Source organism: Candidatus Palauibacter sp. (genome assembly GCF_965213655.1).
Taxonomy (GTDB): Bacteria; Gemmatimonadota; Gemmatimonadetes; order Palauibacterales; family Palauibacteraceae; genus Palauibacter.
On the sequence record NZ_CBDBZT010000003.1, the window covers coordinates 956,261 to 1,013,931 of the forward strand.

Annotated in this window: 47 protein-coding genes and 1 pseudogene (2 of these 48 running past the window's edge); 8 read left to right on the forward strand and 40 right to left on the reverse strand. The window is 69.0% G+C overall.

Going from position 1 to position 57,671, the window contains the following annotated elements:
* From purM to ACOOGH_RS06570, 14 genes are all read right to left on the reverse strand, one after another.
* A protein-coding gene (gene purM / locus ACOOGH_RS06505) for a phosphoribosylformylglycinamidine cyclo-ligase (RefSeq protein WP_420448148.1) crosses the window boundary here: on the reverse strand, positions 1-757 show its 5' portion. 269 nt of this gene lie to the left of the window's left edge; 757 of the gene's 1,026 nt are visible here — the first part of the coding sequence; its start codon is at positions 755-757; its stop codon lies off the left edge, out of view.
* 7 nt (positions 758-764) lie between these two features.
* A complete protein-coding gene (locus tag ACOOGH_RS06510; RefSeq protein WP_420448149.1) occupies positions 765-1,736 on the reverse strand; it encodes a PfkB family carbohydrate kinase in 972 nt (323 codons plus the stop codon).
* Complete coding sequence (gene argS, locus ACOOGH_RS06515; protein WP_420448150.1) at positions 1,733-3,421, reverse strand: arginine--tRNA ligase; 1,689 nt, start codon at positions 3,419-3,421, stop codon at positions 1,733-1,735. The genes ACOOGH_RS06510 and argS overlap by 4 nt, the downstream gene beginning before the upstream one ends.
* Complete coding sequence (locus ACOOGH_RS06520) at positions 3,418-3,750, reverse strand: FmdB family zinc ribbon protein (protein ID WP_420448151.1); 333 nt, start codon at positions 3,748-3,750, stop codon at positions 3,418-3,420. The genes argS and ACOOGH_RS06520 overlap by 4 nt, the downstream gene beginning before the upstream one ends.
* Before the next feature lie 7 nt (positions 3,751-3,757).
* Positions 3,758-5,320 carry an acyl-CoA mutase large subunit family protein gene (locus ACOOGH_RS06525; protein ID WP_420448152.1) on the reverse strand — a complete coding sequence of 521 codons (1,563 nt, stop codon included), beginning with the start codon at positions 5,318-5,320 and terminating at the stop codon, positions 3,758-3,760.
* The gene (locus ACOOGH_RS06530) at positions 5,317-5,820 is read right to left on the reverse strand and encodes an acetyl-CoA carboxylase biotin carboxyl carrier protein subunit (protein ID WP_420448153.1); all 504 of its coding nucleotides are present in this window, start codon (positions 5,818-5,820) and stop codon (positions 5,317-5,319) included. Before ACOOGH_RS06530 ends, ACOOGH_RS06525 begins: the two co-directional genes overlap by 4 nt.
* Positions 5,821-5,827: 7 nt before the next feature.
* On the reverse strand, positions 5,828-7,318 hold the full coding sequence (locus ACOOGH_RS06535; RefSeq protein ID WP_420448154.1) for an acetyl-CoA carboxylase biotin carboxylase subunit: 1,491 nt from the start codon (positions 7,316-7,318) through the stop codon (positions 5,828-5,830).
* A 16-nt stretch (positions 7,319-7,334) separates the two neighbouring features.
* Positions 7,335-8,876 (reverse strand): acyl-CoA carboxylase subunit beta, encoded by a 1,542-nt coding sequence (locus ACOOGH_RS06540; protein ID WP_420450079.1) that lies wholly within the window; start codon positions 8,874-8,876, stop codon positions 7,335-7,337.
* Between the two features lie 13 nt (positions 8,877-8,889).
* Positions 8,890-10,665 carry an ABC transporter substrate-binding protein gene (locus ACOOGH_RS06545; RefSeq protein ID WP_420448155.1) on the reverse strand — a complete coding sequence of 592 codons (1,776 nt, stop codon included), beginning with the start codon at positions 10,663-10,665 and terminating at the stop codon, positions 8,890-8,892.
* A 130-nt stretch (positions 10,666-10,795) separates the two neighbouring features.
* Positions 10,796-12,658, reverse strand: coding sequence for a 30S ribosomal protein S1 (locus tag ACOOGH_RS06550; protein ID WP_420448156.1), 1,863 nt, complete (start codon positions 12,656-12,658; stop codon positions 10,796-10,798).
* Between the two features lie 208 nt (positions 12,659-12,866).
* Positions 12,867-14,837, reverse strand: a complete 1,971-nt coding sequence (gene aroA, locus ACOOGH_RS06555; RefSeq protein WP_420450080.1) for a 3-phosphoshikimate 1-carboxyvinyltransferase — start codon at positions 14,835-14,837, stop codon at positions 12,867-12,869.
* Positions 14,838-14,842: 5 nt separating this feature from the next.
* Entirely contained in the window at positions 14,843-15,781 is a 939-nt protein-coding gene (rnz, locus tag ACOOGH_RS06560; protein WP_420450081.1) for a ribonuclease Z, read from the reverse strand.
* Entirely contained in the window at positions 15,769-16,227 is a 459-nt protein-coding gene (locus tag ACOOGH_RS06565) for a hypothetical protein (protein ID WP_420448157.1), read from the reverse strand. The genes rnz and ACOOGH_RS06565 overlap by 13 nt, the downstream gene beginning before the upstream one ends.
* A complete protein-coding gene (locus tag ACOOGH_RS06570; protein ID WP_420448158.1) occupies positions 16,224-17,363 on the reverse strand; it encodes a thiamine pyrophosphate-dependent dehydrogenase E1 component subunit alpha in 1,140 nt (379 codons plus the stop codon). Before ACOOGH_RS06570 ends, ACOOGH_RS06565 begins: the two co-directional genes overlap by 4 nt.
* Positions 17,364-17,617: 254 nt before the next feature.
* On the opposite strand from ACOOGH_RS06570, the gene ACOOGH_RS06575 reads away from it, so the two are divergent.
* Entirely contained in the window at positions 17,618-18,421 is an 804-nt protein-coding gene (locus ACOOGH_RS06575) for a DUF4159 domain-containing protein (RefSeq protein WP_420448159.1), read from the forward strand.
* Positions 18,422-18,452: 31 nt separating this feature from the next.
* Here the strand turns inward: ACOOGH_RS06575 and ACOOGH_RS06580 are convergent, their stop codons facing one another.
* The 16 genes from ACOOGH_RS06580 to trxA all read right to left on the reverse strand — a co-directional run bounded on the left by ACOOGH_RS06580 (position 18,453) and on the right by trxA (position 40,269).
* Positions 18,453-18,749 (reverse strand): cytochrome C oxidase subunit IV family protein, encoded by a 297-nt coding sequence (locus ACOOGH_RS06580; protein WP_420448160.1) that lies wholly within the window; start codon positions 18,747-18,749, stop codon positions 18,453-18,455.
* Between the two features lie 7 nt (positions 18,750-18,756).
* Positions 18,757-19,326, reverse strand: a complete 570-nt coding sequence (locus ACOOGH_RS06585; RefSeq protein ID WP_420448161.1) for a cytochrome c oxidase subunit 3 — start codon at positions 19,324-19,326, stop codon at positions 18,757-18,759.
* Complete coding sequence (gene ctaD, locus ACOOGH_RS06590) at positions 19,326-21,158, reverse strand: cytochrome c oxidase subunit I (protein ID WP_420448162.1); 1,833 nt, start codon at positions 21,156-21,158, stop codon at positions 19,326-19,328. The genes ACOOGH_RS06585 and ctaD overlap by 1 nt, the downstream gene beginning before the upstream one ends.
* A gap of 10 nt (positions 21,159-21,168) precedes the next feature.
* A complete protein-coding gene (gene coxB, locus ACOOGH_RS06595; RefSeq protein WP_420448163.1) occupies positions 21,169-22,173 on the reverse strand; it encodes a cytochrome c oxidase subunit II in 1,005 nt (334 codons plus the stop codon).
* Between the two features lie 116 nt (positions 22,174-22,289).
* Complete coding sequence (msrP, locus tag ACOOGH_RS06600) at positions 22,290-23,318, reverse strand: protein-methionine-sulfoxide reductase catalytic subunit MsrP (RefSeq protein ID WP_420448164.1); 1,029 nt, start codon at positions 23,316-23,318, stop codon at positions 22,290-22,292.
* A 132-nt stretch (positions 23,319-23,450) separates the two neighbouring features.
* Positions 23,451-25,040, reverse strand: coding sequence for a bifunctional phosphoribosylaminoimidazolecarboxamide formyltransferase/IMP cyclohydrolase (gene purH, locus ACOOGH_RS06605; protein WP_420448165.1), 1,590 nt, complete (start codon positions 25,038-25,040; stop codon positions 23,451-23,453).
* 6 nt (positions 25,041-25,046) lie between these two features.
* The gene (gene purN / locus ACOOGH_RS06610) at positions 25,047-25,715 is read right to left on the reverse strand and encodes a phosphoribosylglycinamide formyltransferase (protein WP_420448166.1); all 669 of its coding nucleotides are present in this window, start codon (positions 25,713-25,715) and stop codon (positions 25,047-25,049) included.
* Entirely contained in the window at positions 25,708-27,084 is a 1,377-nt protein-coding gene (gene selA / locus ACOOGH_RS06615) for an L-seryl-tRNA(Sec) selenium transferase (RefSeq protein WP_420448167.1), read from the reverse strand. The genes purN and selA overlap by 8 nt, the downstream gene beginning before the upstream one ends.
* Entirely contained in the window at positions 27,081-28,652 is a 1,572-nt protein-coding gene (locus ACOOGH_RS06620; RefSeq protein WP_420448168.1) for an Ig-like domain-containing protein, read from the reverse strand. The genes selA and ACOOGH_RS06620 overlap by 4 nt, the downstream gene beginning before the upstream one ends.
* 53 nt (positions 28,653-28,705) lie before the next feature.
* Positions 28,706-31,399: a valine--tRNA ligase gene (locus ACOOGH_RS06625; RefSeq protein ID WP_420448169.1), complete on the reverse strand. Its 2,694-nt coding sequence runs from the start codon at positions 31,397-31,399 to the stop codon at positions 28,706-28,708.
* 131 nt (positions 31,400-31,530) lie between these two features.
* A complete protein-coding gene (locus ACOOGH_RS06630; RefSeq protein ID WP_420448170.1) occupies positions 31,531-32,430 on the reverse strand; it encodes a hypothetical protein in 900 nt (299 codons plus the stop codon).
* Positions 32,431-32,502: 72 nt separating this feature from the next.
* A complete protein-coding gene (locus ACOOGH_RS06635) occupies positions 32,503-33,798 on the reverse strand; it encodes an asparagine synthetase B (protein ID WP_420448171.1) in 1,296 nt (431 codons plus the stop codon).
* Entirely contained in the window at positions 33,795-35,573 is a 1,779-nt protein-coding gene (locus ACOOGH_RS06640; protein ID WP_420448172.1) for a hypothetical protein, read from the reverse strand. Before ACOOGH_RS06640 ends, ACOOGH_RS06635 begins: the two co-directional genes overlap by 4 nt.
* 49 nt (positions 35,574-35,622) lie before the next feature.
* Entirely contained in the window at positions 35,623-38,988 is a 3,366-nt protein-coding gene (locus ACOOGH_RS06645) for a hypothetical protein (RefSeq protein ID WP_420448173.1), read from the reverse strand.
* Positions 38,985-39,830 carry a 16S rRNA (cytidine(1402)-2'-O)-methyltransferase gene (gene rsmI / locus ACOOGH_RS06650; protein WP_420448174.1) on the reverse strand — a complete coding sequence of 282 codons (846 nt, stop codon included), beginning with the start codon at positions 39,828-39,830 and terminating at the stop codon, positions 38,985-38,987. The genes ACOOGH_RS06645 and rsmI overlap by 4 nt, the downstream gene beginning before the upstream one ends.
* Before the next feature lie 100 nt (positions 39,831-39,930).
* On the reverse strand, positions 39,931-40,269 hold the full coding sequence (gene trxA, locus ACOOGH_RS06655; RefSeq protein WP_420448175.1) for a thioredoxin: 339 nt from the start codon (positions 40,267-40,269) through the stop codon (positions 39,931-39,933).
* A 226-nt stretch (positions 40,270-40,495) separates the two neighbouring features.
* Between trxA and mce the strand changes: the two genes are divergently transcribed.
* Entirely contained in the window at positions 40,496-40,885 is a 390-nt protein-coding gene (mce, locus tag ACOOGH_RS06660; protein ID WP_420448176.1) for a methylmalonyl-CoA epimerase, read from the forward strand.
* The gene (locus ACOOGH_RS06665; RefSeq protein ID WP_420448177.1) at positions 40,882-41,634 is read left to right on the forward strand and encodes a TIGR04283 family arsenosugar biosynthesis glycosyltransferase; all 753 of its coding nucleotides are present in this window, start codon (positions 40,882-40,884) and stop codon (positions 41,632-41,634) included. The genes mce and ACOOGH_RS06665 overlap by 4 nt, the downstream gene beginning before the upstream one ends.
* Here ACOOGH_RS06665 and ACOOGH_RS06670 read toward each other — a convergent pair.
* Complete coding sequence (locus ACOOGH_RS06670) at positions 41,621-42,097, reverse strand: hypothetical protein (protein WP_420448178.1); 477 nt, start codon at positions 42,095-42,097, stop codon at positions 41,621-41,623. The two genes, ACOOGH_RS06665 and ACOOGH_RS06670, sit on opposite strands and share 14 nt — an antisense overlap.
* Positions 42,094-44,718, reverse strand: a complete 2,625-nt coding sequence (clpB, locus tag ACOOGH_RS06675; protein ID WP_420448179.1) for an ATP-dependent chaperone ClpB — start codon at positions 44,716-44,718, stop codon at positions 42,094-42,096. The genes ACOOGH_RS06670 and clpB overlap by 4 nt, the downstream gene beginning before the upstream one ends.
* Positions 44,719-45,037: 319 nt before the next feature.
* Here clpB and ACOOGH_RS06680 point away from each other — a divergent pair.
* The 5 genes and pseudogenes from ACOOGH_RS06680 to ACOOGH_RS06700 form a co-directional block, all read left to right on the forward strand.
* Positions 45,038-46,624, forward strand: a pseudogene (locus tag ACOOGH_RS06680) (OPT family oligopeptide transporter); the annotation flags it as partial.
* Positions 46,625-46,706: 82 nt separating this feature from the next.
* Positions 46,707-47,099: an OPT/YSL family transporter gene (locus tag ACOOGH_RS06685; RefSeq protein ID WP_420450082.1), complete on the forward strand. Its 393-nt coding sequence runs from the start codon at positions 46,707-46,709 to the stop codon at positions 47,097-47,099.
* Positions 47,100-47,472: 373 nt separating this feature from the next.
* A complete protein-coding gene (locus ACOOGH_RS06690; RefSeq protein ID WP_420450083.1) occupies positions 47,473-48,252 on the forward strand; it encodes an MlaE family ABC transporter permease in 780 nt (259 codons plus the stop codon).
* Entirely contained in the window at positions 48,249-48,995 is a 747-nt protein-coding gene (locus ACOOGH_RS06695; RefSeq protein WP_420448180.1) for an ABC transporter ATP-binding protein, read from the forward strand. The genes ACOOGH_RS06690 and ACOOGH_RS06695 overlap by 4 nt, the downstream gene beginning before the upstream one ends.
* Positions 48,992-49,915, forward strand: a complete 924-nt coding sequence (locus ACOOGH_RS06700) for an MlaD family protein (protein WP_420448181.1) — start codon at positions 48,992-48,994, stop codon at positions 49,913-49,915. The genes ACOOGH_RS06695 and ACOOGH_RS06700 overlap by 4 nt, the downstream gene beginning before the upstream one ends.
* Before the next feature lie 15 nt (positions 49,916-49,930).
* Here the strand turns inward: ACOOGH_RS06700 and ACOOGH_RS06705 are convergent, their stop codons facing one another.
* The 8 genes in view from ACOOGH_RS06705 to mrdA are tightly spaced (at most 43 nt apart) and all read right to left on the reverse strand, a layout consistent with a single transcriptional unit that may run on beyond the window.
* Positions 49,931-50,713: a Nif3-like dinuclear metal center hexameric protein gene (locus ACOOGH_RS06705; RefSeq protein ID WP_420448182.1), complete on the reverse strand. Its 783-nt coding sequence runs from the start codon at positions 50,711-50,713 to the stop codon at positions 49,931-49,933.
* A 5-nt stretch (positions 50,714-50,718) separates the two neighbouring features.
* Complete coding sequence (gene guaA, locus ACOOGH_RS06710) at positions 50,719-52,254, reverse strand: glutamine-hydrolyzing GMP synthase (RefSeq protein ID WP_420448183.1); 1,536 nt, start codon at positions 52,252-52,254, stop codon at positions 50,719-50,721.
* A 16-nt stretch (positions 52,255-52,270) separates the two neighbouring features.
* Positions 52,271-53,566: a histidine--tRNA ligase gene (gene hisS / locus ACOOGH_RS06715; protein ID WP_420448184.1), complete on the reverse strand. Its 1,296-nt coding sequence runs from the start codon at positions 53,564-53,566 to the stop codon at positions 52,271-52,273.
* A gap of 43 nt (positions 53,567-53,609) precedes the next feature.
* On the reverse strand, positions 53,610-54,002 hold the full coding sequence (locus ACOOGH_RS06720) for a BrxA/BrxB family bacilliredoxin (RefSeq protein WP_420448185.1): 393 nt from the start codon (positions 54,000-54,002) through the stop codon (positions 53,610-53,612).
* Complete coding sequence (locus ACOOGH_RS06725; protein ID WP_420448186.1) at positions 53,968-55,359, reverse strand: bifunctional folylpolyglutamate synthase/dihydrofolate synthase; 1,392 nt, start codon at positions 55,357-55,359, stop codon at positions 53,968-53,970. Before ACOOGH_RS06725 ends, ACOOGH_RS06720 begins: the two co-directional genes overlap by 35 nt.
* Entirely contained in the window at positions 55,353-56,189 is an 837-nt protein-coding gene (accD, locus tag ACOOGH_RS06730; RefSeq protein ID WP_420448187.1) for an acetyl-CoA carboxylase, carboxyltransferase subunit beta, read from the reverse strand. Before accD ends, ACOOGH_RS06725 begins: the two co-directional genes overlap by 7 nt.
* Complete coding sequence (gene rodA, locus ACOOGH_RS06735) at positions 56,190-57,404, reverse strand: rod shape-determining protein RodA (RefSeq protein WP_420448188.1); 1,215 nt, start codon at positions 57,402-57,404, stop codon at positions 56,190-56,192.
* Positions 57,401-57,671: the end of a penicillin-binding protein 2 gene (gene mrdA / locus ACOOGH_RS06740; RefSeq protein ID WP_420448189.1), read on the reverse strand. The gene runs 1,568 nt beyond the window's last position; the window shows 271 of its 1,839 coding nt (coding positions 1,569-1,839); its start codon lies off the right edge, out of view; it ends in the stop codon at positions 57,401-57,403. Before mrdA ends, rodA begins: the two co-directional genes overlap by 4 nt.

The following is a 57,671-nucleotide window of genomic DNA, read 5'->3' on the forward strand; positions in this document are numbered from 1 at the left end:
CGTTGCCCGGGATTCCGCCCCCGGTGATGTGCGCGAGCGCTCGCACGCGACCTGCCTCGAGGCTGCGCTCGAGGATCGACAGGTAGCTGCGATGAGGACGCAGGAGGATGTCCGACACGGAAACCTCGGCCCCCGGGAAGGGGTCGTGCGCCCCGAGTCCGAGGCGACCGAGGAAGAGCGCGCGGACGAAGCTGTACCCGTTCGTGTGGATGCCGCTCGACGCGAGTCCGATGAGACGGTCGCCCGGCGCCAGTTCCCGGCGGGCCAGCTTCGGGTAGGCGATTTCGCCGACGACGAACCCCGCGAGGTCATACTCCCCCGGCGCGTAAAAATCCGGCATCTCCGCGGTCTCGCCCCCGAGCAGCGCGCAGCCGTTCGCGCGGCACGCCGCGGCGAGGCCGGAGACGACGCTCGTCACTGTGTCCGGGTTCAGCACGCCGCAAGCGACATAGTCCATGAAGATCAGAGGCCGGGCGCCCTCGACGAGGATGTCGTTGACACAGTGGTTCACGAGGTCGGCGCCCACCGTGTCGTGCCGGTCGGCCATGAAGGCGATCTTCAGCTTCGTCCCCACCCCGTCGGCGCTCGCCACGAGTTCCCGCCCCGGCGTCGCCCGGAACCGTCCTCCGAACGAACCGAAGTCCGAACTCACGGCATCCGTCCGGGTCCCGCGCACCAGCTCGGAGAGCCGGGCTTTCGTCGCGCGGGCCGCCTCGAGGTCCACGCCCGCGTCACGGTACGTCAATCCGCCGTTCATGCTTCTCTCATGCTTCCACCCGCGGGGCTGAAGGATCGAATCTCGTGAGCGCCCCGAAGCTTCGCACCCGATCCTCCACTTCGGCCATGGTGAGCGTCACCAGGCGGCGCGCGCCGAACGCTTCGCACGCGAAGGAGCCGAGCGCGCAGCCGTACACGACGGCGCGCCTCAAGGCCGGTCCCGTGATCGTACCACAGCGCGCCAGAAAGCCGAGCAAGCCGCCTGCAAAGGCATCGCCCGCTCCTGTGGGGTCGACCACGTCATCGAGGGGAAATCCCGGTGTGAGGAAGAAACCGTCGCTCGTGAGCAGGACGGCCCCATGTTCCCCCTTCTTGATGACAACGTGGCGCGGCCCCCGGCTCCGAATCCAGCGCGCGGCACGTGCCAGGTTCTGCTCGCCCGAGAGCTGCTTCGCCTCTTCGTCGTTGAGCGTGATCAGGTCGATCTTCGCGATAACCTCGGCGAGACGCTCGGGCGTGCCCTCGATCCAGTAGTTCATGGTGTCGCACGCCGCGAGCACGGGGGACTCGATCTGGTCCAGGACCCTGAGCTGAAGCGCGGGGTCGATCGCGCCCAGGAACGCCCAGGGCGCGCTGCGGAACGCGGCGGGAATCGTCGGCTGGAAATCCGCGAAGACCCCCAGTTCGGTGAACGTCGTATCCCTCGTATTCATGTCCCGGTGGTAGAGGGCACCCCAGCGGAAGCTGCGGCCGGGCCGCTGCTCTAGCCCGGACAGATCCGCGCCCCGGCGGCGCAGGAAGTCGAGTTCGCCCGTCGGGTAGTCGTCGCCGATGACCCCCACGAGCTGGACCGGAGCGAACAGGGAGGCCGCGGCGCTGAAGTTGACCGCCGTGCCGCCGACCACATCCTCCTGGTGCCCGGCGGGGGTCGAAATCTCGTCGAGGGCGACGCTGCCCACGACGAGGATCGGCGCCGTTTCGGCCCGGCCGTCCTCGCCTCCGGGGGCGCGGGTCTTCACTCCGTCTCCCGCGTCATGGCTTCCGGGGCCGAGAGGCCGAGCGCCTGCAGTCCGCTGCGCAGCGTGAGCTGCACGGCGCGCGCGAGCCGGATTCGCGCGGCCTGTTCCGGCCCGGCCGCCAGGATTCTCTGCGTCGGGTCCAGGTTCCCCTGGTGATACCAGGCGTTCACGAGCCCCGCCACCTCCTCCAGGTAGGCGCACACCACATGCGGCGCCCGGTTCGCCGCAGCCGCCGCAATGACCTCGGGAAGCCTCAGTACCGAGAGGGCGACCTCGCGCTCCGCCGGCGTGCCGAAGGATTCCGGAACCTCGAGAGAAGCGGGGATTTCCCCGGCGGCGATGCCCGCCTTGCGGAACACGCTGCACATGCGGGCGTGCGCATACTGGACCTTGTAGACCGGATTGGCGTCGGAAGTGTCCAGCGCAAGATCGAGATCGAAATTGAGATGGACCTCGGCCCGCCGCATGAGAAAGAAATAGCGCGCCACGTCGGGGCCCGTCTCCTCCACGAGTTCGCCCAGCGTCACGAAGCGCCCCGCGCGCTTGCTCATTCGGACTTCCCTGCCGTCGCGCAGGACAGTGACGAGCTGGATGATGAGGACCTCGAGCAGCTCCGGGTACGAGAGGCCGCGCAGAGCCGCAAGCATGCGCTTCTCGTGGCCCTGATGGTCCGCTCCCCAGACATCGATCGCCATATCGAAGCCGCGCGTCGCCTTGTCGAGATGATAGGCGAGATCCGGCAGGAAGTAGGTGAAGGAGCCGTCGCTCTTGATGAGGACCCGATCCTTTTCGTCGCCCAGATCGGACGTGCGAAGCCAGGTCGCGCCTTCCGACTGGTAGATGAGGCCGCCGCCCTCCAGCTCCTCGAGGAGCCTGTCGATGGCCCCGGACTCATAGAGCGACCGCTCGGAGTAGTACAGGTCCATCTTGACGCCGAAGCGCGACAGATCCTCCGCCTGTTCCTCACGCAGCAGACGCACCGCTTCGCTCCGGAAGTGCGCCCGACGCTCTTCAGGCGTGAGCGAGGCGAGGAATCCCGCGCCGGCGGAGCTCCGGATCGTCGACGCGACATCGCGCACGTACTCGCCGTGATACCCGCCCTCGGGGATCTCCGCGGGTCGGCCGGCCGTCTCCTCGTAGCGCGCCGCGACGGACTCGGCGAGGAGTTCGATCTGGCGTCCGGCGTCGTTCACGTAGAACTCGCGCGTCACGTCGTGTCCGGTCCACTCCAGCAGCGACGCCACGGCGTCGCCGAGCGCCGCGCCTCGACCGTGGGCCACATGCAGCGGCCCCGTGGGATTGGCGGACACGAACTCCACGTTGACGCGGAGCGCCGGCGAGGCCTGCGTCCGACCCCAGCCGTCGCCGGCCTCGAGGACCTCGGCGAGCCGGGGCCAGATGGATTGGTCCGAGAGCCGGAAATTGAGGAATCCCGGGCCGGCGACCTCCACCGCCGCGATGCCGGCGGCCGCAGGGTCGATCAGTTCGCAGACGAGCGTCGCGAGCGCCCGCGGAGGCCGGCCCAGCCGTTTCGCGAGGACGAGCGCCGCGTTGGACGCCCAGTCTCCGTGCGTCGGATCCCGCGGCCGCTCCAATGCCGGAGAGAAATCTTCCGGCGCCCCGGCGGCGGCGAGGGCGGATTCGAGCGCCTCCGAGAGTCGGGCCAGCCCCGCGTCACCCGTCACGCGCCGGCATCGCCTTCGGACGACCCGGACGAGGCGCCTTCCGAGGCGCCGTCGGTCGACCCCGACGCAGCATCACGGGACGCCTCCTTCGCTGGGGTCTTCCCGCCCCCGCCCTCCGACTCCCGGTAATCGGTGGCGTAAAAGCCCGACCCCTTGAAGACGATCCCGCCTCCGGTCGAGATGAGCCGCTCGACACGCTCCTCCCCGCACGACGGGCAGAGGCGGATCGGCGCGTCCGACATGCGCTGGAACCGCTCGAACGCGTGCCGACAACCACGACATCTGTATTCGTACGTTGGCACTCTTGCCCCTGATATCGAACGTGGCACGGCGGTCTCAGCCGGGGCGGTATTCTCCCCACACGTCGCGAAGCGCGTGGCTGATCTCGCCCAGGGTGACCCGGCGTCTGACAGCTTCGATCAGAACGGGCAGGAGGTTAGCATCTCCGGCGGCCGCTCGCCGGATCCGCGCCAGCGACGCTTCCACCTCCGCGCCATCCCGCTCGGCTCTGAGCCGCCCCAGCCTCTGGCGCTGTTCATCGGCGAGACGGGCGAAATCCGGTGCTTTGGGCATCTCGACCGGCGCCGCGTCCTGGTGCACGTTCACGCCGACGACCTCGAGTTCGCCGCTCTCGATCGCCTCCTGATGCCGGCGGGCGGCGAGGTGGATCTCCTCCCTCATGTACTCGATGGCCTGCACGGGGCCGCCCAGTTCGTCGATGCGCGCGAGATATTCCCGGGCCCGCGCCTCGAGGTCGTCCGTGAGCGACTCGACGAAGTGGGAACCTCCCAGCGGGTCGACCGTGTCCGCGACGCCCGTCTCCGCGGCCAGGACCTGCTGCGTGCGGAGCGCGAGGCGGGCTGCGTCCGCGCCGGGGAGCGAGAGTGCTTCATCGTAGCTGTTCGTGTGCAGCGACTGGGTCCCCCCGAGGACGGCGGAGAACGCCTGGACCGCGACGCGGACCACGTTGTTCAGCGGCTGCTGCGCCGTCAGTGCGGCACCGGATGTCTGAGTGTGGAACTTCAGGCGGCAGCATTCATCCGCCGCTCCGAAACGGTCTCGCATGAGCCGGGCCCACATGCGGCGCGCGGCGCGGAACTTGGCCACCTCCTCGAAGAAGAGCCGGTCGGCCGAGAAGAAAAAGCTGAGCCCCGGTGCGAAGTCGTCGATCTCCAGGCCCCGGTCGACGGCGCGTCGCACGTACTCGAGACCGTTGGCGATCGTGAAGGCCAACTCCTGAGCCGCGGTCGCTCCGGCCTCGCGAATGTGATATCCGCTGATGGAAATCGAGCGCCAGCGCGGCATTTCTCCGGCGCAGAAGTCGAACACGTCGGTCACGAATCGAACGCTGGGCTCGACCGGATAGATGTACGTCCCCCGCGCGATGAACTCCTTCAGCACGTCATTCTGGAGCGTGCCGCGCAGTACCGCCGGTTCGATCCCCCGCTCCTGCGCCACCCCCGCGTACATCGCGAGGAGAACGGGCGCCGTCGCGTTGATCGTCATCGCCGTCGAGACGCGCTCCAACGGGATCTCCTCGAACAGGCGATGCATGTCCTCGATCGAATCGATCGCGACGCCGACCCGTCCAACTTCCCCGCGCACCCTTGAATCGTCGGAGTCGTACCCCATCTGGGTCGGAAGGTCGAAGGCGACGGAGAGGCCCGTCTGCCCGGATTCCAGCAGGTAGCGGAAGCGCGCGTTCGTCTCCGCGGCAGTTCCGAAGCCGGCGTACTGCCGCATCGTCCACAGCCGCCCCCGATACATCGTCGGGTAAACGCCGCGCGTGTAGGGGAATTCGCCGGGACGCGAGGGATCCGGACTCGCGTCTGCGGCGCCGTAGACGGGGTCGACCTCGTTCCCGCTCGTCGTGGCAAAGTGCGGACGCCGCTCGCTCACGAGGTCTCCCCTTCAAGCGTCACGAGTACCTGATCGCGATCCACCACATCGCCGGATTTGACCGCGACTCCAGCCACGGTTCCCGGTTCCCCGGCGCGCAATTCGTTCTCCATCTTCATGGCTTCGATCACGACCAGTCCATCGCCGGCGTTCACGCGCTGCCCGGTTTCCGCCAGAACTCGCGTGACCAGCCCCGGCATCGGCGCGCGCAACTCTCGCGGTCCGCGACTCCCGGCGCTTCGATCCGCCAGTTCGCGAAGGGTCCGCGTGCGTTCGTCCTCCACCGTGACGTCGAACGTCCGGCCGCGCACGGTCAGCCGCCACCCCCGCGCCGTCCGGCGGGTGAACACGCGATGATTCGCTCCATCCAGCGTGAGCTGCGCTTCGCCCTCCCCCAACCACGCGAACCCGGCCTCCCGCTCGGCACCGTTCAGGCGCAGCCCGGAGGCCAGGAGTTCGACCTCGCAACTTCCGCCACCTGCATCGACGTGGTACTTCACGACAACTTCACCACTCCCGTCCCGCCCGCATCCAGGCGGACAGTCCATTCCCTCGGTCAGGGGACCGCCGCCCACCATCGGACACGACCCGGGGCCGGTCCCGGTCGGCGAGGAACACGGCGGTCGCCATGGCCACATCGAGCAGCCCGGTATCCGGGATCTCTCCAAGCCCGGGGTGTTCCTCCACGTACCTGATGGAGAGCTCGTTCGCCCTGTAGTCGGGTTCGTCCATGACCGCGAGGTGCCAGGGGATCGTCGTCTCGACGCCACCGATGACGAGCCCTTCGAGCGCGGACCGCATGCGCCGGATCGCGGCTTCCCGATCGGAGGCATGCACGACCAGCTTGCCCAGCAGCGAGTCGTAGTGCAGGCCGACTTCCGATCCGTCCCGAATCCCCCCGTCCCAGCGCACGCCCGGCCCCGTCGGGACTTCGAGACGGTCGATGCGGCCCGTGGAAGGGAGGAAGCCGGCGGCAGGATCCTCGGCGTTGATCCGGCATTCGATCGCGTGCCCGCGCGCGCTGGGCGGTTCTTCACCGCCGAGCAGGGGAAGATCCCGGGCCACGCGCAGTTGCTGACGGACGAGGTCCACGCCCGTGACGAGCTCCGTCACGGGGTGCTCGACCTGGATGCGCGTGTTCATCTCGAGGAAGAAGAACTCGCCCCCCTCGACCAGAAACTCGACGGTGCCCGCGCCGCGGTAGCCGACCGCCTCGGCTGCTCGCACGGCGACCGCCGCCATCCGTCGGCGGAGTCCGTCGTCGATCGCCTCCGATGGCGCTTCCTCGACCAGTTTCTGGTGTCTCCGCTGGATCGAGCACTCCCGTTCCCCGAAATCCACGGTCCGTTCGTCATCGGCAAGCACCTGGACCTCGATGTGTCGGGGGGAGCGCAGGAAGCGCTCCACGAACACGCGTCCGTCGCCGAACGCGTTCCGCGCTTCGCGTGTCGCCCGCCCGTAGGCCGCGGCGACCTCCTCCGGGTCCGAGGCGACGTGCATGCCCTTGCCGCCGCCGCCCGCCGCCGCCTTCAGGAGGACGGGGAAGCCGATCTCCCCGGACTCGCGCACGGCCTCCCGCGCCGATGCCAGCGGCTCGCTGCCGGGGATCACGGGAACTCCGGCCCGCATCATCCGCGCGCGGGCCCGCGTCTTGTCGCCCATGATCTCGATCGCCTCGGCCGGCGGTCCGATGAACACCAGCCCGGCAGCCTCGACGGCGCGGGCGAAACCGGCATTCTCGGCGAGGAAACCGTACCCCGGGTGCACCGCGCCCGCACCCGTCGTCTTCGCGGCGGCGAGGAGCCTCTCGATCGACAGGTAGCTCTCGGCCGCGGCTCCTGCCCCGATCCGGATCGCCTCGCCCGCGAGAAGGACGTGGGGCGCCCGGCGGTCCGCCACGGAGTAGACGGCGACCGTCTTCAGGCCTTCCTCGTGGCAGGCACGGATGACCCTGACCGCGATCTCGCCGCGGTTTGCGATCAGAACCTTGTCGAACATCCGGCCTCGGAGGGGATCACAACGGGATGTTGCCGTGCTTCCTGGGCGGGTTTCGGTCGCGCTTTTCGGCCATCGCTTCGAGTCCCGACACGAGGCGCGCGCGCGTCTCGCGCGGGTCGATCACGTCGTCGATGAACCCGCGCTCGGCGGCAAGCCAGGGATTGGCGAACTTCGCCCGATATTCCGCCTCGAGTTCGGCCGTGCGCGCCGCCGGGTCCTCGGCTGCCGCGATCTCGCGCCGGAAGAGGACTTCCACCGCACCCTTTGCGCCCATCACTGCGATCTCCGCCGTCGGCCACGCGAGGTTGAGGTCGCCCCGGATGTGCTTGGACGACATGACATCGTACGCGCCGCCGTACGCCTTGCGCGTGATGACCGTGAGCTTCGGCACGGTCGCTTCACAGTAGGCGAAGAGGAGTTTTGCGCCGTTTCGGATGATTCCCTCGTGCTCTTCCCTCAGGCCCGGGAGAAAGCCGGGCACATCCTCGAACGTGACCAGCGGAACGTTGAATGCATCGCAGAAACGCACGAAACGGGCAGCCTTGATGCTCGCATCGCTGTCCAAAACGCCGGCGAGGACCGCCGGCTGGTTGCCCACAATGCCCACGGCGTGACCGCCGAGCCGGGCGAAAGCAGTGATGATGTTGCGGGCGTAGTCGGCGTGGACCTCCAGCAGGCTGTCGCTGTCGACGACCCGGCCGATGATGTCCAGCATGTCGTACGGAAGCTTGGGGTCGTCCGGCACGATCTCGACGAGGTCCTCGTCCCCGCGGTCCGCCGGATCCGCCGTCTCGCGCCAGAGTGGCTTTTCCTGATTGTTCGAGGGCAGGTAGGAAAGGAGGCGGCGTATGGCCTGAAGGGCCTCGATCTCGCTCGCCGAACGGAAGTGCGCCACGCCGGACCGGCTCGCGTGCACGCCCGCGCCGCCCAGTTCGTCGAACGTCACGTCCTCGTGGGTTACCGTCTTCACGACGCCGGGGCCGGTGATGAACATGTGGCTCACTCCGTCCACCATGAACACGAAGTCCGTGATGGCGGGGCTGTAGACCGCCCCGCCCGAACACGGCCCGAGGATCGCGCTCAGTTGCGGGATCACCCCGGACGCCAGCGTGTTTCGAAGGAAGATGTCCGCGTATCCCCCGAGAGAGGCGACGCCTTCCTGGATCCGCGCGCCTCCCGAATCGTTGATCCCGATGAAGGGAGCGCCATTCCGCGTCGCGAGATCCAGAACCTTTACGATCTTCCCGGCATGTGTCTCCGAGAGGGAGCCCCCGAAGACCGTGAAGTCCTGGCTGAATACGTAGACGATTCGTCCGTCGATGCGCCCGTAGCCGGTGATGACGCCGTCGCCGGGGATGCGCCGGTCTTCGAGACCGAAGTCCGTACAGCGGTGCTCGACGAAGCGATCGAATTCGACGAAGCTCCCCTCATCGAGGAGGATCTCGAGTCGTTCCCGGGCGCCCAGCTTGCCGCGCGCGTGCTGGCGGGCGAGCCGCTCCGGGTCTCCGCGGGCGACGCGCCCGGATCGAGCCTCAAGTTCGGACAGCTTCTCGCGCATGCTCATCCGGTCGTCATCGGGTCCGCACGCGGCGGAGCGTATCCGCGCGCAGGGTGTCCGCGCGCAGGGTGTCGCGCGGCGCAAAGGGGGACGGCGCCGCGCGCACTTCTTCCAGCCAGGTAAGCAGAACCTCGCGGTCCGCCGCCACCGGCGTCCCCTCCACCAGCATGCGGACCTCGGTGGCGCGCCGCACGACGGATCGCCCGGCTTCGGGGCGCAGACGGCCCGTCACTCCCTCGATTTCCGGCCCCGACTCGAGGTACGCCGTGAGCGCCGCCGGAATCGGCAGTCTCGCACCATCGAGAGCGGACAGAACCAGAAGCGTCGCATCGTGTGCGAGCGCCGGCATGACGTTGTCCCGCAATGGCTTCCGATATCTTCTCTCATAATCCGCTACAAATCGCTGCCACGGAGTGCCGGGGCTGACGCGGTCCGTCGTAAGGCCGATCACGCGATGGTCCGTCGCGAAGCGCTCGAGGCGGCGGAGGGCGGCCGGTTCGGCCCAGGCCTCGCTCCCCATCACGATCACGTTATACAACCCGTAATAGAAGAGCTGAGGCGCGACGGCGAGGACGGCGGACGCGGACGCCGCGGGCGCAAACACGACATCGGGCTCGGTGGCTGCGAGCGCTTCGATGGGGTCCTGGAAGGTCGTGAGCGCGGGGTCATAGCGCTCGTGCCCCACGAGTTGCCCTCCGTTTTCCCGCAGAGTGCGCGTGAACGCATTGACGGCGCCTCTCAGGCCGACTCCGGCCGGCTCCAGCACGGCCACCCGGCGGAGCCCCAGTTCCTCGAGCGTCCAGCGTGCGAGTTCCTGCGCCACATCCGAGGCGCGTGTAGCCGCATCGTAGAGGGTGTAGCTCGCCGCCCCCGGCCTCAGCACTTCCGTCGCGGTGGGGCTGATGATCGGAAGCCTCGGGTTCCGGCGGGCCCGGGAAGCCGCCGCGAAAGACTCGGAGCGGAGAGGGCCCACGATCGCAATGGCGTCCCGTTCTTCAAGCGACCGTACAAGATCGGCGGTGTTCTCCGGATCCGACTCGTCGTCGAGAACGATGAGTTCGACCTCGAAGCCGGCGGGGTCGTCGCTGCGGTATCGCTCGACCGCAAGTTCGATCCCCTCGCGCAGCACTTCTCCCACCTCCGCGAGGTCGCCCGTGAGCGGCAGGATCGCGCCGATCCGCGCGATGCCGCTGCCGAGATCCGTTTCCGCCCCGGCGATCATCTCTGCCGTAACCCTCTCCGGTTCGGCAGGCCGCCCCTCCAGGATACGAGCGGCCAGGCGCCTCGCCTCGTCTCCCTCCCTTTCGACAATGAGAAGGCGTGCGAGTTGCGCATGGACGATCGCCGCCGCGGCCGTCTCCGGGGAGGGGGTCTCCGTCAGAAGGCGCAATTCCTGCAGCGTGAGGGCCGAGGTCAACCGGCGCAGGTTGTCCGGGCCAATCGTGTCGAGCGCCTGCGGGGTCGAGAGGATCGCGGCGACCGCCTCGGCTTCGCGGCCCGTGTCCGAAAGGACCCGAACCAGCCGCTCGACCGTCGCCATCCTCAGGGCAGCCGCGGGCGCGCGGGCGAGAAGCGTGCCGTAGCGATCCGCCGCAGCGCCGGGGAGCCCCTGGGCTTCGAGCGCCCGGCCCGCCACGGAAAGCGCGCGATCCGCGAGGGGTCGGAGAGCTTCGATGTCGCGCCAGGCGGCATTCAGCGAATCCGCCCGCGACGCGGCCGCGGCGAAGCGCCCCCGCTCGTAGTCGGATTCGGCGAGGCGGAGCACGGCCGCCGGTCCTTCCCGATCCACCGTGCTCGGGGCGGCTCTCTCGGCGGGGGGGCCGCCTGCGATGAGCGCACAGCCCGCGGCCGCGACCAGTACCGCGCTGCAGCCGAGGGCTACGCGCCGCCGCGCTGCTCTTCGCCGCGCGTGGAAGGGGCTACTCCCCTGCCTCACCACCGGAATCGGACTGCTCCTCGTCGCCCGTGTCATCCGCCGCGGAACCCGACTTCGACGCCGCCATGTTCTCGTACTCGACTTCCTCGGCCTCGTACGGGACTTCGGGCGCGTCGACGACGGCGAGAACGATGCGGCGGTTTATCGGATCGGTCTCGAGTACGCGCAGATCCAGCTGATGCCCGTCGTCGAAATGGTCACCGGGCTCGGTGACCGGCCCTTCCAGACCCAGTTGAGAGACCGGTACGAACCCTTCAAGGTCGCTCCCGAGATCCACGACGACGCCCTTCTCGAGCAACCGCGTGATCGAGCCCGCCACTTCCCGGCCCGGCTGGTACGCCTGCGCGAGCTGATACCACGGATCTTCCTGCACCTGTTTCAGTCCGAGGGAGATCCGCTTCTGGTCGGGATCGATCGAGAGAACGACGACGTCGACCTCCTCTCCCTTCCGGAGCACCTCGGCCGGGTGCTGCACCCTCCGCGTCCAGCTCATGTCGGAGATATGGACAAGACCGTCGATGCCCGCCTCGACCTCCACGAACGCGCCGAAGGAAGTGAGGTTGCGAACCAACCCGCGGATCTTCGTTCCCGGCGGGTACTGTGCGGGGAGCGCGAGCCACGGATCCTCCTCCACCTGCTTCATCCCGAGCGAGATCTTCTGCGCTTCCTCATCCACCCGCAGCACTACGCATTCGACCTTGTCGTTGATGCCGACCAGCTGGGAGGGATGCCGGACGTTGCGGGTCCACGACATCTCCGAGATGTGGACCAGACCCTCGATGCCGCGCTCGAGCTCGACGAAGGCCCCGTAGTTCGTGATCGAGACCACCCGGCCCAGCACCCGCGTCCCGACCGGATACTTTTCGGCCACGTTCTTCCAGGGGTATTCCTGCAGCTGCTTGAGGCCGAGCGATATGCGCTCCCGGTCCCAGTCGATGTCGAGGATCTTGATCTCCAGCGTCTGGCCGATGTCGCAGACTTCGGACGGATGGCCGATCCGACCCCACGACATATCCGTGATGTGGAGGAGGCCGTCCATGCCGCCGAGGTCGATGAAGGCTCCGAAGTCCGTGATGTTCTTGACGACTCCGGCGCGCACGTCGCCGACCGAGAGCTCCTTCTTGAGTTCCTCGCGCTTCCCTGCCCGCTCCTCCTCGAGGAGGACGCGACGGCTCACGACGATGTTCCGGCGGCGCTTGTTGAGCTTGAGGATCTTGAAGTCGTACTCGTCGCCCAGAAGGTCGTCCACGTTCGGCACCCGCCGAAGCGCGATCTGGGATCCGGGGAGGAAGGCATCGACCCCCATGAGGTCAACCGTAACGCCGCCCTTGATCTTCCGCTTTATGCGTCCCTGCACGGGGCGATCGTTGTCGAAGGCGTCCTTGATCTTCTCCCACACGCGGAGGAAATCGGCCTTCTTCTTCGAGAGGACGACGACGCCTTCTTCGTCCTCGAGGCTCTCGAGGAGGACGTCGACGGAATCGCCCATCTGAACTTCGTCCGGATCCGCGAACTCGTCGAGCGGGACGGCGCCTTCGGACTTGAAGCCGACATCGAGGATGATGTCCGTCTCGGTCTTTCCGATCACCTGCGCCGAGACGATTTCGCCTTCGGTGATGCGGCTGAGAGTGTCCTCGTAGAGCGCGTAGAGTTCGGCGTACTCCGCCTGATCGTGCTGGGAGTCATCCCGGGGGTCCGCGTCGAGGTCGAGATCGATGGGGCTGGGTTCGAAGGCCGCGGGAGTCGCGACGGCGACGTCCACGTCTTCCTGCGCGGCGCCATCCAGCTCCGTCACCGCATCGGTGGTCTCGGTGGTGTCGGTCTGAGGGGTCGTGTCGTCGGGCATAGGGAATCAGATTCCCGCGCGGGGCCAAGGGTGCGTCCCGCCGGGCCTCGTGGCAAAAAAGAATCGACCCCAACCGAGCTTCTCCAACCTCCGCCCAGCCGCCGGCCGATCCCTGGTATCGGGTATCCACAGGATCCAAGGCGGAGCGCCACTTTTTCCGCCACGATCCTCGAACAGTAAGCTAACCTAGATTCAGGCTGCGGAAGCGTCAACGGAAAGCGGAGGCCGCGCGTTCGATGATCGCGTCCACGACTTCGTCCGGGGTCATGGCGGTCGTGTCGATCTCGATGGCGTCGGGAGCGCGCTCGAGAGGCGACAACGGGCGCGAACGATCCCGTCGGTCCCGGGCCTCGAGACGCGCCGCCTCGCGCTCGACGTCTTCCTCGGTGAAGGGCACGGTCCGCTGACGCAATCGCCGACGGGCTCTCTCGCGAGCTTCCGCCACCAGGAAGACCTTGAGGTCCGCATGGGGAAAGACGACCGTGCCGATGTCGCGTCCGTCGCAGACAATCTCATGGCGGCGGCCGGCCCGGCGCAGCCGCTCCAACACGACCTCGCGCACCGCGGGAAGCGCGGAAACGGCGGACACCCGCGCCGTTACTTCCGGCGATTCGAGGTCGCGGCCGGGTCGAGCTCCCCCGACGCATACGTCGAATCCGTCGTGCGCGGGGACGAGATCGAGGTCCAACTCCGGCACCGCGGCCTCAATGGACGGCTCGTCCTCCGCGACGCCCGCATCGAGGGCCCACCAGGTGATCGCCCGGTAAAGGAGCCCGGAGTTCACATGCACGAAGCCGAGCCGGCGGGCCACGCTGAGGGCCGTGCTGCTCTTGCCGGAAGCGGCGGGGCCATCCACGGCGATCACGCGCCCCGTTCGCGAAGGAGACTCTCGGCGTGAGCGGCGAGCGAAGAGCTCCAGTGCCTCCCAGAAACCCGGGAACGAAACGGCCGCGCACGCGCGGTCGTCGATTCGCAGGTCGGCGTCCCCCACTGCATCGAGAACCCCGAACGCCATGGCGATCCGGTGGTCGCCCCGCGTTTCGACAGCGCCGCTCAACCGTCCGGTTCGGCCCTGGATCGTGAGTCCATCGGGCCGCTCCTCCACTACGACACCGAGCTTCTCGAGCGTCCGGGCGAGCACGGCCAGGCGGTCGCTTTCCTTCACCCGCAGTTCAGCGGCATCGCGAATCTCGGAGCGGCCCCGCGCCCGGGCAGCGAGGACGGCGAGGAGCGGAATCTCGTCGATCACGAGAGGGATCGTATCGCCGCCGATCGAGAACGCCCGCAGGCCATCCGGGGGGCGAACGGTCCAGGTCTCGCGCGGTTCCCCGGTCATGGCCGGCGCGCGGTCCCGCTCGACGCCGGCCCCCATCTCCTCGAGCACGGAGAGAAAACCGGTGCGCCCGGGGTTGGCCGCCACATCCTCCACCCTCACGGTTCGACCGCCGAGCAGAGAGGCGCCGATCAGGAACGCGGCCGAGGAAGGATCCCCGGGCACCGTCGTGGAGAGACCCTTGAGCGCGCCATCCCAACCCGCCGGATCGAAGCTCACGGCTCCCGCTCCGACCCGTTCGGGATCGAACACGAGCGGTACACCCATCGCGTCCAGCATGCGCTCGGTGTGGTCCCGCGAGAGGGCGGGTTCGCTGATTTCGACCCGCACGCGGGCCAGCACGCCGGCCAGCAGCACGGCCGACTTGACCTGGGCGCTTGCGACCCTGCCGCGGTGACGCAGCGTCCTCAGCGCCCCCGTGGCCCGCCCCCGCAGCCGCACGGGAAGCCGTTCCGGCTCCGCTTCGTACTCGATCCGGGCCCCCATTGCCTGCAGCGGGTAGATCACACGGCGCATGGGGCGGCCGCGCAGCGATGGATCGCCATCGAGGACCGCCGCCGTGCCGGAACCAGCCAGGATCCCGGCGAGCAGCCGGGCGGTCGTCCCGCTGTTGCCGCAGTCGATCCGGACCGCCGAGACGGCGCGCAGCCCGCCGCCCGCGCAACGGATCGTGAGACCGCCCTCTTCCTCCACACACTCCATGACAGCCCCGAGTTGCTGCATCGCCGCGACGCTGGCCCGCACGTCGGCGCCAGCGGACAGGCCCCGAACCACGGACCCGGAAGAGGCGAGCGGCGCGATGAGTGCGGCCCGGTGGGAGATCGACTTGTCCCCGGGTACACGCACGTGGATCAAGGGTCGGGATCTCCCGGCTCGGCGTCGCCGAAGGGGACTCTGGCGGACCAGCCATCGCGTGCGAGTTCCGCCCCCGGGAAGACGGTGCGCGCCTCCTCGAGCAGTTGCCCCGGCCGCTCGGCGTAGCGGGCGCTGACGTGCGTGAGAACGAGCCTCCGCACGCCCGCCTCGCGCGCGATCCGAGCCGCGCCCGCAGCCGTGGAGTGGCCCGTTTCCCGCGCCCGAACCGATTCGTGCTCCGTGAACGTCGCCTCGTGCACGAGAAGGTCCGCGCCGCGCGAGATGCGAACGGTCTCGCGGGAGGGGCACGTGTCGCCCGTGTACACAACCTTCCTTCCCGCCCGCGGAGGACCCACGAGTTCTGCAGGGTCGACGCGACGGCCGTCCTCGAGATCCACGTTCTCCCCGCGGTGGAGCCGGCCGAAAAGCGGGCCTTCCGGAACCCCCAGTGCGAGGGCCGCCGCAACATCGAACCTCCCCGGGCGAGCGTCCTCGATGAGCGCGTATCCGAGCGAGCGCCGGGTATGCTCGGTCGCGAACGCCTCAACCCGAAAACCTTCCCCTTCGACTGCCTCGCCTGCCTGCAGTTCGTGCACCGACGCGTCAAACGCCAGACGATCCCCTCCCAGATCCCGGAGTGCCCGGAGCGTCTCGCCCGCGCCGGGCGGCGCCCAGATCCGGAGCGGCTGCTCGCGCCCCTGCAGGCTCATCGTGCGGAGCAGGCCCGCCAACCCGAGGTAGTGGTCGGAGTGGAGGTGCGTGATGAGGATATCGTCGAGGGAAAAGCCGACCCCGTACCGCATCATCTGCCGTTGCGTCCCCTCGCCGCAGTCGAGGAGAAACAACCGCCCCTCGCGCTTCAGGGCGAGCGACGAAACGTTCCGCGACACGGTCGGCCGCGAGGAAGCCGTTCCGAGAAACGTCAGTCGGAGGATGGCGCGACTCCTTCGGGCACGCCGACGCGCGCGATCAGATCCTCGTCCGTCATCCGTGAGAGCGTGGCGCCGTTCCACTCCACCACAGGGCCGTCGGCGCTGATGCAGCGCAGCCGAACGCCCACCGTACCGGCCGCGACACCTCCCTCGGCCCAGACCGGTCCCACGCTCTGGGCGAGCCAGATCGCCCCGCTTCCGTCGACGACCCGGCGCTCAGTGCGGGTGAGCCCGCGTCCGGCCTCCCACAACGCGCGGAACGCTTCATCGTCGAGATCCGGGAGAACAAGTCCCGCGGGAAGCACCGCTCTGCGGTCCTCCATCCGCGAGTCGTCACACACGAAGTAGCCGAGACCCAGGCCCGACGGCGCCCGGCCGGCGTCATACAACGTCCACACCGCCCCCTCCATCCGGCCCGACCGCTGCGGACGCGCGCCCCCGGCCGTCATGCCGACGCCTCGCCGTACACGCCGAGGGTCACGGTTTCGCCGCGCGGAGCCGCTCGCTCGCGGCTCACCAACGCTTCGCCCGCCGCCTGCTCGATCTCCGTCTCGACTTCCCGCTCCACCGCCTCGAGCCTGCGCAGGTTACGGGTTCGCAGGTCACCCTCCCCGGAGACCCCGAGGTCGATCCCCGCCAGGTACTCCTCATAGAGTCCGATCGGGTCGCGCCGCCCCCAGTGTTGGAAGAGCTCGGGAGAAAACGTGGCCCGGGCCTCGCGCACGTCGTGCGTCGCGTGACCTCCCATGCGGAAGGTGCGTGCCTCGATGAGCTGCGGACCTTCGCCCCGCCGACAGCGCTCGGCGGCCACGCGCGTCGCCGCATAGACCTCGAGCACATGGTTCCCGTCGACCGACTCGGAGGGGGTGCCGTACGCCGCGCCCCAGTCCGAAAAGTCGGGCCGCACGTGGTGCTGCTCCAGCCGCGTCCCCAACGCCACCTGGTTGTTCTGGATGATGAAGACGATGGGCAGCCGGAGTGAGGCCGCGAAGGCAAACGCCTCGTGCGCCTCGCCGTGTTTCGTCGCGCCGTCCCCCACCCAGGTCAGCGCCACCCGCGGTTCTCCGCGGATCCGGAAGGCGAGGGCGAACCCATTCATGACGGTCGACAGCGTCGCGACCATGCTGATGGGCGGACACACGCCGTAGCGCAGGTCTCCCAGGTGCAGGTCCCGTCCCCCCGCGGGAGCGTCCGCCGTCCCGAGGTAGGTGCGGAACACCTCCGCCATCGGCATGCCCATCTCGTGGTTCGCACCCTGGTTGCGGATCATGGGGCCCACGATATCGCCCTCGGAGCCGCGGCGGTCGAGCGCGTTCACCGCTCCCACCGTCACGGCTTCCTCGCCCGTGCCGAGCCAGGCCTTCGAGATCACGCCCTGCTTCACCCACCTGGTGAGCGCGATGTCACTGAGGCGGAAACGGACGAGTCCCCGATACAGCGCGAGGTACGCCTCGGGAGGCAGCGTGGCGATTTCCCGTTCGCGGGCGGCGTCCTCCCGGATGCGCGCGCGGTACTCCTCGAGGAGTTCGGGGTCCGGCTGCCAGGAAACGTACTCAGGGGGGTCGTAGGCCGAGTATCGACGCATCGTCCAGGTCCTCGTGGTCCGGCAGGCCGGAAAGCGGCCCGTCGCGCGGCACATCCTAAGCCTTCGCCCCGGGACGCGCGAACCGATAATCTACCTCCCTGTCGTCGACCCGCGCCCGCGCCCGCGGCGGCGAGACACGGGTGGGACACGACGCGACGAGGACGCCGCTGCATGCGACCGAGGTACACCATGAACCCAGGTAACGGGCTGCCGGCTTCAGTCTGCGGCAGCCGCGCCGAGGCCGAGGGCCTCGCATGAAGCCCTGTCGCCGCTGCAAGTGCAGCGTGCCGGACGCGACACGGACGTGTCCGCACTGCCGCGCGACGCAGCGGCGCGGCGACCGCACGCCGCAGATGGTGCTCGGCTTCGTCGCAGTCGCCGCTGCCGCGCTGGCGGCGCTGGGCTCCTGTCCGAGTCTCGCCGGGCAGCCGTTGGGCGAGTCGCGGCCGACGGAGCCCCCGACGATTGCGCGCCTCCGTTACGATGGAGGGGGCGACTGGTACGCCAATCCCTCGAGCCTCGACAACCTCCTCGAACAGATTGAACTGCGGACCGGCATTCCCGTGGCCGACCGGCCCGAGGAGGTGGGGGCGGCGGATCCCGACCTCGCCGACCATCCGTACCTGTACGCGACGGGACACGGCAACATGTCCTTCAGCGCGCTCGAGATCGAACGCCTGCGCGCCTACCTGTACGGGGGCGGCTTTCTGCACGTGGACGACAACTACGGGCTGGACGAATCGTTTCGCCGGGAGGTCGCCCGCCTCTTCCCGGACTTCCCCCTCGCCGAGGTGCCGCTCGAACACAGCGTCTACCGGATCTTCTACGAGCTGCCGGACGGCCTGCCCAAGATCCACGAGCACGACGGGAATCCCGCACAGGGATTCGGGATCTTCCTCGATGGCCGGCTCGCCGTCTTCTACAGCTTCGAGTCGGACCTCGGCGACGGCTGGGAGGACGAGGGGGTGCACGGAGACGCGCCGGACGTGCGCGAGGCGGCCATGCGGATGGGCGTGAACCTCTTCCTCTACGCGCTCTCCGCGACCCCGGCCCGCTGACAGCCGGCCGGGACGCGGGACCGATACAACGCTAGGCGCCGAACTTTCCGAAGATCGCCAGCAGACCGACGATGATGGCCGTGGCGATGAAGATCCCCCACGCGAAGATGGCCGTCAGGACCGGGCCGTCGGACTTCAGGTGCATGAAGAACATCGCGACCAGCGCGAACTTCGCCGCCATCATCACGAGCAGGATCGCGACGAGCACGGGCGCGAGCGCTTCGATGTAGAACACCATCACCTCGAGCGCCGTCAGGGCGGCGAGGATCGCCGCGACGGCGACGTAGAGGCGCGTACTCGGGTGCGATTCGGCGGAGTGGCGGCTCACGTGTGCCTCACACCAGCAGGTAGATGAGGGTGAAGAGGATAATCCACACGGCGTCCACGAAGTGCCAGTAGAGGCCGGCGATTTCCACCGTCTCCGCCTGGCGGGCGTCGAGCTTGCCGTTCGCCGCCCGCACGAAGAGCGTGCTCAGCCAGACCACGCCCCCCGCGACGTGGGCTCCGTGCGTCCCCGTAAGGACGAAGAAGGTCGACGAGAACAGGTTCCTCGACAACGGCAGGCCCTCGTGCACGAAGTGGCTGAACTCGTAGTACTGCCCGCCGAGGAATATGAGGCCGAACAGCGCCGTCAGGGCCAGCCACAGCTTCGTCGCCCGCAGGTCGTTCCTCTGCACCGCCGCCAGCGCTAGCACCATCATGAGGCTGCTCATCAGGAGCACGAAGGTCGTGACCGTGATGAACGGGATGTTGAGCAGATCGTGTGGATAGGGCGGCACGAGATTCCGGCCGCGGTAGATCATGTACGTCGCGATCAGCGTGCCGAAGAGCATGCACTCGGAGCCGATGAAGGTCCACATCGCGAGCTTGCGGTTCGGGATCCCCGTCGACGTCGGCCCCTCCATCAGTGCGACTCCTGGCCGAACGGAGGCTCGAAGGCCCACGCGAAGAGTCCGACCGCGGTGACGAGCAGGCCGAAGAGGGTGAGCCCCAGCGATCCGAGGCCGCCGACCGTCATGAGAAGCATCCCCACGGCGAGCACGAGCGGCCAGTACGACGGATTCGGCATCACCACCGGCTCCGGAGGCTCGTCCGGCTGCTGGCGCGGCACGACACCCCCGGGTTCATCGCCCACCACGCGGGACTCGGGCTCCACGTAGGGATGCCAGAGAGGATCCCGCCGGTCGACCTCGGGGATCACGGCGAAATTGTAGTGCGGCGGCGGCGAGGCCGTCGTCCATTCGAGGGTCGACGCGTCCCACGGGTTGTGGCCCGCCGGCTCTCCACGGCGCCAGGTCCGCCACAGATTCCAGACCATCGGCACGAAGGAGAGCGTGAAGATGAACGCGCCGATCGTCGAGATCAGGTTGAAGACATCCAGCCCCAGCCCCTCCGCATACGTGTAAGTGCGCCTCGGCATCCCGAGAAGCCCCGCGAAGTGCATCGGAAAGAAGGTCACGTTCAGCGCGATGAAGGCGAGCCAGAAGTGGGCCTTCCCCAGCCCCTCGTGCAGCATCCGCCCCGTCGCCTTGGGGAACCAGTGGTAGAAGCCGCAGAAGAGGCCGAAGACCGTGCCCCCGATGAGAACGTAGTGGAAGTGCGCCACGACGAAGTACGTATCCGTCTGCTGCAGGTCGGCCGGCGGCGAACTGTGCATGACGCCGCTGAGCCCGCCGATCGTGAACGTCGCCACGAGCCCGACGGCGAACAGCATCGCGGTTCTGAAGCGCAGACGCCCTCCCCACATCGTCGCGATCCAGTTGAAGATCTTGATCCCGGTGGGGATCGCGATGAGCATCGTCGCCCCGCCGAAGACCGCGTTGACGACAGGCCCGAGCCCGACCGAGAACATGTGGTGGACCCAGACGCCGAATCCGAGGAAGGCGATGAGCACGCCCGAGAAGACGACGACCGGATACCCGAACAGGATCTTCCTCGAGAACGTCGGGATCACATCGGAGACGATACCGAAGGCCGGCAGGATGAGGATGTAGACCTCCGGGTGTCCGAACACCCAGAACAGGTGCTGCCAGAGCACCGGGTCGGCGCCCGCCGCCGCGTCGAAGAAGTGCGTCCCGAAGCGGCGGTCGAAGAGCATGAAGATCAGGCCGACCGTGAAGGGCGGGAAGGCGAGTAGAATGAGCGCGGAGACGATGAGCGCCATCCAGGTGAAGAGCGGCATCCGCATGAACGTCAGCCCCGGCGCCCTCATGTTGAGGATCGTGACGAGGAAGTTCAGCCCGCCCGCGATGGACCCGACGCCGGAGATCAGGAGCGCGAGGACGTAGAAGTCGATCCCCAGCCCCGGAGAGTACTCGGCGTTCGTCAGAGGCATGTACGCGAACCAGCCTCCGTCCGGCATCATTCGCAGAGGGACGCTCGCGTACAGGAAGAGGCCGCCGAAGAGGAAGACCCAGAACGAAAAGGCGTTCAGACGCGGGAAGGCGACGTCGCGGGCCCCGATCTGGAGCGGCACGACGAAGTTGAAGAATGCCACGACGAGCGGCATGCCGGCGAAGAACACCATCGTCGTGCCGTGCATCGTGAAGAGCTGGTTGTACAGGTCCGGGTCGAGGAAGGTGCGCTCCGGGGCGGCGAGCTGAAGCCGGATGAGCTGTCCCTCGACGCCGGCGATGAGCAGGAAGGCGAAGCCGACCACGAAGTACATGATCGCGATCCGCTTGTGATCGACGGTCGTCAGCCAGCTCCAGACCCCGGTGGAATGCGCGTCGGTCATCGCCATGCCGCTACCGGAGCGAGCCCAGGTAGGCGACGAGCTGCCGGATCTGCGCATCGCTGAGCCTGACTTCCGGCATCGGATTCCCGGGCTTCACGTGCTGCGTGGAATCCAGCCAGCGCGCGAGGTTCCCGGGCGTATTCTCGAGGACGCCGGAGGCGATCGTGAGCCGGCTGGCGAAGTGCGTGAGATCCGGGCCGAACTGTCCGGCCGCCTGCGTGCCCCGAATCGCGTGGCAGCTCACGCAAGCGTTCGCCATGAAAACGCCCTGCCCCGCCCGTGCCTCCGCCGCGGCGGGCGTGGAGGCCGGCGCCCGATTCGCTTGGGCCCAGCGCTCGAAGTCCTCGGGTTCATCCACGATCACTCGCATGCCCATGAGGGCGTGCGCGGTGCCGCAGAATTCGGCGCATTGTCCGTGGAAGACGCCGACGGAATCCGGCCGGAACCAGAGCTGGTTTTCGGTGCCGGGCACGAGGTCGCGCTTTCCGGCCAGACGCGGCACCCAGAACGAGTGCATGACGTCCGCCGAGCGCAGCCGCAGATCGACCGTGCGGCCGAGCGGCACGTGGGCTTCGTTCGCCGTCACGATCCCGAGTTCCGGATAGCGAAACTCCCACCACCACTGCTTGCCGATGACCTCGACGACCAGCGCATCCGGATCCGGGGTGGACCGGTCGATGATGAAGATGGCCCGGATCGTCGGGATTGCGATGGCCACCAGGATGAGCGCCGGGGCCAGCGTCCAGCCGATTTCGAGCAAGAGGTGGCCGTGGACCTGCTCTGGTCGCGTATCGCCGGGTCGCTCGCGGAACCGGACGAACACATAGACGAGGATCCCCGCCACCACGACGAACACTCCGACCGCCCACCAGAAGATCTGGTCGAAGAGCTGGTCGAGGAGCGTGGCCGAGTCTGACGAGGGGTGCAGGGCCGACTGCGGATAGTCGCCTCCGCAGCCCTGGCTGACGAGCACCCCCAGAATAAGCACGAGCGCTGCGATCGCGCGTCGTCTCAAGGGCGTATCTATATGTGTTTCGAGGAAAGCTCTATTCAGATGGGCCCCGCGCACGGAGCCCGCCCGACTCTAGCCGGGGACGGAGGGCGGGTCAAGGTGGCCCGCCCTCCGGGCCCTCAGCGGGCGTGCGGTACGTCCCCGACCGGCGTCACACGGCCGCCGTACAGTTCTCCGACCCACTCCCCGTAACCGTTGAAGGGAAGCGTCGGAACCCGCTGTCCCGTACCTACGATTTCCTCCTGCGCCTGGGACCAGCGTGGGTGCGCCACGTCCGGGTCCACGTTGGAATAGAAACCGTACTCGGACGGCTGCAGGTCGTTCCAGAAGGTCGTCGGCACCTCGTCGGTGATGTCGATGCGCACGATGCTCTTCGGGCTCTTGTACCCGTACTTCCAGGGCAGATGGATGCGAACCGGCGCGCCGTTCTGCTTCTGGAGCGGATGACCGTACATGCCCGTCACGACGAAAGAGAGTTCGTTCATCGCCTCGTCCATGCGTAGCCCTTCATAGTACGGCCACTTGTACCAGCTCTGCGTCTTCTGTCCGAAGGCCTGCTCGGGCCGGTTGAAGGTCACGAAGCCGACATAGCGGGCGTTGTTCTGCGGCTGCACCCGCTCCAGGAGCCTTGCCAGCGGGAACCCGATCCACGGGACGACGACGGACCACCGTTCCACGCAGCGGTGCCGGTAGATGCGCTCCTCGAGCGGAAACGCGCGTTCCAGTTCGACGAGATCGTAGACCCCCGGATTGTCGACGAGGCCCGTGACCTCCAGCTCCCACGGGCGAGCCTCGAACGGACCGACGTTGCGCCACACGCCGTCCTTGTCGGTGCCGAATTCGTAGAAATTGTTGTACGTGGCCACGATCTCCTCCGGCGACACCTCCTTGTGGCGGTCGCCGGGCGTGAAGCGCGGATCGTTCACGGCCGCGGGATAGAGATCCGCGGTCGGAGTGTCCGGGATGTTGTCGAGCGGGCCGCGCTGCTGGGTCGCGGCGCCGCCGGGTCGGCATGCGAGCGAGGCGGCGGCGAAGACCGCCCCCCCGCCCATTCGGGCCACGAACTGCCGCCTGTCGAGGTACACCGACTCCGGCGTGGCTTCGCTCTCCCTGAGCCGCCAGCCGGGCGGAATATGAATGTTCGCCATGGGGATTCTCCCTTGCCGTTCGGCCCCCGGCCTCCGCCGGGCGCCTGCCGCGTCATCTGCGGCGTTACCTGCTCAAGTATAACCGCTCCGGCACGGCGTGTTTCGCAACCCTTCGCCCGACGCGGCGCTGCGTCAGTGGCGGAAGAGTCGACGTCCGGTGAACACCATCGCCATGCCATGCTCGTTCGCGGCCTCGACGACCTCCGCATCGCGCTTCGATCCGCCGGGCTGCGCGATCGCCGTCACTCCCGCAGCCGCGGCGGCATCGATGCCGTCCCGGAAGGGGAAGAACGCATCCGAGCCGAGGACGGCGCCCGCCACGTCGAATCCCTGAGCCCGGGCCTTGCGGATCGAGATATCAACCGAGTCGACGCGGCTCATCTGCCCCGCCCCGATGCCGATCGACGCACCGTCTCGCGCAAGCAGGATCGCGTTCGATTTCACGCTCTGCACCGCGGACCAGGCGAACGCGAGGTCGTCCCACTCCGTGTCGCTCGGAACCCGCGCCGTCGGGACTTCGGCCTCCCGATCCACGTCCCGCGCCGGCCGCGGAGCCGCCTGCAGCAGAACCCCGCCGCGCACGCCGCGCACTTCGATCCCCTCCCACAGATGGCCGCCCGCGTCCAGCGCCGCCCCCGCCTCGGGCTTCAGAATCCGAATGTTCTTCTTCTCCCGCAGAAGGCTGAGCGCCTCCTCCGAATAGCCGGGCGCCACGACGCACTCCACGAAGTTATGCGAAAGGGCGTCGGCGACGGCTTCCGCCAGCGGATCCGTGAAGGCGATGACCGAACCGAACGCCGATACGGGATCGCACGCGAGCGCCTTCTCGTAGGCCTCCAGCGGGGATGCGCCCACGGCAAGACCGCACGGCGTCGAGTGCTTGAGGATCGCGCAGGCGGCGCGCCCCCCGGACACGAAGGGCGCGATCGCGGTCAGGGCGCCGTCCACGTCCAGCAGATTGTTGAATGAAAGTTCCCGGCCGTGGAGCTGTGCGAGCGCCGGAATCCCCCGCGGCGGACCGGACCCGTCGCGGAAGAAGGCGGCACTCTGGTCCGGATTCTCCCCGTAGCGGAGCGACTGCACGCGGACGAGCGAGGCGACGGCCTCCCCCGCCGGCAGCTCGGGGGAATCCGCCGCCCCATCCGGCCGGGCCAGGTAACCGGTGATCGCCGCGTCATAGGCCGCGGTGTGGCCAAACACCTTGGCCGCCAGCTCCCGTCTCAGCGCCCGCGTATCCGGCGCGTCTCCCGCGTCGAGGGCCTTGAGCACGCGCCCGTAGTCGGACGGATCGCACACCGGCCACACGGAGGGATGGTTCTTGGCCGATGCCCGCAACATCGTCGGCCCCCCGATGTCGATCTTCTCCAGCGCCTCCCCGAGCGGTACGTCTCCGCGTGCGACGGTCTCGCGGAAGGGGTACAGGTTCACGGCCACGAGGTCGATGGTGGACATGCCGTGTGCGGCGAGCTGGTCCAGGTCCTCCGCCTTCTCGCGCCGAGCCAGGATGCCGCCGTGCACCCTCGGGTGCAGCGTCTTCACGCGCCCCCCCAACATCTCAGGGTGGCCGGTCAGGTCGCTCACGCCTCGGACCTCCAGTCCCGCCGCGCGCAGCGCTCGCATCGTCCCGCCTGTCGACACGATCTCCCAGTCGCGCGCGATCAACCCCGCGCAGAAATCCTCGATGCCCGTCTTGTCCGAAACGCTCACGAGCGCAATCGGCATCCCCACTCATCCTTCCCGGTTGGTGAATGTCTCTGTCTCGAACCACTCGCGACCCCAACGGACGCGACCGTCCGCCTCAAGACGGACCGCCCCCGCCGCCAGGGCTTCCACGGCCGCCGGGAGAATCCGGTGCTCCACCTTCAGCACGCGGGCGGCCACGGACTCCGCAGTATCGCCCGCGAGCACGGGCACGGGCCACTGGCACAGGATCGGACCGCGGTCGTACGCCTCGTCGACGAAGTGGACGGTCGCGCCGGTGATCCGCGCGCCGGAGTCGACGACCGCGCGGTGCACGCGGCCCCCGTACATCCCCTGTCCTCCGAACGAAGGCAGCAGCGCGGGATGGATGTTGAGGATCCGTCCCCACCGGGCCCGTACAAGGGTCGCGGGCAGCAGCTTCATGTAGCCGGCCAGCACCACAATGTCGCTTCGCCATTCGTCCAGGGTGTGGCCGAGGAACTCTGCCGCCTCCTCACTGCTCGACGTCGCCGGCGTGACGGCCGACGCCACGCCCGCCCGGCGCGCCCGGTCGAGGACGCCGGCCCCTTCCCGGCTGGCGATCACGCCGGCGATCTCGCGGCCGGGGTCGTCCGGGCGCTGGAAGCGGTCGACGAGCGCCTGGAAGTTGGAGCCGCCGCCGGAGGCGAGGACCGCGATTCGTACGGGGTCAGTCATCGGCCAGACGCTCGAGCGCCGAGGTGAGGACCTCGGCGGCCACGGCCGTCTCTTCGCCGGGCAGGGTCCGCACATCGACGATGAACGCCGCACGCTCGATGCGGCCGATGAGCGGGAGAGGACCCGCTCGGCATTCCGCTGCGAGCCGCTCGACGTCGATCCCGGTCACGGCCCATCCGGCCGAGGGAATCGCAAACCCGGGGAAGGCGCCCCCCCCGACCACGGCCTCCGTCTGGATCACGTCCAGGCGCACCGCGCTTCCCGGTGGGGCTTCAGGGCCTGCCGCCGCGGCGCGTGCTTCGACCGCGTCCACCGGCTCGCGCAGCATCCGCAGCGCCGGAACACTCCGGACGGCGAGGTCGGGGTCGCGGTAGAGCATCAACGTGGCCTCGAGGGCGGCAAGCGTCGTCTTGTCCACGCGAAACGCCCGCAGCAGCGGATTCCGGCGCAAGCGCCCAATGAGCCCCTTATCGCCCGCGATGATCCCGGCCTGCGGCCCCCCGAGGAGCTTGTCGCCGCTCCAGGTCGCGAGATCAACGCCCGCGGCCAGCGACCCCCGCGCGGTGGGCCCCTCCGGGAATCCGGGCAGGAGACCGGGATCGAGCAGTCCAGAGCCGATGTCGTGCGCGAACGGGATCCCGCGCTCGCGCGCGAGGGCCACCAGGGCCTCGAGCGGGGGGCGGGCCGAGAAGCCCTCGACGCGGTAGTTCGACGGATGGACGCGAAGAATGAGACCGGTCGATTCGTCGACGGCCACCTCATAGTCGGAGATTCTCGTCCGGTTCGTCGTCCCGACTTCACGCAACCGGCCACCGCTCCGCGCGACGACATCGGGGATCCTGAACGTGCCTCCGATTTCGACCAGCTCGCCGCGCGACACGAGTACGTCGCGACCGCGCGCCAGTTCGTTCACCACGAGCGCCACCGCTGCGGCGTTGTTGTTCGCGACGATGGCCGCTTCGGCCCCCGTCAGCTCGCATACGATCTCGCCGCAGTGGTCGTACCGCGAGCCACGACGGCCCGTCGCGAGGGAGAGTTCCACGTTCCCGTATCCGGCGGCCTCCCCCTGCGCCCGGCTCGCCGTCTCGGCAAGCGGTGCCCGGCCGAGGTTCGTGTGGAGCACGACGCCCGTTCCGTTGAGCGCCCGCCGCAGCGAAAGCCGGGATCGCCCCTCCAGATCGCGTTCCGCGGCCTCGAGGAGAGCGGCCGGACCCGGCCGCTCGGGGCCGACGTCCGCGCGGGCGCGGTCCAGGATCCGGCGGAGCGACGCCTTCACGGTTTCGCGGCCGTAACGGTCGATCCAGACGACGATGTCGGGTTCCCTGAGGAGTGAGTCCATCGACGGGATCCGGCGGCGCGGGTCCGTCATTCTCGTCGCTTCCTCGCCCGGAACGGGGAGGACCGCAGCCTTCCGGACGCGACCGGGCCACGTCGCCCGACGGTGTCCGGGGGCGCCCCCAGCGTGTCCGGCGGGACTGCGAGCGTATCCGGCGGCGCTCCCACCGTGTCCGGCGGTATCCCGAGCGTGTCCGGGAGAGCCTCCAGCGTGTCGAGGGGAAGTCCCGGCGCGTCCTGTGCGGGCGGCAGGGAGTCCTGCGCTACCTCCAGGGAATCCCCCGCGACGGCAGCCGAGTCCGTGAGGGCAGCCGGGTCCGCCGCCGCGGCCGAGTCATCGACGGCAGTCGAATCCTCCACCACGGCCGAGTCAGCGGCCGCCGGGGAGTCGGCGGCAGGGGGCTCCGGCTCGGCCACGAATGACGTATCACCACCTCCCACGAGGCGGCGCAGGTTCACCACTCCCGTAACCGAGACCCGGTACGTCCCGGAGTCCAGAACGGCCCCGAGCCGCACCGTGATGAACCGCGACGGAAGAATGGGATCTTCTTGCGCGACGGAATCGGCGGCAGCGTTGTCCGCCGAATCCGGGCTCGCGGCCACCGCCACGGAGTCCCCGGCAGCCGCGGAGTCGGCGACAGCCGCAGTGTCGCTCACCGCCGCGGAATCCGCGGCCGCGGCGGAGTCCGCCAGGGCGGCAGAGTCGGACGGAAACATGACCGCGTCGGCCGAACCGATGAGGCTGGCCACGATCTCGAGAACTTCGTCTGTAGCGGAGTCCCGGATCGTGATGGCCGGTTCCTCCGGTTGAGGATTGAGGAGGTAGTCATCGAACTCGAGTTGCACGGTCTCGCTTCCCACGACGAGCGCACGAGCCAGCAGGGGAGGCGTCGTATCCGAAGCCACGAGAACGAGCCGCAACTCGGTCATCGTATCCGGCGAAGCCGCCACGGACGCGCTGTCATAAGATTCGAGTTCGCGATCCGGAATCATGTTGCGATTGCGGTCGACGAACCCGAAGGCCTCGTACTCGCCGGACGGCAGACCGCGCGCCACGAACCTCCCGACACTGTCCGAGATTGCGCCGTAGGGGATGGAATCCGGTTCCGCCCAGAAGATGACCCGCGCTTGCTCGAGCGGCTGCCCCGTCAGTGCGTCGATCACCTCACCTTCGACCCGCGCCTCCAAGATCCCCGGCCCAGTGGAAAAACAGAACTCGGCCCGGCCTTCCATCTCGTTGCGCAAGAGGTCGTTGATCCCATCGGTCGGAATCGTGAAGCAGTACATGACGCTGTCGCGCCACCCGTCCTCCGGCCGGAGACGCAGGTCCGCGAACCCCACCTCCGACTCGTACGTCTCCATCGGGCTGACGAACATCTGCCTCGCAATCCCGTTCGGTATCCGTACGGGCTCGCTGAACCGGACTTCGAGCGCGCCGTCGAAGCCGACGACGGTCGAATCCGGCGCGGGACTGATGCGGACGATGGACGGAGGGATTTCATCGGGCCGCGCGCCCGGCGGAGGCATCTCCCTCGCACACGCCAGCGTGATGAGGATCGCCATGATCCCGGCCAGGAGCCTCCCGTCGGCGACGAAGCCCACGAATCGCCCGACGTCTCCTGGACCCCGCCCGGATGCACCGGGCCCGGCGCGCGTCAGACCCCCTCCTCCAGCGATCGGAGTTTCTCCTCGAGGCGAGCCCGCTGTTCTCCCAGCGACGTCACTTTCTCGCGCTCCCGTGCGATGACCTCCTCGGGCGCGTTACCGAGGAAGCCCGCGTTCTCGAGCTTTCCGCGGCTGCGTGCGAGCAGGCCCTCCGTTCGTTCCATCTCCTTGCGGATGCGCCCGCGTTCCGTGTCGAGGTCAATGACACCTGCGAGCGGGAGGAAAAGTTCCCCGCCCGAGCGGAGCACGGCGTGGGCCCCCGCTCTGTCGCCGGACGCCGCCGTAGTCGTGACCCCCGCAACCCGCTCGATCCCCGACAGCCCCGCAAGGCGCGCGATGCTGGCCTCCTCCTCGGCGAGGGCGAACGACAGAGCCGGCGACGCGTCCATCAGCCGCACCGGCACCCGGGCCCCCGGCTGCACACCGTATTCCGCACGCAGCGCGCGGACCGCCCCGACAAACTCCTGAAGCGCCTCGATCGCCGCGTCCGCCTCGGGATCGATCCACGCCTTCGGACAGGTCGGCCACGGTCCCGTGACGAGCGAACCCGCGGCATCCCGATCCGGTAGCTTCGCGGCGATCGCCTCCGTGACGAAGGGCATGATCGGATGGAGGAGCGACAACCAGCCGCGCATCACAGCCGTCAGCGTACGTCCCGCCTCCCCGGCCGGCTCGCCGCCCCCGGTCAGCCGACGCTTTGCCAACTCCAGATACCAGTCGCAGAAATCTCCCCACACGAACGAGTGGGCGGTCTCGGCCGCCTCATGGAGGCGGAAGTGCTCGTAGGACGCATCCATCTCCTGCGCTACCCGCGCGAGCCGGCTCCGGATCCACCGGTCGGCGAGCGCCGTCGGTTCCGGGGCATCCCCCGCGGACTCCGGGCGCGCGTGCGGCAGCGCGAACCGCGCGGCGTTCCACATCTTATTGGCGAAGTTGCGACCCGGCCGGAAGGCGGCCTCCAGATTCTCGTGGTCGAGCTGGATGTCGGTTCCGAGCGGAGACCCTCGAACCAGCGTGAAGCGCATGGCATCAGCGCCATACAAATCAACGACCTCCAGAGGATCTATCCCGTTCCCGAGAGATTTCGACATGCGCCGGCCGAGCTGATCCCGGACGGTCCCGTTGAGCAGGACATCGGTGAACGGCAACTCTCCCATGAACTCGAAGCCCGCCATGATCATGCGGGCCACCCAGAAGAAGAGGATCTCGGGCGCCGTCACGAGCGTCGCCGTGGGATAGAATGACCGCAGATCCTCCGTCCGTTCCGGCCAGCCCAGGGTCGAGAAGGGCCACAACCACGAACTGAACCAGGTATCGAGCACATCCTCGTCCTGGCGCAGGTCACCCCCGCAGGCGGGACAATCGTCCGGGTCTTCCGTCGCGACGACGATCTCCCCGCAGTCCGACGCATCGCAGTACCAGACGGGGATCCGATGTCCCCACCACAGCTGCCGGCTGATGCACCAGTCGCGAATGTTCTCCATCCAATTGCGATACACGCGGCCGAACCGCTCCGGATGGAAGCGCAGTTTTCCGCTCTCGTAGGCCGCAAGCCCCGGTTCCGCGAGAGGCTTCATGCGCACGAACCACTGTAGGCTCAGCCGCGGCTCGACGATCGTGTCGCACCGATAGCAGCGCCCGACCGCGTGCGCGTGGTCCTCCACGCCCACGAGCCACCCTCCCGCCTCCAGGTCCGCCACGATGCGCCGGCGCGCCTCGAAGCGGTCGAGGCCGCGATAGGGCTCGGGGACAGAGTCGTTCATCGCCCCGCCGTCCGTCATCACATCGAGCGCTTCCAGCCCGTGGCGCTGCCCGATCTCGAAGTCGTTCGGATCGTGCGCGGGCGTGACCTTCACCACCCCCGACCCGAATTCCGGATCGACGTGTTCGTCCTCCACGACCGGGAGAGGCCGTCCCACCAGCGGCAACTCGGCCTCGAGGCCGACGAGGTCCCGATACCGGTCGTCCTCCGGGGACACCGCGAGACCCGTGTCGCCGAGCATCGTCTCGGGCCGCGTCGTCGCGACCTCCACATGGCCGCCGGCGGCCAGAGGGTACTTCAGTCGGTAGAGCTTGCCGTCGAGTTCCCGGTGCTCCGCTTCCTCGTTCGACAGCGCAGTGCGACAGCGGGGACACCAGTTGATGATGTAACGGCCGCGGTAGATGAGGTCCTTCTCGTACAGACGGACGAAGACCTCGCGGACCGCGTTGGAGAGGCCTTCGTCGAGCGTGAACCGGGTCCGCTCCCAGTCGCACGAACACCCGATGGTGCGCAACTGATCGATGATCCGCCCCCCGTACTCGTCGACCCACTCCCACACACGCTCGACGAACTTGTCGCGGCCGAGGTCGAAGCGGGTGAGCTCACTTCCGCGGAGTTGCCGCTCGACGACGTTCTGCGTCGCGATCCCGGCGTGATCCGTGCCCGGCACCCAGAGGGCGTCGTACCCCTGCATACGCCGTCGCCGGATCAGAACGTCCTGGAGGGTGTTGTTGAGCCCGTGCCCCATGTGCAGCGCGGCGGTGACGTTGGGTGGGGGGATGACGATCACGTACGGCCGCTCGACCTCCGCCGCCGGCATGTGGAAGAGGCCCGCCTCGACCCAGCGCTCGTACATCGGCCCTTCGAGCCCCGCTGGATCGTAGCGGGACGAGAGTTCGGTGGAAGTATGAGCGTCACCCAAGGGGCGGCTCCTGACTGACGGGTTGCGGTGTCGGGAGAAACAGCGGTGCGACGGGGAGAGCCCCCGGCGTCCGGGCTGCGGCTCAGTCTAACGGAGGCGCCGCGGGTTCGGAACCACGCGGACGGGGGACGCTACGGCGGGCCGCGGACCCGCAGCGTGTCGCTGCGCCGGCGTCGGACCTCCTCCTCTGAGCGCTCCCGCATGCGGGCCCGCGCCTCCGCGGCCGCAGCCTCCACATCGTCACGAAGGTTCTGAATCTGGATGGCCGTCAGGTCGCGGATTGCCTGCTCGTATGCGCGCCTCTGGGGCCCCGTGGGGGCGAAGCCGATGGGAATCGGGATCGTGACGTCGCCGAGATGGATCCCCCGCTCGGAGAACCCCCACCGCTTTCCGTCACGCTCGAAGGTCCAGTCGCGCGCGCGCCGGCGCATGTCGTCCTCGAGTTGCAGGCTGTCGAGCCAATCGCGCAGAATTGCCCGGACCGCGCTGTCCGCCCGGGCGAACTGGACCAGCCTCTCCCCGATGAGACGTGGGGACTGCGGGTCGAACCACAGGCGCCGATCGCTGAAGCGGAGCCGGAGCCGCGAGGCGTTGGTCTGGCCGCGCGGCCCTTCCGGGGGCGTCGGCAGACCGGTGACGATCAGGCCCGGCGCTCCCGGGAGGGGATCTCCCTCTTCCACCGCCTCCTCCTCTTCTTCTGCCTCTTCTTCCTCATCTTCGACTTCCTCCGGCTCGGGTTCGGCCTCGGGAAGCTCCTCCTCCGGCGGCGGCACCGGCTCGGGTCGTGGATCCTCCGGCGTCTCGGGCAGGATCGGCGCGATCTCGACCACGACGAGCGCGTCGGGAGCGGGCACGGTTTCGATGGGGGGGAGCGTGAAGGGGAGCGAATCGACCCGGACGCCGCCCGCCACGATCAGAAGAAGGACGTGCAGGACGACCGAGGCGAGAAGTCCAGCCGCCACGGTCCGGCGCTGAGCGCGCTCGCGTTCGCGTTTTCGCTCGGCAAACCCGTCGATTCGGGTGCGGGACACCGATCTACCCGCCAGCCAGGGTCCCGGGCCTGAGGTGGCCGTCAGACCGGCCGGCCGCCCGGGGCGGAGCCCTCATGTGATCAGCTTCTTCTTCTTCGCGGCCGGGAACAGGACGTTGTTGAGGATGAGCCGATAGCCGGCGGAGTGGCGATGGAGATCCAGATCCGTCGGGGCATCGCCGATCAGGTGACGGGGGTCTTCCGGATCGTGCCCCCCGAGGTACGTGAAGGTGCCTTCGCCGAAGGTCCCGTGCAGGTATTTGACGCGTCCGCGCGCCTCTTCCTCCGCGAGCACGGTGACGCCGGCCTGGAGGCGTTCCTTCCGGAACGTCGTCGTGAGGCCGTAGAAGTCGGGTAGCACGCGCCGGTGGTTCTGGGTGAGCATGGCCGGGACGGGATCGAACTTGGCGCTGAACTCGAACAGCGTGAAGCTGCCGAGGTCGACCCTCCACGGCGTGTTCACCTGGTGCCCGTCGATATCGCTGAAGGCGCTGAGGGTGGGGTCCGTCACAAGCACGGCATCGCGAAAGGCGAGCGTCTCCGCCCAGCGGAGCCTGTCGCTCGCCGCGGCGTCGAGGGGCGATCCGTCGGCGTAGGAGGCCGCAATGTCGATTCCCGCCGCCGCGAGGGCGAGTTCGAGCGTCTCCGTCGCCGTGCACATGGCGAACAGGAAACCGCCTCCCGCGACGTAGTCCCGGAGGCGGGCCGCGACGGCCTTCTTCAGGGCCGGGACGTGCGGAAACCCCAGTTCGCGCGAGATCGCTTCGTTGCGGGCGACTTCCTCCTGGAGCCAGGCCGAGGAGGCGTGCGTCAGATAGAACTTGGAATATTGTCCCGTAAAATCTTCGTGATGAAGGTGCAGCCAGTCGTAGTTCTCGAGTTCCCCGGATAGGACTTCCGGGTCCCAGATCCGCTCATAGGGGATCTCGGCGTACTCGAGCGCCATCGTCACCGCATCGTCCCACGGCGAACTGTTCGGCGGCGTGTAGACCGCGATCGTGGGCGCTTTCTCAAGCGGCACGGTTTCCATGTTCCGCGTCTCGATTTCGCGGCGGATTCTCGCCACATCCGTGCCGTCGAGCGTCTCCACGGTCACGCCCATAAGGGCGGCTCGCCGGCGGTTGGAGGGCGCGTCGGACACGAGAAAGGACCCGGCGCGGTAGTTGAGGAGCCACTCGGCCGACTGGCCCTCGGAGAGTATGCTGAACGCATATCCGTAGGCCTTGAGGTGGTTCTCCTGCTCGCGGTCCATGGGGATGAGAAGTTGTGCCCCGAGTCCTGGCGCGCCGGCGAGCGAGGCGAGGCCCGCGAACAGGAGGCAGCGCGCGGGGCGGCACTGCATGCGGCGCCGTTTCATCTCGGGCTTCATCGGTTCCCTCCATCGAGTTCGGCGAGCATCCGCCGCGCGACCGGCGCGAGGGCACTCCGCGGAAATCCCACAATGAGCTGTTCGAGCCAGGAGGCGGCCTCTTCGGGAGTGGAGGCGCGAGCCAGAGCCAGAAGAGCTGCCGGCGCTTCCGGGCTCTCCGGGTGCTGCGTGACGACCTGCCGCCGCAGGCCGCCGGCGATGCGGGTGCGCCCGGCTGCGGCCGCCGCGTCAGCGAGGAAGGCCAGCACGACAGAACGGCCGCTCGACGCGGGGCGGCCGGCCAGGTCGCGCAGTGCCGGCCCGGGATCGAACGTCCCCGGAGAGGCGAGGAGCCCGAGCGCGGCCGCTCCCGCGACCCGCATCTCCGCCGTGTCCGCCGCCTGCACCAGAGTGAGCAGCCGGAGGCGGCGCGTGCGTTCCGCCGCCCCGATCTCCGCTTCACGGACGCTGCGGCTCGCCCGCTCGCGGGCGGAGTCCTGCTGTCCCGCATACAGCGCCAGCCGGGCCGCCGCGGCGTCGAGCGGACCCGACGAGGCGACGCGAACGCGCTCACGGGCCTCGGCCACGAGCGCCTCCGCCGCCCCGAGATCGCCAGCCCGGGCGTGGCCGAGGGCGAGGTCTCCCCGCATCCCGGCCTCGGCTGCCATCGAGTCCGGATATTGGCTCACATAGCGGTCGAGCACCGAGGCCGCCTCATCCAGCGAAGCAGGGTTGAGCGCTAGCAACCCGAACAGGCGGCGCGAGGCCGATTGGTGCGGACCGTCGCCGGGGGCGCTTTCGCGCATCAGTTCCTCGAGCACCCGTTGCGCCGACGCGGTGTCCCCGGCGGCCATGGCCTGCTCGCCGGCAAGCGCGAGCCAGCGCAGACGGTCCACCGGCCGCGCGCTCAGCCCAACGAGCCGCCGGGCAGACCAGGCGACCTCGCCGGGCAACTCGGCTGCCTCCGCTTCCCGCACGTAGTCGCGCAGGAACGCGGCGGATTCGGGATCGTCCGGCACCGTTTCCGCCAGAGTCCGGGCAGCCTCGGCGCGCCCCAGCCGCAGTGCAACAATGGCCCCCGCCCGGGACGCCCCATCCCGCCGGTCGGCCAGACTCGCCCTCAACTGGTCAAAGGAATCGGGAGGGGCACGGGACCCATCGGACCCCTCGGCCTCCGCCGCCCGGAGGTCCGCCTCCACCTCCTCCACAGCCGGAGGCGTGAGGGCGAGGAGCCCGACCCAGGCCGCGGCCAGACGATCGCCGCCCCCCGAGGCGAGGAGAAGATCGGCGAAGCGCGTGAGGAGTTCCCGATCGGGCGTCGCGGCGCCGCCGAAGGTCCGGACCGCTCCCGCGGAATCCCCGACCGCAAGCTGGACATCGGCACGGGCCAGTCGCGCCGCGGAGAGTTGAGGGGCCTCCTTCAGCCAGCGGTCGCTCACGGCCAGTGCCGAATCGAGCATCCCCACCCCGGACAGCCCTCGCACCCACCACAGTCGCGCCACTTCCTCTTCCGGGGCCGCAGCCACGGCCGCCTCGGCGTAGGGCACGAGCACCGCAGCCTCACCCGACTCCAGAGCGAGTTCGCCGAGCAGCGCGAGTGCGGCCGACGAGGCGGGCGCCCGCTCCAGGTGCTCGCGCAGAGCTGCCGAGGCCTCCGCGCTCCGTCCGCTCGCTCGGAGGCGCTCGGCCCGCGCCACCGTGCGCTGCTCGGAGGCGACGGATGCCTGGCCGGCCAAAGTGGAGCCGATCGGCAACTGGGCACCGCAGACCCCCGCGAGGAGCGCGGCGACCCGCATCGTCCTGCGTGTCCTCCCCATGAGGGACCGGAGGCGCGGATGATCCACGTCAGGGCTCCCGCCGGGCTTCGGCCCCCGCCGGAGGCACGCGGTTCAACCGATCGAAGTACTCGAAGATCAACGACCGATAGAACAGGGGCAGTTCCCGGAGCAGAGCCTCCGCGGGCACCGGGTAGCGGCGGCCACGCAGCAACTCCGGATCGATCGGCGGCGGAGCCCCCGGAGGGGCCGTGGCTTCGCTCGATTCGCGCTCGTTGGGATCGAGATCCTCGTCCTCGAGCGAACGCCCCGCATCGAGCATCCGCCGGAAGAGTTGCCGCTGCCGCTCGAGCGTCTCCTGCGTCGGCCCCTGCAACTCGAGCTGCTGCGCGAGTTCGGCCGCCTCCTCCGCCAGTTCCTCGGGACGCCCCAGCAGATCGCCTTCCGGGTCCTCCAGCTCTCCGAGTTCCTCGGCGACCTGCTCCTGCTGCCGAGCGATCTCCTCGCGCCGGCGCTCCTCTCCCGATGGCCGCGGGCCGGGCATGAGCATCGCGCTCGTCTCCTGGGTCACGGCCTGCTGCTGCTGCGCGAGCTGGTTCATCTGCTCGGCCGCATCCTGGCCGGCGGATTGCTGCCCGGCGGCCCGCGCCGCCTCCTCGCTCGCCAGCAGGTGCCGGGCCAGCGAGTTGAGGGACTCCTGGATGCCCTCGACTTCCGCCCGGGACGGGAGCCGCCGCGCTCCGTCTCCGGCGAGCCGGTCCAGCAACTGATCCATGCGTTCGGCCGCCTCTCCCGCCGCCGCACCCGTCCGCTGGTCGAGCATGGCCGCTTCGTTCCCGGCCTCGGAGAGTCTCTCGACCAGATTCTCCAGCCCCTGGCGCACGGCGCCCTGCTGCGCCCGCCACGATGCCGGATCCGCTGTGTCCTCGCCTCGGGTCGCCTCCGACAGGCGGCCTTCCTCTTCGGCCAGCTCAAGGGCTTCGCTGCGCGCACGAGCCAGCGATTCGACGGCAGCCTCTCCCTGCTCCCCGCTCATCTCCTGCTGCGCCGAGCCCAGGGCACCCGCCGCCTGTTCGAGCGCCTCCGCAGCTTCCTGTGCCGACTGCCGCTCGGCCTCGCCGACCTCGCCCGGATCGCCGGACTGTGATGGCTCGGCTCCGCCCTGCGCGTCGGCCATCTTCCCGAGGGCTTCCTGCGTGCGCTCTCCGGCGGCCCGTGCCGAGTCCGCAGCCCCCTCGCGATCCGCCGCCGCGAGTTCCGCCTCCAGCTCGGCCAGGCGTTCCGCCAGCGCCTCGGCCTGTTCGACGAGCGACTCCTGGCCCTCCTGGAACGCCTCGGCGTCCGGCTCCCCGGCGACTTCCCGCTGCTCCCGCGCCAGTTCATCCGCGTTGGCCTGGGCCGACTTCATCGCCTGTTCGAAGGCGGCCTGTTCGAGCATGCCGAGTGTCTGGTCCACCTGCTCCCTGAGATTCTCGTAGTCCTCGGAGAGCTGGTCGAGCGCCTCCCGGACCGCTTCCGGGTCCAGCTCCCGCAGCGCCTCGGCGAGCGCCTCGATCTGCTCCTCGAGTCCGCTCCGGGCCAGCTCCTCGTAGCGTTCGGCGAGCCGCTGCAACTGCTCCTGCAGTGCGGGGTCGGAGAGCGGCGAGGTTTCGAGTTCATCCTGCAGGGCTTCGATCTGCTCCTCGATCCCCGCGAGCTCCTCTCCGGAGCGCTGCGCCTCGTCGAGCACGCTCCGAGCCTCTTCCGTGGCCTCGAACCGAACGTCCTCGCTGTCGTCCCCCTCCGCGTCCGTCTGCCGCGCCGCGTCGGCCGCCGCCTCGGCCAGCGCCTCCAACCTCTCTTCCAGAGCCTGCGCGTCTTCGGACAGGGCCTCGGTCTGCTCCGCGCGCTGGTCCCGAATCTCGGTGAATGTCGGGATGCGCAAGAGGAAGGTGTCGGAAAGGGCGGGGCCTCGGCCCGGGTGTCCGTCGAAGGCCTCGAAGAAGTAGAACAGGGTGTCCCCGGGGAGGAAGGACTCGGCGCTGCGGTCGAGCAGATGCCGAAACACCGCTCGCGCCGCGCCGGCCGGTTCGGGAGAGAGCGCCTCCCGCCGCTCCGCGTTCTCGCTGCCCAATCCCGAACGCCAGCTGCGAACAAAAGCCCGGCGGAGACCGATGTCATCCTCAATGTCCACGATGACCGGCATCACGCGCTCGTAGCCGAGGGTCGTGTCCGGAGCCGGGTAGAGGAGGTCGATGCGCGGCTGAAGATCGGGGACCAGCAGCACCCGGATCGGGTCGGGGACGATGGGGGCACCGAGCGAAGACTCGGCCCGCAAATGCCACGCCCAGGCGCCTGTGCGCTCGGGAACCCAGGAAACCGCGAACTGTGAACCCGCGATCTCGAGCGGGATGCGGGATGCCGCCGCGCCGGTTTCGCTCTCGCCGGGCTCCCATGAGAGGGCCCCGTCATCGAGCGGGAGGTTCGTCTCTCCGCTGAGCCGCAACCTCGTACCTTCCGGCGCCACGAGCGGCGGAATCCGGCCGCGGTAGTTCTCCGATACGCGCCCCAGATACGCCGGGAACTCAACGGTGAGCTGAAGATCCTGGACGAGAAGCGGCTCGAGGGGACGGACACGAAGCGTGTCGCTCGAAAAGCCGGCCCGGTCTTCGACCCACACGGCCGTGGGAGAGATGACAGGCCCCGTGCGGCCTTCCGCCGAACCCGCCACCGATACCCCCAGGGCAACGCGCTCCGGCGCCCGGCCGGCGGCGCGCCACACCAGATCGACGCGATCGCGCCCCACAGCCGAGATGGACACCACCGCCGCATCTCCTCGCGGCACGCCGGCCGCGCCGGTCAGGCCGAGCGGCGGGAGCGGTGCCGGAAAGGCGGTCCGCCACGGCGCCCCCAGCGCCGCAGCGGCGGAGAAGGTGGGCTGAGGGCGCACCAGAGCGGCCGTCGAGATCGCGATCAGCGTGAGAACCACGGCGAGGCCCGCGCGACGAATCCGCCGCTGCCACCCCGGGCCGGTGACCGGCAGAAGCCCTCGCGGCGCGCCCCCGCCCAGCGCCTCGGATACGCGTGCCCGGTGCAGAGCGGCGAGCCCGGCACCCTCGGTCTTCCCTGCCCTCCCCAATTCAATCGCCGAGCGGACATCGCCGGCTCCCAGTCCGGCCGCGGCGTCCGCCTCCTCGGCCACCGTATGCGGGCGTAGCGCGCGCCAGACGCGGCGCACAACCCACACCAGCCCGGCGAAGCCGGCCCACAGCACGAATGCGAGGGCCAGCGGGACGAGGGAGCCACGGCCCTCCCGGGCGGAAGCCGGGAGGAAGGAAAGGAGGAGGATCAGCGCTCCGCCCAGCGCAATGGCCGAAGCGGCGGCCGTCCCTGCGGCGCGCGCTCGGGCAGCCGCGCAGGCGGCGGCCAGCCGTTCAAAGCCGAATCCGTCACTCATTCCGAGGGCGCCTCTTGGACCTGCAAGCTCACGCGATAGGCCTCGTTCCGGCTCAGTCCAAACTCCGTAGCCAGGCGGTCGGCTATCTCGCGCCGCCGCAGGCCGTCGCGCGACCAATGTCGCGCCTCTTCCATCAGGACCGCCAGATCGGGTGCTTCGTTGCCTGCCTCGCCCCGCCCGAAGACGATCGTCACCTCACCCTTGAGCGCGCGCGTCGCGAAGGCCGACGCCAACTCGCGCACGGACCCAACCGTCGTCTCCTCGTGCAGTTTCGTCAGTTCCCGGCAAACGACGGCGGCCCTCTCGCCCAGGCCCGATTCGGTCAACTCGTCGAGGAGAGTGCCCACCCGCCCCGGCGCCTCGAAGGCGACCGCCGTGTCCACGCATGAGCGGAGGTCGTCGATCCAGGCGGAGCGTTCGCCACCGCGCCGGGGAGCGAAGCCGAGAAAGAGGAACCGGTCCGCCGGAAAGCCGGAGACCGAGAGCGCGGCCAGCACGGCCGAGGGGCCGGGGACTGGAAGCACTTCATGTCCCGCGTCGCGGGCGGCCGCCACCACCCGATAGCCCGGGTCCGACACGGTTGGCGTTCCCGCGTCTGACACGAGGGCGGCGGAGCGTCCCGTGGCGAGAGCCGCGAGCAACTCCTCCACCCTCGCGCGCTCGTTGTGCATGTGTAGCGACCGCAGCGGGATGTTCGCCTCCAGCCGCGCCAGCAGCATGCCCGTACGACGCGTGTCTTCCGCGTAGCACACGTCGACCGAGCGCAGAACCCGGACCGCCCGCCGCGGCATGTCGTCCAGATTGCCGATCGGCGTCCCGACCACGTAGAGCGTTCCCGTCACGACGCGCGTCCTCGTCTCCCGTTCACCGCCGGATGCGCCCGCGCCCCCCGAAGCCAGCGGGCCGGGGGGCGCGGAATCGGCGGGCTGGCGGCAACGCCCCTCAGGAGTGTTCGCGGATCTTCCTCTCCAGAGAATCCCTGGGGTGGGCTCCCACCAGGGTGTCCACGACCTCTCCGTCCCTGAAGAAGATGATGCTCGGGATCGAGCGCACGTTGAAGCGGAACGCGGTTTGCGGGTTCGCGTCCACGTCCAGTTTCCCGATCGTGACCCGACCCGAATACTCCTGCGCGAGTTCGTCGACGATCGGTCCGACGAGGCGGCACGGCCCGCACCACTCCGCCCAGAAATCCACCATCGCCAGACCATCCGCACCTTCTATCTCGTCCGCGAAATTCGCATCCGTGATCTCGAGCGGCCCTCCGTTCGTGGCCTCAGTCATCTAAATCTCCCTTTCGTGGCGCCCCGCCCGGCCCGACCGGGAGGAGCGGCTTCATTCTCACTGGCTCCGGTGCCGGGGCCGGAATACGTTCCCGCGCGCGGGCTTCGGTGAGGTGTCGTACCCCGGCGCCGCCGACCGTGTTCTCAATCTCCCAAGGAACGCTAAAGGGTCTTCGGCCTCAGTGAACCAAGACAACCGTACCCCGGGCGCGCCCATTATCGACCACGTGGGAATCGCGGTCAACTCGCTGCCGGAAGCCGTTAGGCAGTGGTCCGCCATCCTCGGCCAGCCGCCCTCCGGAGAGGAAACCGTTCCCTCGGAGGGCATTCGGGCCACCTTCTTCGGCGAGGGGCCCGCGCGGATCGAGCTGATCGCTCCCCTGACCCCGGAATCGCCCATCGCCCGCTTCCTCGACCGACGCGGCCCCGGCATTCACCACGTCTGCGTCCGCGTCGACGATCTCGAGGCCGCCCTCGCGGAAGCCGAAGCGGCCGGTGCGCAAGCGATACCGCCGCGGGTCCGCCGCGGCTCCGGCGGCGCCCGCATTGCCTTTCTGCATCCGCGCTCGCTGAAGGGAGTGCTCCTGGAGATGCGGGAGGATCCCGGGCGCGGGTGATCCGGGAGTCGGAGCCCCACGCCGGCGCCCCGCGGCGCCCGCACCGCCCCGCACCGGAGTTCTCCGTCATCGTGCCCACGCTCGATGAGGAAGCCCTGCTCGGGGAGACGCTGCGGCGGGCAAAGTCCGTTCTCGGACCGGGGACGGAGGTCATCGTGGTCGACGGAGGCAGCCGGGATCGTACGACGGGGATCGCGGCAGACCATGGCCGGGTTCTGTCGACCCGTAGCAACCGCGGCGCCCAGCTCGCCGCCGGGGCGCGGGCCGCGACCGGAGAGATTTTCATCTTTCTGCATGCGGACACATGGCTTCCGGCAGGCGCCCAGGCAGCCATCCGCGCCGTCGTTCGTGCAGGCGCGGGGGCAGGCTGCTTCCGCTTCGCCATCCATCCCCGTGCGCACCGCTGGCGCTACGGTCTGCTCGAGCGGGGCGTAAACTGGCGGACGCGCCTGTTCAACACCGCCACGGGGGACCAGGCGCTCTTCGCCACGCGGGACGCCTACGACGCCTGCGGCGGTTTCACGGATTTTCCCCTGTTCGAGGACGTGACCTTCGTTCGGGCCGTGCGGCGGGTGGCCCGCTTTCACCTCCTGCCGCTCGCCGTCCGCACCTCGAGTCGGCGGTGGGAAGCGGGGTTCCTGCGCACAGTCGTCAAGCACTGGGCCTTACGCGCCGCCTTCCTCGCAGGCGCGGACCCGCGGCATCTGCGCCGCTACCACGAACGCCCGCCGGGGATCACGGAGCCCTGAGGCCCTCCGTCACGATGCGCTCTACGAACCAGCGGTCCCCCTGCGAAGTGACGATGAACGGGAGGCTCACATCCCCGTTGCGCGTGCCGGCGAGGTCGACCATCCAGCGCGAAGCTCCGCCGGCTTCGGAGACGGGATTCGAACGCAGTCCGTAAGCTCGCGGCGCGAGCAGGCTCGCCAACACGAACATCCTCCGTTCCGTCTCGACCCGCCCCCAGCGACGTTCTGCCGGGCCTTCGGCCGTCCCGAACAGCCGGGCCATGGCGGGGTAGTCCCGCAACCGCGCGGCATCGAGGAAGCGCCCGATGGCCACCTCTGCAGACTCGGCCCCGTACCGGTCGCCCCCATCCACCGCCGCGAGGTCTCCGCCGCGTGCGGCACAGCCGACGGCGGCGACACCCGCCAGGGCGCCGACCAGGACCCAGGCCGGCCCCCGGACACTCTTCAAGACAGCTGCCCTCATTCCCCTTCCTCCGGTGTATCGGATCTCCCCAACGGCACGAAGCGCAGTCCGTCGCCGTCGGCGTCGATGTCCACGCGCAGGGCGTCCCCCTCGCTGAAGCGTCCCTCCAGGAAGGCCATCGCGAGCGGGTTCGCGATCAAGCGCTGAATCGCGCGCTTGAGCGGACGTGCCCCGAAGGCGGGGTCGTACCCGATCTCCGCGATCCTTCGCCGGGCCGGGTCGCTGACCTCGATCCGGATTTCGCGCTCCGCCAGCATGCCGGCCACCCGCTCTACCTGCATCCCGACGATCGACTCGAGATGCTCGCGGCTCAGCGGCTGGAAGACGAGGATCTCATCCACCCGGTTGAGGAACTCCGGCTTGAAGCGGCCGCGCAGCGCGTTCTCGACCTCCGCCTCCGTTCCGGCCCACGACTCGCCGGCCTCGGAACGAGCGAGGATTGTGGAGCTTCCGATGTTGCTCGTCATGATCAGCACGGCGTTACGGAAATCTACGGTTCGCCCGCGGCCATCCGTCAACCGGCCATCATCGAGGATCTGGAGAAGGACGTTGAAGACCTCCGGGTGGGCCTTCTCGATCTCGTCGAAGAGCACGACCGTATAGGGACGCCGCCGCACGGCCTCGGTGAGCTGCCCGCCTTCCTCGTAGCCGACGTATCCGGGAGGTGCTCCGATGAGGCGTGATACCGCGTGCCGCTCCATGTACTCGGACATGTCGATCCGGACCATGGCCGACTCCTCGTCGAAGAGGAACTCGGCGAGCGCCCTCGCCGTCTCCGTCTTCCCGACACCGGTGGGGCCGAGGAACATGAAGCTTCCGATCGGGCGGTTCGGGTCCTGGAGCCCTGCGCGGCTCCGCCGCACGGCATCCGACACCGCCGTGATGGCGTGCGACTGGTTCACCACGCGCCGATGCAGGTGGTCCTCCAGCGTGGCGAGGCGGTCCTTCTCGTCCTCGAGCATCCGGGCGACCGGAATCCCGGTCCAGATCGCCACGACCTCGGCGATCTCGCCGGATCCAACCTCCTCGTTCAGGAAGGAGCCCTCGTCCTGGATCTCCTTCAGCTTCGCTTCCGCGGCGAGGAGTTCGGCCCGCAGCTTCGGCAGCTCCCCGTGCAGGATCTCGGCAGCGCGCTGGTGGTCCACGCGCCGCTGGGCCTGCTGTGCCTCCACGCCGAGCTCCTCGATCTCGCGCTTGAACCGCTGGACCGTCTCGATGGTGTCCTTCTCTCGGATCCAGCGCGCATTCAGGCCCGCGAGGGACTCGCGCCCCGCCGCGAGTTCGCCTTCGAGTTCCTCGAGTCGCCCCCGGCTCCGGGCGTCGTCCTCTTCCCGCAACGCCTCACGCTCGATCTCCAGTTGCGTCACCCTTCGGTCCAGCTCGTCGATCTCCTCCGGCATGGAGTCGATTTCGATGCGGAGCCGGGACGCGGCCTCGTCCACGAGGTCGATTGCCTTGTCGGGCAGGAAGCGGTCGCCGATGTAACGGTCCGACAGACGCGCGGCGCTCACGAGGGCCGGGTCCGTGATCCGTACCCCGTGGTGCACCTCGTAGCGCTCCTTGAGTCCGCGCAGGATGGCCACCGTGTCGTCCACGCCGGGTTCGCCGACGAGAACCGGCTGGAACCGCCGCTCGAGCGCCGGGTCCTTCTCGATATGCAACCGGTACTCGTCGAGCGTCGTCGCTCCCACCATGCGGAGCTGGCCCCGTGCCAGGGCGGGCTTGAGCATGTTGCCCGCGTCCACCGCGCCCTCGGCCGCCCCGGCACCCACCACGGTGTGGAGTTCGTCGAGGAAGATGACATAGCGACCGCCGGATTCCGTGATCTCCTTCAATGTTGCCTTCAGGCGTTCCTCGAACTCGCCGCGGTACTTCGCGCCCGCCAGCATCGAGCCGATGTCCAGCTGCACGAGCTGCTTGTTGCGCAGGGACTCGGGGATGTCGCCGGCGACGATGCGCTGCGCGAGGCCTTCGGCGATCGCGGTTTTCCCCACGCCCGGGTCGCCGATGAGCACCGGGTTGTTCTTCCTCCGCCGCGACAGGACCTGCATGACGCGGCGGATCTCGGCGTCCCGGCCGATGACCGGATCAAGCTTCCCGGCGCGGGCCTCGGCCGTGAGATCGACCCCGTATCGCTCGAGGGCGCGATACTTCCCCTCCGGATCCTGATCCGTTACGCGATGCGGCCCCCGGACGTTCTCCACCGCTCGGCGCGCCGCTTCCGGACCTGCCCCGGCCTTCCGCAGCAACGGGCCGGTCGTGGAGGCCTTCTTCCCCGCGAGGGCGAGGAGGAGGTGTTCGGTCGTCACGTACGAGTCGCCCATCTCCCCCGCGAGCGCGTCGGCGTCGTCGAGGACGCGGTCGAGTTCGCGGCTGGGCGTCGGGGAGGCTCCGCTCTGCCTCGGCAGGCGGCGGACAGCGTCGTCCAGCCGCGCCTCCAGTTCCGGGAGATCGATACCTGTCGTCTGCAGGACCGGTACGATGACGCCCCCCTCCTGGGCGAGCAGCGCCGCGAGCAGATGCACGTCCTCGACGGCGGGGTTGTCGCCCCGGCGTGCGGCGAGCGCCGCCTCGGCCAGAGCCTCGCGGGCCTTCAGCGTGAGTCTGTCGGTCGGGATCATCGTCTATCCACCGCTCCTGGGTCCGTTCATGAGCCTTCACGCGGGACCGCCGCCCTCGGCGTGCGGCCTCCCCGTTTCAAGAGCAATCCGCGTGCCCCCTCCCGTGCATGTATCGTCAGGCAGAATCCGCCGGAACGGCGGGGGGCCGCCGATCAGGCGGTGACGCGGGCGGTCCGCCGCCTCGACATGGTGCCACTTCGGCAGGGGTTCCCGTGTTGACCCCTGCCGGACCCGCGACTAGCGTCCCTTCGGTCGACCCCGCCGCACGAGGATTCGATCGTCTCCCGAGTCGGCCCCGGGACAATCTGGAGAGATGACCATGTCGGACCCAGCAGCCGGCGCCTCGGAATCGGGCTCCCACAAGCCGTACATCCCCGCCTCGCAATCGCTGCCCGAAATCACGGGAAAGGCGATCGTCCTCGGCATCCTCCTCTCCGCCGTGCTCTCGGGGGCCAACGCCTATCTGGGCCTCAAGGTGGGGCTCACCGTATCCGCGTCGATCCCGGCCGCCGTGATCTCGATGGCGATCCTGAGGATGTTCCGCGAGCACAATATCCTCGAGAACAACATCGTCCAGACGGCCGCGTCAGCGGGCGAGTCGCTCGCGGCCGGCGTGATCTTCACCCTGCCGGCCCTCATCCTTCTGCGCCACTGGGCGGGATTTCCGTTCCTGCCCACGATGGGGATCGCGCTCTGCGGCGGGATCCTCGGAGTCCTCTTCACCATACCGCTCAGACGGGCGCTCATCGTCGAAGCGGACCTTCGCTTCCCGGAGGGCGTGGCGACGGCGGAAGTGCTGAAGGCCGGGGCCAGCGGCGGTGCCGGGGCAAAGCTGATCGCATTCGGGGGCGTGGCCGCCGCGTTGCTGAAGTTCTCGCAGACCGGCCTCAAGATCGCGGGCTCCTCCGTTGAGCACGGCCTTACGGTCGGCCGATCGGTGTTCGGTGTCGGAAGCGACCTTTCCCCCGCCCTGCTCGGCGTCGGATATATCGTCGGACCGCGCGTCGGCAGCCTCGTGCTCGCGGGCGGCGCGATATCCTGGCTCGCGGGGATCCCCATCTACATGGCGGTCACCGACCCGCAGGTGGTGGCCGGCATCACGGGGGACGCGAGCGGGTACGATGCCGCCGCCGCGATCTGGAGCGCGCAGATCCGCTTCATGGGCGTGGGCGCCATGGTCGTGGGCGGCGTATGGGCGCTCGTTTCGCTCCTGGGCCACGTGAGGGATGGCGTGCGGTCCTCCATCGAGGCGCTCCGGGCCTCCAGGGCGGCGGAGGGCGGGCCGGAGATCCCGCGTACCGAGCGGGACATGCCGATCAACATGGTCGGGATTGGGACCGCGGCACTCGCGGTGCCGATCCTCGCGGTGTTCGTGCTGGTCATCGACCGCGGCGCGCTCTCGATCACGCCCGGGCTGTACTGGCTCGTGCTCGGGCTAGGGACGGTATTCGCTCTCCTGGCGGGATTCCTCTTCGCCTCGGTCGCGGGCTACATGGCGGGCCTCGTAGGCTCCTCGAACAACCCGATCTCGGGCGTGACGATTGCGACGATCCCCACGATCTCCCTCATCCTCTACCTCCTCCTTGGATTGCAGATCGATTTCACGATCTCGGGGGGCCAGGCGCTCTCGGCGGCCGCGACCGCCATCCTCGTGGGAGCGGTGGTCGCCTGCGCCGCGGCGATTGCGGGCGACAACATGCAGGACCTGAAAGCGGGTCGGCTCGTCGGCGCCACGCCGCGGCAGCAGCAGATCATGCAGCTCATCGGCGTCACCGCCGCCGCGCTCGTCATCGCGCCGATCCTCGGTCTCCTGTTCGAGGCCTACGGGCTCGGAGGTGTCCTGCCGCGCGAGGGGATGGATCCGGACGAGATGCTGCAAGCGCCGCAGGCCACGCTCATGGCCTCCGTCGCCGATGGCGTCTTTTCGCGCAATCTCCCGTGGGGGATGATCGGGATCGGGGCAGCTGATCGCGGCGGGCGTCATCGCCTTGGACCAGGTCCTCAAGGCGCGCGGCTCCAGCCTGCGGATTCCGGTCCTCGCGGTCGCGGTCGGGATCTACCTGCCCATCGAACTCGAGGTCCCGATCTTCGTGGGCGGGGTCGTGGCGTGGCTGGTGGGCCGGGCCGTGCGGCGCGGCGGCGGCGACAACGGGGCTGTCGAGCAGGCGAACCACCGCGGCCTCCTCATCTCTTCCGGGCTCATCACGGGAGAGGCGCTCGTCGGGATTTTCCTCGCGATCCCGTTTGCGGCCGCGCAGAGCACCGATGTACTGAACGTCGCGCCCGAGGGATTCGATACGGCCGCGAGCTGGATCGGCGCCGCGGTCGTGGTCGGATTCATATTGTGGCTGTACCGCGCCTCCCTCCGGTCTTCCGAATGAAGCGCCCGTGCGGAGACGGAACCATCCTGAGGTTCAGTCTGGTCGTCGCGTGCCTCGTGGGCGCCGGCTGCGGCGGATCCGGCGTCAGCCTGGACGAGGGCACGTACGTCCAGGTCATGGCGAAGCTCAGCTGGGCGCGGGCGAAGTATGCGAGCACCGCGGAGGGCGATTCGGTGCGGGTCGCGACGCTCGATGAGCATGGGGTGACCGGACAGCAACTCGAGGAGTTCGCCGCCCGGTTCGGCGATGACCCCCGACGCATGCACCGCCTGTGGGAAGCGATTCGACTCGAGGTGGACGTGCTCGACGGCGTTCCGCGCCCGGAATCGCAGGCGGACGTGACGGACGCGGAGAGGCACGAGGGCCGTTGACGGTGCCGAACCTCCTTGCCGCGCCAGGCCGGTCCGCCCGGGCCGCGGCGCTGCATGCCGGAAGGGCCGGCATGCTCGGCGTCGCGACGCTCCGCGCGCTCGTCCATCCGCGCCGGTACGCGCTGGAGACGATCCAGCACGCGAAATTCATCGGCCTCGACAGCCTCCCCCTGGTGCTGCTGATGGGCGCCCTCTCGGGTGCGGTCATGGCCCAGCAGACCATGTACCAACTCTCCCCCGGACTTCCGAGGGAGATCGTCGCGGGCGGCGTGGTGGGCGGCATGCTCACGGAACTGGGGCCCGTGCTGACGGCGGTCGTGCTCGCCGGGCGCGTCGGGGCGGCCATCGGGGCCGAACTCGGCACGATGAAGGTCACGAATCAGATCGATGCGCTGCTGACCATGGGCCGGGATCCCGTCGTGGAGCTCGTGGTCCCGCGGGTCGTGGCGGGAACCCTCATTCTGGTCCCGCTCGTCATGCTCGCCAACGCGATGGGGATCTTCAGCGGCTATGTGACTTCGGTCGGCATCCTCGGGCTGAGCACGGGCGAGTATGTGGACGGAGCCAAGGGCTATTACCATCACGGCGCGCTGATCTTCTCGCTCGTGAAAGCCGTCGCGTACGGATTCGCGATCACCTTCATCTCGAGCCACGTGGGATTGCGCGCGAGCGGCGGAGCGGCGGGTGTCGGCCGCACGGCGACGCGGGCGGTCGTCGCCATCATTGTGTCGATCATGGTCCTGGATACCGTACTCGGGCCGGTGTACAAGACGCTCACGTGATCAGGATCATCGGTGTGCACAAGCGGCTCGGGGGGCGTCCCGTCCTGAGCGGCGTGGACCTCGATGTGCGGGAAGGCGAAACCCTTGCCATCATGGGGCCGTCAGGGACGGGGAAGAGCGTCCTCCTCAAGCACATCGTCGGCCTCTTCGACCCGGACCGCGGAGACATCGTCGTCGACGGGATCTCGGTACCGTCGGCCAACCGGGCCGAGATAGCCGCCGTTCGCACCAGGACCGCCTACGTGTTCCAGAATTCCGCCCTCTTCGACTCCATGACGGTACGCGGGAACCTGTTGATGGGTCTCCCTCCCGGTTTCTGCCGCGGCCGTGCGGCCAGGTGCGAGGAACTGGTCCGGACCGCGCTCGATCACGTGAACCTGGAGCCGGAGGTGCTAACGCTCCTGCCGGCCGAACTCTCCGGCGGCATGCAGCGGCGGGTCGCCATCGCGCGGGCGATCATCGGGAAGCGTCGCTACGTCCTGTACGACGAACCGACGACGGGACTCGACCCGGTCAACGCCACCCGTATCAACCGCTTGATCGCGCGCGTGAGCGAGGAGGTCGATGCGACCAGCATCGTCGTGACCCACGACCTCGAGTCGGCCTTCTTCCTGGCCGACCGCATCGCCCTCCTGTCGGACGGAGTCGTCGCGGCGGAGGGAACTCCGCAACAGCTGCGCGAAACGGACAACCGGGCGGTGCGCGAGTTCCTCGACGCGGCGCCCACGCGGGGTCACGGGTGAGGGATCCGGGACTGCGGGACCGGGGCGTCGAGGTCCGCGTCGGCGCGTTCGTCATCCTGGCGGCGGTCGTGATCGTGGCCGGCCTGTTCTGGATTTCGGGCTCGCCCTTTCGCGGCCCCACGATCCGCGTGTGGGGGATCGCGGCGAACGCGAACCGGATCGCTACCGCGTCGCCGGTCCTCCTGCGCGGCGTGGAGGTCGGCACCGTGGACGAGGTCACGCTCGAAGCGGAGCGCGTCGTGCTCGCGATGACGTTGTCTGCGCGCGTCGGGCTGCCGGCGGATACGAAGGGCACCATCCAGCCGGACGGATTCCTGGGCCAGCAGCTCGTTGAACTTGTGCCGGGGATGAGTGCCCGGACGCTGGCCGAGGGAGACACGCTCGCCCTGGACCGCCGATCCGACCTCACGTCGCTGGCCTCGACCCTCGGGGACGAGGTAGGCTCCCTGATCGGGGAGCTGGAATCGATGCTCGGCAGCGGCCTGGCCGATAATGTCGCCTCGGGATCGGAAGCCTTCACGACGGCGATGCGGGAACTCGCGGGGATCCTCGAGACGGAGCGCGCCTCGATCGGCAACCTGCTCGCCAACATGGACACCCTGTCCCATCGGCTGGCGGGGATGTCGGGGTCGGAGGAAGTCGACCGCACGCTGGCCAATCTCGACACGCTGTCGTCGCGCCTCGCCGCTGCCAGCGCGGATTTCTCGGCCACCGGCCGATCCCTCGCCGAGATCACGCGGGGGCTGGAGGGCGGAGAGGGAACGCTCGGCAAACTCCTGCAGGAAGACACGGTCCACGATGAACTGCTGGAGACGCTGGGGCAGCTGCGCGCCGCCGGCGAGGAACTCGCCCTCCTGCTGCGGGACGTGCGGGAACGGCCGGATCGTTACCTGACCGACCTCAAGGTTTCGGTCTTCTAGCGTAGTGTCGGGCCTTCAGAGGCCGGTGGGCACGTCGAAGAAGATGTACTCCACCCCGAAATGCTCCGCGGCGCACTCCGCCAGGGCCCGGATACCGAGCGTCTCGGTCGCGTAGTGACCCGCATAGATCACGTTGATCCCGAGTTCCATCGCCTCGTGGTACGTGTGATGGTTCCCCTCCCCCGTGAGGAAGGTGTCGGCTCCCGCCACTCCGGCGGCCTCGATCATCGAACCCGCGCCTCCCGTGACGATGGCGAGCCGGGATACGCGCCCGGGGCCCCCGTCGATCACGATGGGGACGCGTCCGCACACGACCTCCGCACGAGCCGCGAGTTCACCGAGCGAGGTGTCGATCGCGCCGATGACGCCGATCCCGTCGTTCCCCTTGAAGGACCCGAACGGTTCGATGTCCCGGAGGTCGAATTCGGCGGCCAGCAGGACGTTGTTTCCGATCCGGGGATGCGCGTCCAGCGGGAGGTGCGCCGAGTACAGCCCCATACCGCTTTCGACGAGCCGCCGGAAGCGCTCGTAGGCGGGGCCGACGAGTGGACGCACACCACCCCAGAACAGTCCGTGGTGGACAAGCAGGAGGTCGCACCCGGCTTCGGCGGCGAGATCGATGGTGGCCTGACAGGCGTCCGTCGCCGCCCCGATGCGGACGACCGGGCGGCGTCCGTCCACCTGTAGCCCGTTGAGGGCGAAGGGGTAGTCCTCGATCTCGTCCACGCACAGGTAGTCATCAAGCCACCCTGCAACTTCGCGGCACCGTGCGCCGTCCGGGGCACGGGATCCCACCACGCCGGCTACTCCCACTCGATCGTGGCGGGGGGCTTCGAGGACACGTCGTAGGTCACGCGGTTCACCCCCTTCACCTCGTTGATAATGCGGTTTGAGATGCGCCCGAGCACGTCGTGCGGGAACTGGAACCAGTCGGCCGTCATTCCGTCGAGGGAAGTGACCGCCCGTAGCGCGACCACGTTCTCGTACGTCCGCGCATCTCCCATGACGCCGACGGACTGGACGGGCAGCAGGACGGCGAACGCCTGCCAGATCTCATCGTAGAGCCCGGCGGCGCGGATTCCGTCCAGGTAGATCGCATCCACATCCCGCAGCGTGTCCAGCTTCTCGCGCGTCACGTCGCCCAGAATGCGGATGGCAAGGCCTGGCCCGGGGAAGGGATGACGCCCGACGATCTCCTCCGACAGGCCCAGTTCGCGGCCCACCGCGCGCACTTCGTCCTTGAAGAGTTCCCGCAGGGGTTCGATGAGTTCGAACGGATGGTCCGGCCGGAGTCCGCCCACGTTGTGATGAGATTTGATCTTCACCGATGGCCCCCACACCGAGACGGACTCGATCACATCGGGGTACAGCGTTCCCTGCACGAGAAAACGCGCGTCCCCGTGCCGGCCCGCCGCCTCCTCGAACACATCGATGAAGGTGTGGCCGATGATGACCCGCTTCTCCTCGGGTTCCTCGACGCCGGCCAGGCGCTCGATGAAGAGGTCAGCCGCGTCGACGACCTCCAGCCGCATCCCCATGTGTTCACCGAACACCCCCTCCACGGCGTCGCGCTCCCCTTTTCGCAGCAGGCCCGTGTCGACGAAGATGCAGGTGAGCTGGTCCCCTACCGCCCGCTGCACGAGGGCCGCCGCCACGGAGCTGTCGACGCCGCCGGAAAGGCCCAGGATCACTTCACGATCTCCCACCAACTCGCGGACCGCGGTGAGCTGATGATCGATGATGTTCGCGGCGTTCCAACTCATCTCGCAGTCGGCGATCTCGAACAGGAAGTTCCGCAGCATCTCCCCGCCCCGCGTCGTATGAGCGACCTCCGGATGGAACTGCACCCCCCAGATCCGCCGTTCTTCGGACCGGATCGCGGCGATGGAGTTCTCCGTGGTCGCCGACACCTCGAAGCCGGGGGGAAGCGAGTGGAGGGAGTCGCCGTGGCTCATCCAGACCTGTGTGGGCTCGTCGTCGGCGAATCCGTGGAAGAGAGGGTCCGTCGACCGAACCTTGAGCTCCGCCCGCCCGTACTCGCGGCGCTCGGCCTGCTGCACCTCTCCCCCGACGAGATCCGCGACGAGCTGCATTCCGTAGCAGATCCCGAGAATCGGGACGCCCATGGCGAGGGTCTCGGGCTGGGCGGTGGGTACGCCTTCGTCGTACACGCTCGCCGGTCCTCCGGAGAGGACGATGGCCGCCGGGTCGTAGCGGCGGACCCATTCCGGGCTCCGCGTCGGCGGGTGCACCTCGCAGTACACGCCCTCTTCGCGAATGCGACGCGCGATGAGCTGGGTGAACTGTGATCCGAAATCGAGGATGAGTACGCGACTCACCGCACCGCCTCCCCTCTCACTCGCCGGACGGTCGCCCGGTCAGGGTTTCGATCGCTACTTCCCGTTCCTCGCCCGAGGCCATGTCGCGAAGTACCGCGACGCCCCGCGCCGCCTCCTCCGGCCCGAGCACGATCGTGCGCTTGGCTCCCGCCTGGTGGGAGGCCTTGAACTGGCGTCCCACGCCGCGCGAGCGGAGGTCGTACAGCACCCGTCGTCCCTGATCGCGGAGGGCGCGGGCCAGGCCGAGGGCCAGCGGGCGCTCGGCATCGGAAACACATACGAGGTAGTCGTCCACGGGGCGCGCCGCAGGGGGCACGAGCCCCCGGTCCCTGAGCAGTTCCGTGAGGACGACATCCCCCATGCCGAAGCCGAGGGCCGGCATATCCACACCCCCCAGCGCCCTCAGAAGGTCATCGTAGCGGCCGCCCCCGCAGATCGCGCGCAGTTCCCCCCGCCGATCCCAGATCTCGAACACGGTCCCCGTGTAGTAGGCGAGTCCGCGGACCAGGCCCGCATCGAATCTGAGGAATTCGGCGAAACCCGCGGCGCCCAGATGCGCGAACACGGTGGACAGTCGCCCGGCCGCCTCGCCGATCGCCTCGTTGCCTCCGTGCGCCGCCGTCAACTCTTCGAGCGGAAGTCCGAGAGCCCCGAGAAGGCGTGCCGCAACATCCACGTCCAAACCCGTGGCGGCCAGCCGCGCCCGGACCCCGTCCTCTCCCTCCTTCTCAAGCCGGTCGAGGGCGCCGAAGACTGCGACATGGTCTTCCGCAGCGATCCCGTGCGCGTCGAGGAGCGCCCCGATGAGACGCCGGTCCGAGATCCGGACCACGATGTCCGCGGGCCCCAGGCCGAGTTCCCGCAGCGCGTCGATACCCGCGCTGATAATCTCCGCGTCGGCGAGCGGGTTCGTCTCGCCGACGATGTCCATGTTGAGCTGGAAGTGCTCGCGGAGCCGACCCCGTTGCGGCCGCTCGTAGCGGAAGAGCTGCGGGATCGAGAACCAGCGCACCGGCTTCGGGAGCCCGCTGGCACGGGTGGCGATCATGCGCGCGAAGGTGGGCGTCATCTCGGGCCGCAGCGCCACGCGGCGCCCACCCTTGTCCTCGAACTCGTACAGCTGGCCTACGATCTCTTCGCCGGACTTCCGCGTGTAGAGTTCGAGCGCCTCGAGCGGCGGCCCGTCGTATTCCCTGAATCCGTAGCGGGCGCCGACGCGCCGCCAAGCCGAGAAGATGTGCCGGCGGAGGGCCAGCTCCTCGGGAAAGAAATCTCGAAAACCGGGCAGGCCGCGGATGTCCCCGGAACTCACGGCCGGAGGAGCGCCCGCAGCCCGCGGCACGAACCCCTGGTGACTAGCTCGCCGCGCAGTATTGGTCGTACGCCTTCGTGAGATCGGCCGCGATGTCCTGCGCGTACCGGCCCTCGATCTGGTGCCGCTCGAGCATGAATTGCAGCTCCCCGTTCGAAAGCAGCGCGAGGGACGGGGAGGAGGGCCGGACGCCGGCGAAGTACTCCCGCGCTCGCGCCGTCGCCTCCACATCCTGGCCCGCGAAGACCGTGACCACGCGATCGGGCTGCGTCCCGTGACCCATGGCCATCGCCACGGCGGGTCGGGCATTGCGCGCAGCGCAGCCGCACACGGAGTTGACGACGACGAGCGTCTCCCCGTCGGCCGCGAGGGCCTCGTCAACGTCGACCGAGGTCCGAAGCTCACGCACGCCGAGGCGGGTGAGTTCGTCCCTCATCGGTTGTACCAGTCTGGGATCGTACAGCATCTCTAGTCTCCTTTCCTCTTTGTCGTACGCCGGCGAGTGCCGGTAGCGCCCGAGCCTCGCCCACGGTATATGCGGATCCTGTGACCAATAGCGTTCCCGCACCAGCGAGGCTGAGGCCCCGGGACACCGCCTCGGCCACGTTCCGGCACACGGTCGCCTCGAAGGCCCGCTCACGCGACAGCCACGCCTGCGCACCGGACGGGTCCCACCGCCTCTCCGCGGGGATGGCGGATCGAGTGAGAATCATAGCGTCGCTGTCAAGCGCGAGCCGGGCCAGTGCTCCCTTCCAATCCTTGTCGGCCAGCATCCCCACCACGGTGACGAGCGGGCGCGCGACCGACACCTCGACGAGCGTCCCGCAAAGCGCTTCGATGGCCGCGGGGTTGTGCGCGATATCGAACACCACACCCGGCCGGCCGTGCCCCAGGGGCCGGACCTCGAAACGGCCGGCCAGGCGCGCCCGCGCAACGCCGCGGCGCACGGAGCGCGCGTCCGGGGCGTAACCCGAACGGTCCAGCAGAAGGAGGGCCAGAGCCGCGTTGTCCGCCTGGTGACGGCCCGGAAGGCCGGTCGCGAGTTGCAACCCGCCGGGACGCGCCTCCGAGACGTATTGGAAGCGCATCCCCCCGAAAGCACGTCGCGCCTCGACCTCCGACACCCTTGCTTCCCTTCCGAGGCGCGCGACCGGTGAGCCAACACCCCGCGCGATTCGCTCGAGTGTTGCGAGCGGCAGTGGGTCGATTCGGCCGAGGCAGGCCGGAACTCCCCGCCTGAGGATCCCGCCTTTCTCCCTCGCGATCGCCTCCGGAGTTTCGCCGAGCCATTCCGTGTGGTCGAGGCCGATCGGGGTGATCGCCGTTCCGGCGGGGCGCAGCACGTTCGTCGCGTCGAGGCGGCCGCCGAGGCCGGTCTCCACGACCGCCACCTCCACGCCGCACTCCGCGAAGCAGGTGAAGGCAAGCGCCGTGGCCACCTCGAAGTACGTACAGGCTTCGGCGGCCCTGCAGCCGAGGACCCGGGAGGCCGCCGACTGAAGCGCGGACTCCTCCACCCACGCGCCGTCAATCAGAAACCGCTCCCGCACATTGGCGAGGTGAGGCGAGGTGTAGAGGCCCGTGCGCGCGCCGCCGTCCTCCAGCATTGACGCCGCGAAGCGGGCCGTCGACCCCTTGCCGTTCGTGCCCGCGATGTGGAGGGCGTCGAAGCTGCGTTCCGGTCGCCCCAGCTCTGTCAGGAGCGCTTCGATTCTGTCGAGGCCCCAGCGGATCGTGGTGACCGGACGGCGGTCGAACAGGGCCGCGAGGGCGTCCCCGTCCCCTGTCAGCACATGTGATCCAGAAGGCCCGCGAGCGCGCCGCGCATCTCGGGGCGCGGGACGATGCGGTCGATCATCCCGTGCTCCTCGAGGAACTCCGCCGTCTGGAATCCCTCCGGAAGGTCCTGCCGGATCGTCTCCTTGATCACCCGCGGGCCGGCGAAGCCGATGAGGGCGCCGGGTTCCGCGAGAATCACGTCGCCCAGCATCGCGTACGATGCGGTAACGCCGCCCGTGGTCGGGTTCGTGAGGATGCTCACGTAGGGGATGCCGGCACCCGCCAGCTGTTCGAGCGCTGCCGCCGTCTTGCCCATCTGCATGAGGGAGAGGATCCCCTCCTGCATCCGCGCCCCCCCGGAAGCGGAGATGATGACCAGCGGCACTCGCCGCTCGAAAGAGCGGTCGGCGAGACGCCGGATCTTCTCGCCTACGACCGACCCCATGGATCCGCCGATGAAGCGGAAGTCCATGGTCCCGAGGTGGACCTCTCTACCTCCGATCTCGCCGCGCCCGGTGCGAATGGCATCCTGATCACCGCCTCGCTGCTCCGCCTGCGTGACGCGTTCGGCATAGCTGCGCGAATCGACGAACCCGAGCGGGTCGGCGGAGCGCAGGTGCCCATCGTAGAGTTCCGTGAGACCTCCGCCGTCGAGCAGCATCGCCTCGTAGGACTCCGCGGTGATGCGAAAATGATGGCCGCAGTTCGGACAGACGTGGAGATTCTCCTCCAGCCGTCCGCTGTAGAGGATCTCACCACAACCGGCGCAACGATCCCACACGTCGCCCGGAAGCTCACGCTTCTGTGAGACGAGCTTTCGCTTTGGTTTGCTGAACCAGGACACTCAGGCCTCCCAGGCTACGCGCTGCACCATTCCGAAGCCCGCGTAGAGAACGAGCAGGAAGCTCCCTCCGTAGCTCAGGAGCGGCAAGGGCAGCCCCGTCACGGGCATCATCCCGACCGTCATCCCCAGATTCACCGCGATGTGCGTTAGAAGGACCGCAAAGAGGCAGAACGCGATCAGGCTGCCGAACTGATCCTCGGTCGTTGTTGCCACGCGAAGCACGCGCCAGAGCACGAGGGCGAAGATCACCAGAAACAGCATCACGCCGATGAACCCGAACTCCTCCCCCACGACGGAAAAGATGAAGTCCGTATGCTGCTCCGGGAGGAAGGCGAGCCGCTTCTGCGGGCCGTTGGCGAACCCTGCGCCGATGAGTCCGCCGGACCCGATGGCGACCTTCGACTGGATAAGATGCCAGCCGGCACCGAGAGGATCGATCTCCGGATCCAGGAAGACGAGGAGACGGTTCCGCTGATAGTCGGCGAGCGAATCCCATATGCGGAGCGTGAGCGCGCCCGTGAACACGTTGGCGAAGAGCACGCCCAGGGACTCCAGGATGAAGAGGCGCTGCACGTACAGGCAGGCGGCGACGATGAGGAACCAGAGGCCCCACGCGATCCAGTTGAAGCCGAGCAGGAGGCTGAGTCCCGGGGACGCTACCAGGAAGATCCTGGACAGCGGGACGCCGGCCCAGAACAGGGTGGCGAGGAAGAGTGCTCCGAAGATCATTGCGCTCCCGAGGTCCGGTTGCCGCAGCACGAGAGCAAACGGGACGAGCGCGATGACGCCGGGTCTCCACAGTTCCACCAACCGCTCGTACCCCCCCGGCGCACCTCCCATTACGCTCGCCAGCATAAGGATCGTCCCCAGCTTCGCGACTTCCGCCGGCTGCAGTCGCCCGGGGCCGAGTTCAAGCCAACTCCCGTTCGGGCCTGTTCCGATGAAGAGGACGAGGACGAGGAGGAGCACAGAGAGTCCGTAGATCCACGGCGCAAGCCACTCTAGGAAACGCAGCGAAAAGCGCGAGGTCACGCCCAGCGCGACGATGGCCACGACAAACCAGTACAGCTGGCGAACCCAGATGCCGGTGGCCGGCGAGCGGATGTCGACGAGTCCGGCCGAATAGATCATCGCGATCCCGAGGGCCGTCATGAACAGGATCAGCACAAGCAGCGTCGGATCGCCCACTCCGGGGATCCGCCGGTGGGTGCTCAACCGCCCGCGTCCACCGGCGGCGCTTCCACGGGACGGACGCCGGGCGTTTCCTCCGGCGGCAGGCCGAGCTTCTCGAGATGACGGTCCACGATCCGGGCGGCGAGCGGCACGGCCAGCGAAGGGGCTCCGTCCGGGTGCCCATGCTCCACGATCGCCGCGACCACGATGCGCGGATCGTAGGCGGGCGCGAAGCCCACGAACCAGGAATGGGGCGGGCCGTGCGGGTTCTGGGCCGTGCCGGTCTTCCCGGCCAGGGTCCAGCGGGCG

What these genes read in the sequence shown, in the direction of transcription:
- ACOOGH_RS06535 (WP_420448154.1), bottom strand. Translation starts at nt 7,318, where the DNA reads ATGTTCGACAAGGTTCTGATCGCAAACCGCGGCGAGATCGCGGTCAGG.
- ACOOGH_RS06540 (WP_420450079.1), bottom strand. Translation starts at nt 8,876, where the DNA reads ATGCGCGAGAAGCTGTCCGAACTTGAGGCTCGATCCGGGCGCGTCGCC.
- ACOOGH_RS06550 (WP_420448156.1), bottom strand. Translation starts at nt 12,658, where the DNA reads ATGCCCGACGACACGACCCCTCAGACCGACACCACCGAGACCACCGAT.
- ACOOGH_RS06565 (WP_420448157.1), bottom strand. Translation starts at nt 16,227, where the DNA reads ATGACGGCCGGGGGCGCGCGTCCGCAGCGGTCGGGCCGGATGGAGGGG.
- ACOOGH_RS06570 (WP_420448158.1), bottom strand. Translation starts at nt 17,363, where the DNA reads ATGCGTCGATACTCGGCCTACGACCCCCCTGAGTACGTTTCCTGGCAG.
- ACOOGH_RS06575 (WP_420448159.1), top strand. Translation starts at nt 17,618, where the DNA reads ATGAAGCCCTGTCGCCGCTGCAAGTGCAGCGTGCCGGACGCGACACGG.
- ACOOGH_RS06585 (WP_420448161.1), bottom strand. Translation starts at nt 19,326, where the DNA reads ATGGAGGGGCCGACGTCGACGGGGATCCCGAACCGCAAGCTCGCGATG.
- ctaD (WP_420448162.1), bottom strand. Translation starts at nt 21,158, where the DNA reads ATGACCGACGCGCATTCCACCGGGGTCTGGAGCTGGCTGACGACCGTC.
- msrP (WP_420448164.1), bottom strand. Translation starts at nt 23,318, where the DNA reads ATGGCGAACATTCATATTCCGCCCGGCTGGCGGCTCAGGGAGAGCGAA.
- purH (WP_420448165.1), bottom strand. Translation starts at nt 25,040, where the DNA reads ATGCCGATTGCGCTCGTGAGCGTTTCGGACAAGACGGGCATCGAGGAT.
- purN (WP_420448166.1), bottom strand. Translation starts at nt 25,715, where the DNA reads ATGACTGACCCCGTACGAATCGCGGTCCTCGCCTCCGGCGGCGGCTCC.
- selA (WP_420448167.1), bottom strand. Translation starts at nt 27,084, where the DNA reads ATGACGGACCCGCGCCGCCGGATCCCGTCGATGGACTCACTCCTCAGG.
- ACOOGH_RS06635 (WP_420448171.1), bottom strand. Translation starts at nt 33,798, where the DNA reads ATGAAGCCCGAGATGAAACGGCGCCGCATGCAGTGCCGCCCCGCGCGC.
- ACOOGH_RS06640 (WP_420448172.1), bottom strand. Translation starts at nt 35,573, where the DNA reads ATGCGGGTCGCCGCGCTCCTCGCGGGGGTCTGCGGTGCCCAGTTGCCG.
- ACOOGH_RS06645 (WP_420448173.1), bottom strand. Translation starts at nt 38,988, where the DNA reads ATGAGTGACGGATTCGGCTTTGAACGGCTGGCCGCCGCCTGCGCGGCT.
- trxA (WP_420448175.1), bottom strand. Translation starts at nt 40,269, where the DNA reads ATGACTGAGGCCACGAACGGAGGGCCGCTCGAGATCACGGATGCGAAT.
- ACOOGH_RS06670 (WP_420448178.1), bottom strand. Translation starts at nt 42,097, where the DNA reads ATGAGGGCAGCTGTCTTGAAGAGTGTCCGGGGGCCGGCCTGGGTCCTG.
- clpB (WP_420448179.1), bottom strand. Translation starts at nt 44,718, where the DNA reads ATGATCCCGACCGACAGACTCACGCTGAAGGCCCGCGAGGCTCTGGCC.
- ACOOGH_RS06720 (WP_420448185.1), bottom strand. Translation starts at nt 54,002, where the DNA reads ATGAGGGACGAACTCACCCGCCTCGGCGTGCGTGAGCTTCGGACCTCG.